The sequence below is a fragment of the Arthrobacter sp. MOO21 genome (assembly GCF_057369995.2).
This window is the reverse complement of record NZ_CM170671.2, coordinates 682,305-739,069: the sequence shown is the minus strand read 5'-3', so window position 1 is coordinate 739,069 and position 56,765 is coordinate 682,305. Positions and strand designations below refer to the sequence as shown.

The 56,765-nt window shown below is 67.2% G+C and carries 51 protein-coding genes (2 of these 51 cut by a window edge); 32 read left to right on the top strand and 19 right to left on the bottom strand.

Annotated features, from left to right (window positions below; all coding sequences use genetic code 11):
- Positions 1–415 carry the 5' portion of a VIT1/CCC1 transporter family protein gene (locus AC2JAJ_RS03330; protein WP_221387080.1) on the bottom strand. The gene continues 722 nt to the left of window position 1, outside the view, so 415 of the gene's 1,137 nt are visible here — the first part of the coding sequence; its start codon is at positions 413–415; its stop codon lies off the left edge, out of view.
- 299 nt (positions 416–714) lie between these two features.
- On the opposite strand from AC2JAJ_RS03330, the gene AC2JAJ_RS03325 reads away from it, so the two are divergent.
- On the top strand, positions 715–942 hold the full coding sequence (locus AC2JAJ_RS03325; protein WP_221387079.1) for a hypothetical protein: 228 nt from the start codon (positions 715–717) through the stop codon (positions 940–942).
- A gap of 114 nt (positions 943–1,056) precedes the next feature.
- Here the strand turns inward: AC2JAJ_RS03325 and AC2JAJ_RS03320 are convergent, their stop codons facing one another.
- The gene (locus AC2JAJ_RS03320) at positions 1,057–2,577 is read right to left on the bottom strand and encodes a sodium:solute symporter family protein (RefSeq protein WP_473693776.1); all 1,521 of its coding nucleotides are present in this window, start codon (positions 2,575–2,577) and stop codon (positions 1,057–1,059) included.
- A 249-nt stretch (positions 2,578–2,826) separates the two neighbouring features.
- On the opposite strand from AC2JAJ_RS03320, the gene AC2JAJ_RS03315 reads away from it, so the two are divergent.
- Entirely contained in the window at positions 2,827–3,402 is a 576-nt protein-coding gene (locus tag AC2JAJ_RS03315) for a helix-turn-helix domain-containing protein (protein ID WP_221387077.1), read from the top strand.
- Positions 3,403–3,525: 123 nt separating this feature from the next.
- On the opposite strand, the gene AC2JAJ_RS03310 is transcribed toward AC2JAJ_RS03315, so the two are convergent.
- Positions 3,526–4,356, bottom strand: coding sequence for a DUF559 domain-containing protein (locus AC2JAJ_RS03310; RefSeq protein WP_486414268.1), 831 nt, complete (start codon positions 4,354–4,356; stop codon positions 3,526–3,528).
- A 296-nt stretch (positions 4,357–4,652) separates the two neighbouring features.
- Between AC2JAJ_RS03310 and speB the strand changes: the two genes are divergently transcribed.
- From speB to AC2JAJ_RS03260, 10 genes are all read left to right on the top strand, one after another.
- Entirely contained in the window at positions 4,653–5,717 is a 1,065-nt protein-coding gene (speB, locus tag AC2JAJ_RS03305; protein ID WP_221387196.1) for an agmatinase, read from the top strand.
- A 4-nt stretch (positions 5,718–5,721) separates the two neighbouring features.
- Positions 5,722–7,410: a thiamine pyrophosphate-binding protein gene (locus tag AC2JAJ_RS03300; RefSeq protein ID WP_486414269.1), complete on the top strand. Its 1,689-nt coding sequence runs from the start codon at positions 5,722–5,724 to the stop codon at positions 7,408–7,410.
- Between the two features lie 147 nt (positions 7,411–7,557).
- A complete protein-coding gene (locus tag AC2JAJ_RS03295; RefSeq protein WP_473693770.1) occupies positions 7,558–8,052 on the top strand; it encodes a MarR family winged helix-turn-helix transcriptional regulator in 495 nt (164 codons plus the stop codon).
- Positions 8,045–10,246 (top strand): MDR family MFS transporter, encoded by a 2,202-nt coding sequence (locus tag AC2JAJ_RS03290; RefSeq protein WP_486414270.1) that lies wholly within the window; start codon positions 8,045–8,047, stop codon positions 10,244–10,246. Before AC2JAJ_RS03295 ends, AC2JAJ_RS03290 begins: the two co-directional genes overlap by 8 nt.
- Positions 10,247–10,412: 166 nt before the next feature.
- Positions 10,413–12,146, top strand: coding sequence for an ABC transporter ATP-binding protein (locus AC2JAJ_RS03285; protein ID WP_486414271.1), 1,734 nt, complete (start codon positions 10,413–10,415; stop codon positions 12,144–12,146).
- On the top strand, positions 12,143–14,203 hold the full coding sequence (locus AC2JAJ_RS03280) for an ABC transporter ATP-binding protein (protein WP_486414272.1): 2,061 nt from the start codon (positions 12,143–12,145) through the stop codon (positions 14,201–14,203). Before AC2JAJ_RS03285 ends, AC2JAJ_RS03280 begins: the two co-directional genes overlap by 4 nt.
- A 38-nt stretch (positions 14,204–14,241) precedes the next feature.
- The gene (locus AC2JAJ_RS03275) at positions 14,242–14,658 is read left to right on the top strand and encodes an acyl-CoA thioesterase (protein WP_221387194.1); all 417 of its coding nucleotides are present in this window, start codon (positions 14,242–14,244) and stop codon (positions 14,656–14,658) included.
- Positions 14,659–14,725: 67 nt separating this feature from the next.
- On the top strand, positions 14,726–14,986 hold the full coding sequence (locus AC2JAJ_RS03270; protein WP_486414273.1) for a PLDc N-terminal domain-containing protein: 261 nt from the start codon (positions 14,726–14,728) through the stop codon (positions 14,984–14,986).
- A gap of 72 nt (positions 14,987–15,058) precedes the next feature.
- Entirely contained in the window at positions 15,059–17,290 is a 2,232-nt protein-coding gene (locus AC2JAJ_RS03265; protein WP_221387070.1) for an McrB family protein, read from the top strand.
- Between the two features lie 46 nt (positions 17,291–17,336).
- The gene (locus AC2JAJ_RS03260) at positions 17,337–18,539 is read left to right on the top strand and encodes a 5-methylcytosine restriction system specificity protein McrC (protein WP_486416750.1); all 1,203 of its coding nucleotides are present in this window, start codon (positions 17,337–17,339) and stop codon (positions 18,537–18,539) included.
- Here the strand turns inward: AC2JAJ_RS03260 and AC2JAJ_RS03255 are convergent.
- Complete coding sequence (locus AC2JAJ_RS03255; protein WP_486414274.1) at positions 18,508–20,169, bottom strand: sensor histidine kinase; 1,662 nt, start codon at positions 20,167–20,169, stop codon at positions 18,508–18,510. The two genes, AC2JAJ_RS03260 and AC2JAJ_RS03255, sit on opposite strands and share 32 nt — an antisense overlap.
- A gap of 94 nt (positions 20,170–20,263) precedes the next feature.
- On the opposite strand from AC2JAJ_RS03255, the gene AC2JAJ_RS03250 reads away from it, so the two are divergent.
- A complete protein-coding gene (locus tag AC2JAJ_RS03250) occupies positions 20,264–21,028 on the top strand; it encodes a response regulator transcription factor (RefSeq protein ID WP_221387068.1) in 765 nt (254 codons plus the stop codon).
- On the opposite strand, the gene AC2JAJ_RS03245 is transcribed toward AC2JAJ_RS03250, so the two are convergent.
- The 5 genes from AC2JAJ_RS03245 to bioB all read right to left on the bottom strand — a co-directional run bounded on the left by AC2JAJ_RS03245 (position 21,001) and on the right by bioB (position 23,788).
- Positions 21,001–21,411 (bottom strand): Hpt domain-containing protein, encoded by a 411-nt coding sequence (locus tag AC2JAJ_RS03245; RefSeq protein WP_221387067.1) that lies wholly within the window; start codon positions 21,409–21,411, stop codon positions 21,001–21,003. The two genes, AC2JAJ_RS03250 and AC2JAJ_RS03245, sit on opposite strands and share 28 nt — an antisense overlap.
- 186 nt (positions 21,412–21,597) lie before the next feature.
- Positions 21,598–22,041 carry a very short patch repair endonuclease gene (locus AC2JAJ_RS03240; RefSeq protein ID WP_473693756.1) on the bottom strand — a complete coding sequence of 148 codons (444 nt, stop codon included), beginning with the start codon at positions 22,039–22,041 and terminating at the stop codon, positions 21,598–21,600.
- Between the two features lie 19 nt (positions 22,042–22,060).
- Positions 22,061–22,495, bottom strand: a complete 435-nt coding sequence (locus AC2JAJ_RS03235) for a pyridoxamine 5'-phosphate oxidase family protein (RefSeq protein ID WP_221387065.1) — start codon at positions 22,493–22,495, stop codon at positions 22,061–22,063.
- A 49-nt stretch (positions 22,496–22,544) separates the two neighbouring features.
- Entirely contained in the window at positions 22,545–22,790 is a 246-nt protein-coding gene (gene bsaP / locus AC2JAJ_RS03230; RefSeq protein WP_486414275.1) for a biotin synthase auxiliary protein BsaP, read from the bottom strand.
- Entirely contained in the window at positions 22,787–23,788 is a 1,002-nt protein-coding gene (gene bioB, locus AC2JAJ_RS03225; protein WP_486414276.1) for a biotin synthase BioB, read from the bottom strand. The genes bsaP and bioB overlap by 4 nt, the downstream gene beginning before the upstream one ends.
- A 220-nt stretch (positions 23,789–24,008) precedes the next feature.
- Here bioB and AC2JAJ_RS03220 point away from each other — a divergent pair, with 220 nt between their 5' ends.
- The 4 genes from AC2JAJ_RS03220 (at position 24,009) to AC2JAJ_RS03205 (ending at position 28,707) form a co-directional block, all read left to right on the top strand.
- The gene (locus AC2JAJ_RS03220) at positions 24,009–25,736 is read left to right on the top strand and encodes a purine-cytosine permease family protein (protein WP_486414277.1); all 1,728 of its coding nucleotides are present in this window, start codon (positions 24,009–24,011) and stop codon (positions 25,734–25,736) included.
- A gap of 202 nt (positions 25,737–25,938) precedes the next feature.
- Positions 25,939–26,601, top strand: a complete 663-nt coding sequence (locus AC2JAJ_RS03215; RefSeq protein ID WP_486414278.1) for a DUF6318 family protein — start codon at positions 25,939–25,941, stop codon at positions 26,599–26,601.
- A gap of 329 nt (positions 26,602–26,930) precedes the next feature.
- On the top strand, positions 26,931–27,542 hold the full coding sequence (locus AC2JAJ_RS03210; protein ID WP_486414279.1) for a PKD domain-containing protein: 612 nt from the start codon (positions 26,931–26,933) through the stop codon (positions 27,540–27,542).
- 94 nt (positions 27,543–27,636) lie between these two features.
- Positions 27,637–28,707 carry an alkene reductase gene (locus AC2JAJ_RS03205; protein WP_486414280.1) on the top strand — a complete coding sequence of 357 codons (1,071 nt, stop codon included), beginning with the start codon at positions 27,637–27,639 and terminating at the stop codon, positions 28,705–28,707.
- Between the two features lie 231 nt (positions 28,708–28,938).
- Here the strand turns inward: AC2JAJ_RS03205 and AC2JAJ_RS03200 are convergent, their stop codons facing one another.
- Positions 28,939–29,235: a hypothetical protein gene (locus AC2JAJ_RS03200; protein ID WP_454482286.1), complete on the bottom strand. Its 297-nt coding sequence runs from the start codon at positions 29,233–29,235 to the stop codon at positions 28,939–28,941.
- Between the two features lie 152 nt (positions 29,236–29,387).
- On the opposite strand from AC2JAJ_RS03200, the gene AC2JAJ_RS03195 reads away from it, so the two are divergent.
- Positions 29,388–31,832: a Tex family protein gene (locus AC2JAJ_RS03195; RefSeq protein WP_486414281.1), complete on the top strand. Its 2,445-nt coding sequence runs from the start codon at positions 29,388–29,390 to the stop codon at positions 31,830–31,832.
- A gap of 47 nt (positions 31,833–31,879) precedes the next feature.
- Positions 31,880–32,200 carry a hypothetical protein gene (locus tag AC2JAJ_RS03190; protein ID WP_486414282.1) on the top strand — a complete coding sequence of 107 codons (321 nt, stop codon included), beginning with the start codon at positions 31,880–31,882 and terminating at the stop codon, positions 32,198–32,200.
- Here the strand turns inward: AC2JAJ_RS03190 and AC2JAJ_RS03185 are convergent.
- Entirely contained in the window at positions 32,197–32,973 is a 777-nt protein-coding gene (locus AC2JAJ_RS03185) for a YqjF family protein (RefSeq protein WP_486414283.1), read from the bottom strand. The two genes, AC2JAJ_RS03190 and AC2JAJ_RS03185, sit on opposite strands and share 4 nt — an antisense overlap.
- Before the next feature lie 271 nt (positions 32,974–33,244).
- Here AC2JAJ_RS03185 and AC2JAJ_RS03180 point away from each other — a divergent pair, with 271 nt between their 5' ends.
- The 9 genes from AC2JAJ_RS03180 (at position 33,245) to AC2JAJ_RS03140 (ending at position 41,833) form a co-directional block, all read left to right on the top strand.
- Positions 33,245–34,150: a glycosyltransferase gene (locus tag AC2JAJ_RS03180; RefSeq protein ID WP_501053472.1), complete on the top strand. Its 906-nt coding sequence runs from the start codon at positions 33,245–33,247 to the stop codon at positions 34,148–34,150.
- A gap of 1 nt (position 34,151) precedes the next feature.
- Positions 34,152–35,147 (top strand): glycosyltransferase family 2 protein, encoded by a 996-nt coding sequence (locus AC2JAJ_RS03175; RefSeq protein ID WP_486414285.1) that lies wholly within the window; start codon positions 34,152–34,154, stop codon positions 35,145–35,147.
- Positions 35,148–35,253: 106 nt separating this feature from the next.
- Entirely contained in the window at positions 35,254–36,345 is a 1,092-nt protein-coding gene (locus AC2JAJ_RS03170; RefSeq protein ID WP_486414286.1) for a hypothetical protein, read from the top strand.
- Positions 36,346–36,357: 12 nt separating this feature from the next.
- Positions 36,358–37,170, top strand: a complete 813-nt coding sequence (locus tag AC2JAJ_RS03165; protein WP_486414287.1) for a glycosyltransferase — start codon at positions 36,358–36,360, stop codon at positions 37,168–37,170.
- Entirely contained in the window at positions 37,167–38,450 is a 1,284-nt protein-coding gene (locus tag AC2JAJ_RS03160) for a lipopolysaccharide biosynthesis protein (protein WP_486414288.1), read from the top strand. The genes AC2JAJ_RS03165 and AC2JAJ_RS03160 overlap by 4 nt, the downstream gene beginning before the upstream one ends.
- On the top strand, positions 38,447–40,240 hold the full coding sequence (locus tag AC2JAJ_RS03155; protein WP_501053355.1) for a glycosyltransferase: 1,794 nt from the start codon (positions 38,447–38,449) through the stop codon (positions 40,238–40,240). The genes AC2JAJ_RS03160 and AC2JAJ_RS03155 overlap by 4 nt, the downstream gene beginning before the upstream one ends.
- Entirely contained in the window at positions 40,237–40,575 is a 339-nt protein-coding gene (locus AC2JAJ_RS03150; RefSeq protein ID WP_486414291.1) for a hypothetical protein, read from the top strand. The genes AC2JAJ_RS03155 and AC2JAJ_RS03150 overlap by 4 nt, the downstream gene beginning before the upstream one ends.
- Positions 40,572–40,778, top strand: a complete 207-nt coding sequence (locus AC2JAJ_RS03145; RefSeq protein WP_486414292.1) for a hypothetical protein — start codon at positions 40,572–40,574, stop codon at positions 40,776–40,778. The genes AC2JAJ_RS03150 and AC2JAJ_RS03145 overlap by 4 nt, the downstream gene beginning before the upstream one ends.
- Positions 40,775–41,833 (top strand): metallophosphoesterase family protein, encoded by a 1,059-nt coding sequence (locus AC2JAJ_RS03140; RefSeq protein ID WP_473693726.1) that lies wholly within the window; start codon positions 40,775–40,777, stop codon positions 41,831–41,833. The genes AC2JAJ_RS03145 and AC2JAJ_RS03140 overlap by 4 nt, the downstream gene beginning before the upstream one ends.
- Here the strand turns inward: AC2JAJ_RS03140 and AC2JAJ_RS03135 are convergent.
- From AC2JAJ_RS03135 to AC2JAJ_RS03125, 3 genes are all read right to left on the bottom strand, one after another.
- Positions 41,830–42,558 carry a glycoside hydrolase family 16 protein gene (locus AC2JAJ_RS03135; RefSeq protein WP_486414293.1) on the bottom strand — a complete coding sequence of 243 codons (729 nt, stop codon included), beginning with the start codon at positions 42,556–42,558 and terminating at the stop codon, positions 41,830–41,832. The two genes, AC2JAJ_RS03140 and AC2JAJ_RS03135, sit on opposite strands and share 4 nt — an antisense overlap.
- A gap of 272 nt (positions 42,559–42,830) precedes the next feature.
- Positions 42,831–43,691 carry an SDR family oxidoreductase gene (locus tag AC2JAJ_RS03130; RefSeq protein WP_486414294.1) on the bottom strand — a complete coding sequence of 287 codons (861 nt, stop codon included), beginning with the start codon at positions 43,689–43,691 and terminating at the stop codon, positions 42,831–42,833.
- Positions 43,691–44,605 (bottom strand): MSMEG_6728 family protein, encoded by a 915-nt coding sequence (locus AC2JAJ_RS03125; RefSeq protein ID WP_221387047.1) that lies wholly within the window; start codon positions 44,603–44,605, stop codon positions 43,691–43,693. Before AC2JAJ_RS03125 ends, AC2JAJ_RS03130 begins: the two co-directional genes overlap by 1 nt.
- 156 nt (positions 44,606–44,761) lie before the next feature.
- Here AC2JAJ_RS03125 and AC2JAJ_RS03120 point away from each other — a divergent pair, with 156 nt between their 5' ends.
- Complete coding sequence (locus AC2JAJ_RS03120; RefSeq protein WP_221387046.1) at positions 44,762–45,349, top strand: hypothetical protein; 588 nt, start codon at positions 44,762–44,764, stop codon at positions 45,347–45,349.
- A 165-nt stretch (positions 45,350–45,514) separates the two neighbouring features.
- On the opposite strand, the gene AC2JAJ_RS03115 is transcribed toward AC2JAJ_RS03120, so the two are convergent.
- Positions 45,515–46,147 (bottom strand): transglycosylase family protein, encoded by a 633-nt coding sequence (locus AC2JAJ_RS03115; protein ID WP_486414295.1) that lies wholly within the window; start codon positions 46,145–46,147, stop codon positions 45,515–45,517.
- Positions 46,148–46,408: 261 nt separating this feature from the next.
- Between AC2JAJ_RS03115 and AC2JAJ_RS03110 the strand changes: the two genes are divergently transcribed.
- The 3 genes from AC2JAJ_RS03110 to AC2JAJ_RS03100 all read left to right on the top strand — a co-directional run bounded on the left by AC2JAJ_RS03110 (position 46,409) and on the right by AC2JAJ_RS03100 (position 49,075).
- Positions 46,409–47,443, top strand: a complete 1,035-nt coding sequence (locus tag AC2JAJ_RS03110; protein ID WP_486416751.1) for an adenosine deaminase — start codon at positions 46,409–46,411, stop codon at positions 47,441–47,443.
- Positions 47,444–47,705: 262 nt separating this feature from the next.
- The gene (locus AC2JAJ_RS03105; RefSeq protein WP_486414296.1) at positions 47,706–48,635 is read left to right on the top strand and encodes a pullulanase X25 domain-containing protein; all 930 of its coding nucleotides are present in this window, start codon (positions 47,706–47,708) and stop codon (positions 48,633–48,635) included.
- 110 nt (positions 48,636–48,745) lie between these two features.
- Positions 48,746–49,075: an acylphosphatase gene (locus AC2JAJ_RS03100; RefSeq protein ID WP_486414297.1), complete on the top strand. Its 330-nt coding sequence runs from the start codon at positions 48,746–48,748 to the stop codon at positions 49,073–49,075.
- A 12-nt stretch (positions 49,076–49,087) separates the two neighbouring features.
- On the opposite strand, the gene AC2JAJ_RS03095 is transcribed toward AC2JAJ_RS03100, so the two are convergent.
- From AC2JAJ_RS03095 to AC2JAJ_RS03080, 4 genes are all read right to left on the bottom strand, one after another.
- The gene (locus tag AC2JAJ_RS03095; protein WP_486414298.1) at positions 49,088–52,741 is read right to left on the bottom strand and encodes a TM0106 family RecB-like putative nuclease; all 3,654 of its coding nucleotides are present in this window, start codon (positions 52,739–52,741) and stop codon (positions 49,088–49,090) included.
- Positions 52,742–52,867: 126 nt separating this feature from the next.
- On the bottom strand, positions 52,868–54,067 hold the full coding sequence (locus AC2JAJ_RS03090; RefSeq protein WP_486414299.1) for a TerC family protein: 1,200 nt from the start codon (positions 54,065–54,067) through the stop codon (positions 52,868–52,870).
- Between the two features lie 39 nt (positions 54,068–54,106).
- Entirely contained in the window at positions 54,107–55,813 is a 1,707-nt protein-coding gene (locus AC2JAJ_RS03085) for a RecQ family ATP-dependent DNA helicase (protein WP_501053354.1), read from the bottom strand.
- 161 nt (positions 55,814–55,974) lie between these two features.
- A protein-coding gene (locus AC2JAJ_RS03080; protein ID WP_486414300.1) for an aldo/keto reductase crosses the window boundary here: on the bottom strand, positions 55,975–56,765 show its 3' portion. It continues 184 nt past the right edge of the window; 791 of the gene's 975 nt are visible here — the last part of the coding sequence; its start codon lies beyond the right edge, outside the window — the gene reads right to left on this strand; it ends in the stop codon at positions 55,975–55,977.

The window sequence follows — 56,765 nt, the reverse complement described above, 5'->3', positions numbered from 1 at the left end:
CCACCTCCTCATGGATCTGCTCATCGGCAGCCATGGCGTCGGTTGCGTTGGGGTCCTTGGCGTAAGGGGACCGGCCTTCCGCCCGCTGCGCGAGTGCCAGCACGAAAACGGAGCCGAAATGCCTCGCCAGGAACCCCAGGAACCGGCTCCTGCCCGACGCCTTCTTCGGTTTGCCCGCGTGCTCCCCGAGCAGTGCCAGCCAGTGTGCCTCGTGCCGGCCCTCCGCCTCGGCCAGGGCCAGCAGGATGTCGCGCTCCTCGCCCTCGCGGTTTTGGGCAAGGTCACGGTAGACCGCCGCCTCGGCGCGCTCATCGGCCAGGTACTGCCGCCACCGCTTGATGTTCGCCGGCGAGGGCTGGGTCCGGGTTGCCTCCTCGGGCGCGCTGTGGGACTCGGGCTGGGCGTGCTGCGACACTGGTACTCCTGGACTGGAAAGGGCATGTTTTCGGCGCCTTTGCCCTGCCAGCCTACTGCGGATTTCCGCGCTTTTTCGGCTGGCGAACCTCGCTCCGGGGTTTCGGTAAGCCTCATTTCCTGACGCCGGCATGTCCACTTTTGCAGGCCCCCGCGGGCGCCTTTCCGCCCCTCCCGGGGGTGGCCGAATGGCTCGGCGCGGCTATTGACCCGCCCGCCTGCCCGGTGCTGTGATGAAGGTGTGGCGCTGCCCGCGCCTACCTGTAAGAGCACGTCAGGCGAACAGACGGAGGTTCAATCATGAGCACCACCGGACAACACCCGGACATGCCGCACCTGGATGCCGTAGAGGCGGATCCCGCCTACGACTACGCCGAGGATGCACCGGTAGACGATGCCGACTGGGACGCCGAGGACGAGTTCCTCGACGAGGAGGAGCCGGTGGTCCAGGCGCCGCCGGTGGTCATCGATGCCGAGGACCGCGAGGTTCCACTCGACGATGATGAGCCCCGCGACACAGGGGAGTAGGACTTACGACGACGGCGCCTCCTTTCGCTGAACTGCGAAAGGAGGCGCCGCCGTCGTTTTAACGCCCGCCCGTTCCAGGGACCCCGCCGCGGTCCGCGCCCGGGGCAGCTGCCGCTAGTTGGCGGCGAGCACTTCCTCAGGGGTTTCGGGGGCGTCCTGGCCCGAGACGCGGCGCTGCCAGGCGTGCATCACCCGGGAATCGGTGGGCGGGGTGAGCAGCGAGACCGCCACATACACCACCGCAGAGGCCACCAACCCGTAGTAGATGGGCTCGTTGGCGTAGACGCCGTCCAGCGGGGCTTCGGCGTTGATCTCCAGGATGATCATGGTTCCCAAGGTCACCACCGAGCCGACAGCCATGGACGCGGCGGCGCCCAGCCCGGTGCCGCGCTTCCAGGCCAGGCCGCCGAGGATGGCCACCAGGAGCCCGCCCACCAGGATGTCGTAGGCGATGGTCAGGGCCGCGACGACGTCCTTGGTGATGATGGCGATGACGATGGCCACGATGCCGAGGGCCAGGACCCAGATGCGGTTGGCTTTCACATCATGCTCCGGGTTCTCCGTGTCGCCGGTGTTGACGGTTTTGCCGAACCAGCCGGCCACGAACGGCAGGACGTCGGCGCGGGCCACGGTGGCGGCGGCGATGAGGGCGCCGGACGCGGTGGACATCATGGCTGCGACGGCGGCGGCCAGGACCAGGCCGCCGATGCCGACGGGCAGGATGTTCTGGGCGACCTCGGCGTAGACGTCATCCTTCGCCGCTATCCTGACGTTGGACAGGGCAACGTTGGCGGCCATGCCGATGAGCGCGCCGGCGACGCCGTAGAGGATGCAGTAGATGCCTGCCGTGGCGCCGCCCCACCGTGCCACTTTGGGAGTCTTGGCGGTGAACACGCGCTGCCAGATGTCCTGGCCGATCAGCAGGCCCAGGGTGTAGACCACGAAGTAGGTGATGATGGTCTGCACGCCGATGCCATCGATCTGGAAGAAGCTGGCATCCACGCGGCTGCGGATGCCGTCGAGGCCGCCGGCGGCGTTCAGGGTGAAGGGAAGCATCAGGAAGAAGATGCCCACCGTCTTGATGACGAACTGGACCTGGTCGGCCAGCGTGATGGACCACATGCCGCCGATGGTGGAGTACACCAGCACGATCGCGCCGCCGATGGCGATGGCCAGCGCGCGGTCCAGGCCGAAGAGGACAACGAAGATGGTGGCATAGGCGCCGGTGGAGGTGGCGCAAAGCATCAGGGTGTAGGCGAGCATGACGATGCCCGACGCTTCCGTGGCCCGGCTTCCGTAGCGGAGGGTGAGCATCTGGGACACGGTGTAGATCTTCAGCTTCTGGATGGTCCCGGCGAAGAGCAGGCTCAGGAGCAGGACGCCGGCGCCGATGGCCACCACAAGCCACATGCCTGAGATGCCGAACTTGTAGCCAAGCCCCACACCGCCCACGGTGGAGGCTCCGCCCAGGACGACGGCGGCCATGGTGCCGGTGTAGAGGAAGGGGCCCAGGCGGCGGCCGGCCACCAGGAAGTCGCTGTTGTTCCGGGTGCGGGACTTGCCCCACCAGCCGAAGGCCAGCATGGCGAGGAGGTACACCACCACGATGGCGATGTTGATGGCACTTGCATCCATAAGTTGGCTCCTTGGAGCTGTTGGGCACCGGGGTGCGTTCCGGGGGCGCGTCCTGAATCCGTCGCTCTTGACGGGAGGAAGGAGTCCTGATTTGCCTTATAGGCAACAGGAGTTTCCAAAGACTAGGGTGTGACGCCAGTAACAGTCAAGGACCTGGTGGCTCCCGTGGCATGCGCGCGTCACAATCCGGCCGCCGATTAGGATGGCTCGAGAGCGCAGCCGGGCTGCCGGCCCATGAAAGGTTCGTAGATGAAGGCACTGCCAGTTGAGCCGAGCAATGTTCCCGTAGCCATTGGCTCCAGGATCCGGGCCGCCCGGCAGTCGCAACGGCTCACCATTGAACAGGTTGCCGATGCCACCGGGCTGACCAAAGGATTCCTCAGCCGGGTGGAGCGGGACCTGACCTCGCCGTCCGTGGCGTCCCTGGTGACCCTGTGCCAGGTCCTGTCCATCTCCATTGGCGATCTCTTCGCCGCGCCTGAAACCCACCTCACCCGGCGGAACGACGGCCCCCGCATCTCCCTCGGTGGCGAGGGGATCGTGGAGCGGTTGCTCACCGCCCGCTCGGAGCGCCGGGTCCAGATCATCCAGGCTGTCATCGAACCGCACGGCCGCGGCGAGTCGGAGCTTTATGCCGTGGACTGCGACGTGGATGTGCTGCATGTGGTCAAGGGATCCATCAAGCTGATCCTCACCAACGAGGAATACGACCTCGGCGCGGGGGACACGGTGACCTTCCCCGGCCGCGAGCCGCACACCTGGGTCAACCCAACCGACAAGCCCGTCGAGGTGCTGTGGGTCCTGGTGCCCGCCGCCAGCCGTTGACCCTTCTGGCGTGCATTCCAGCCCAGTTACCTTTGGTCGTCCCCATCGGGGAGCCGCCCGCCTTCCCGGGATTCCGCAGGACGCAGTGCATTCGCGTGGGAGTAACTGGGCTGGACTGCACAATCACTGGCCCGGTTTGCGTTGCCCTGCCGCCAGGACAGTCCTGATTTCCGATATCACCTGGCCGGAATTGAACCAGATGTGCTCCGGCATGTAGCGCAGGACTGCGTAGCCGCTGACGGCGGAGGCATTGTTGCGCTCCCGGTCGCGGAGCATGTCCCCGCGCTTGGAGTGGAATGCGAAGCCGTCAACCTCCACAATCAAGAAGCCGCCCAGCAGGAAGTCCACCCGGCCGATCCCAGGCAGGAAGACCTGCGACGCGTACTCGATCCCGTGTTTCCGGAACAGGTGCTGAAGGTCGACCTCAACGATGGATTCCGCACGAATGTCGAGTTCCCATAAGACGCGTCTGGCGGTCCCGGACCGGTCAGCCAGGAGCTGGGATGCGAGCAGTTCCCGCGGCACGCCGTGCAATCTGATGGCCGAGGTCGCCATTGCGGTGGAGGCCGGGGCCGGTAGGCATCCCAAAGCGTGAAGTGCCACATCCTCGACTGCGGCCACTGGCAAATGCGGATGCCCTTGGAATCGGATGGTGCGGTGCCGGACGAAACCGCTGCCGTGGCCGTGATTGCAGGCGAGGTGAAGCCGGGCGGGAGGTTTGCGCAGCCAGAGTCCGTAATGGGCAGCAGCGCTGGCACAACTCAGCCTCCCGTTGTTCAAGACTGCCCCGAGGATTCCTTCGTCGCACTCGGGCAGGACGAAGACCCCGCGCCTGGGTTGGGAGGCGCCGTACTCCTGGAGGCGCAGGAGCTCCCGGCGGGGGAACCCGGCGTTGAGGAGTTGCGCGGAGCGGGCCACGCCACCGGCCTGTTTCAGGTAATCAATGATGTCCATCACGCCATTGGAGGCCGCGCGGGGGACACCAGGAACGATGCACGGGCCCTATGTGGACAACTCCTTGAGGGGCTTCGTGCGTTCCCTCCCAGTTGCTTTTCCGTGCCGCCGGGTCGCGACGGCAGCAATGCCGGAAAATCGCGGCGCGGGAAAGCTGAGTCGGCGCGGCCCAGGGAGTAACTGGGCAGGAACGCAGCAAGCTGAAGGCGGCAGGTAAACAGTTGATTCTCATTAGAAAACCCGGGTGTATGATGGCAGTCACAACCGTTCCCAACTCCTCGAAGGAGGCGCCTCCATTGGAAGAGCTGCGCATCGAAGCCAACGGCAACCTTGGCCCCATCGATTCATCCCGGATTCCCCGCTATGCCGGAGCCGCCACGTATGCACGTCTTCCGCGCCTTGACCAGGTGGACAAGGCGGACGTCACGGTGGTCGGCGTCCCCTTCGATTCCGGCGTTTCCTACCGGCCAGGTGCCCGTTTCGGCGCCAACCACGTCCGCGAGGCGAGCCGGCTGCTGCGCCCCTACAACCCGGCCTGGGACGTGAGCCCCTTTGAAAACATCCAGGTGGCCGACGCCGGGGACATGGCGGTCAACCCCTTCAACATCAACGAAGCCATCGAGACCATCCAGCAGAACGCCCTGGACCTCACGGCTGCCGGGAGCAAGCTGCTGACCCTGGGCGGGGACCACACCATCGCGCTTCCCCTGCTGCGCGCCGCGGCCGAACGCGCAGGCGGACCCATCGCCATGCTCCACTTCGACGCCCACCTCGACACCTGGGACACCTACTTCGGTGCCGAGTACACGCACGGCACCCCCTTCCGCCGCGCCGTCGAGGAGGGCATCCTGGACACCGAGGCCATCAGCCACATCGGTACCCGCGGCCCGCTGTATGGCAAGAAGGATCTCGACGACGACCACCGCTTTGGGTTCGGCATCGTCACCTCCGCGGACGTCTACTACCAGGGCGTCCTTGAGACGGTGGCCAAGGTCCGGGACCGCATCGGCAACCGGCCCCTGTACATCTCCGTGGACATCGACGTCCTGGATCCGGCCCACGCGCCGGGCACCGGCACCCCTGAAGCAGGCGGCATCACCAGCCGCGAACTCCTCGAGATTATCCGGGGGTTCCGCGGCATGAACCTGGTGGGCGCCGACGTCGTGGAAGTATCCCCGGCCTACGACCACGCCGAAATCACCGGCGTTGCCGCCAGCCACGTCGCCTACGAACTGGTCACCCTGATGGCGGACAATGCAACGCCCGGCAGCCGGTTCGGTGCCGATACGGGGTACCAGGCACAGGCCCTGGGCCATGAGGTCCGCCAGCCGGCAGGCTTCGCGGCCGCCACCAAGGAGTAGCGCCGTGGCTGACCACGGCCCGGGTACCCCGGCCCCCAAGGAAGCGGGCGTCCGCAATGGCGGGGACCTCGTCGTCGAAACCTTGGAAGCGCTCGGCGCGAAAACCGTCTTTGGCATCCCGGGCCAGCACGCCCTGGGACTTTTCGATGCGATGGGCCGGGGCAAGCTGCACTTTGTCTCGTCCCGGGTGGAGAACAACAGCGCCTTCGCTGCTGACGGCTACTCCCGCGCCACGGGCGAGGTTGGCGTTCTGTTCCTGTCCACCGGCCCCGGCGCGCTGACGTCGCTGGCCGGGCTGCAGGAGGCCTACGCCACGGGCGTGCCGATGGTGGTGGTGGCGAGCCAGATCCCGCTGGAAGGCCTGGGGGCCCGGCGCAAGGGCATGCTGCACCAACTGGATGACCAGAAGGCTTCGGCGGCGAACGTGACCAAGAGCCAGCGGCTGATCCAGCACGCGTCCGGCATTCCCTCGGCCATCCAGGACGCCTGGACGGAGGCGATCTCCTCGCCGCAGGGCCCAGTGTGGCTGGAGATCCCGCAGAATGTCCTGCTGGACCCGATTATGGTTCCGCCTGTGGAGGACGCCCTGGCGGAGGCGGCAGACAATCCGCCGCGGGTGGAACTGGTCCGAGAAGCCGTTAAATGGCTGGAGTCGGCGGAGCGTCCGGCGATCATTGCCGGCGGCGGCACCCGCCGCGGACGCGCCGAAAAGTCGCTGCTCTCGATTGCGGAGAAACTGCAGGCGCCGGTGATCTGCACCCCGGGCGGCAACGGCGCCTTCCCCTGGAACCACGAGCTGTCGCTGCAGTCGTGGATCGAGGACCGGTACATGACCGACGTCCTCGAAGATGCCGATGTGCTGGTGGTGGTGGGTTCATCCCTGGGCGAGGTCACCTCCAACTACTTCACCTTCGAACCGCGGGGCAGGATCATCCAGATCGACGCCGAGCCGCGGGTCCTGGAATCCAACCGTCCGGGCCTGGGGATCCGCGCCGACGCCGGCCAGGCGCTCGCGGCCCTTGATGAGGCCCTGCCGGTGCGGAGCGCGAGCCCGAACTGGCATGGATCCACGCCGCAGCAGCTGGTGAAGGAATCCCTGGCGAAGGTCCGGGCCAGGCTCGAGTCGCAGGACCTGGGCAAGGAACTGAAGTTCATGGCGGATATCCGTGAGGCCGTCCCCGCGGGCATGCAGACGTTCTGGGACATGACCATCGCCGCCTACTGGGGCTGGTCCTGCTGGGATGCGCGTGAGGGTCAGTTCCACTCGGCCCAGGGCGCCGGCGGCCTGGGCTTCGCCTTTCCCGGGGCCATCGGCGCGGCCGTGGGGCTGGAAACGCTGGGAAAACCCGCCCGGGTGCTGGCGGTCTCCGGTGACGGCTCGTCCATGTACTCCATCGCCGAACTGGCCACGGCGAAACAGCACAACGTGCCGGTCACCTGGCTGATCGTCGACGACGGCGGCTACGGCATCCTGCGCGAATACATGGTGGGTGCCTTTGGCAAGGCCACGGCCACGGAGCTCGCCCGGCCGGACTTCGTCAAGCTCGCCGAATCCTTCGGCGTCCCGGCCACGAGGGTGGCCCCCGGGGACGTGGGGGACGCGCTCAAGGCGGGGTTCGCCGCCGAAGGGCCAAGCGTCGTCGTGGTGGAAACCCTCCTAAGGATGTTCGAACCCACCCACCTGGGCGACTAAGCACCCTGCTGCGGCAGTACTCCCTCACCTCCCGTCGGAAGTGGGGGACTTCGCCGTTTAACCGGCAGCCTCCCAGTAACTTCGTTTCCCTAAGCAACCTTTTCCCTGATACAGTTGCTTTCAGCAACTAATTCTTTAGGGAGGGCCATGTCTGTCGCACCGGCCACCGCAGCCGACCTCGTCAGCCACATCTATGACCTCCAGCGCGCGCTGCGCTGCGTCACCATGATCAACGTCAAGGGCCAGGACACCGGCATCGCCCTCCAGGGCGTGCTCAGGTTCATTGGCGAGGGGGAGACCCGGGCCGCGCACCTGGCCGAGCGCCTGGGGGTCAGTCCGCCGGTGCTTAGCCGGCACGTGGCCGAGCTCGCGGACGCGGGCCTGGTGGTCCGCAGGCCGGACCCAGATGACGGCAGGGCGCAGCTCCTGGCCCTGTCACCACGGGGCAAGGCGAAGCTCGCGGAACTGGTGCGCCACCGGGCGGAGACGCTGCAGGCGTACCTCTCCGACTGGAACGAGGACGACGCCGCCGCAACGGCGGCCATGCTGAGCAAACTCACCTCATCCCTGAAGAATTCCATCCGGGCAAGGGCGGCCGGAACCACCAACGAAGACCAACCGCAGGAGTCCATTAATGGCTAACGTCACCGCCGCCGCGGAACACGGACAGGAGCGACGGCACGAACGCGCCGCGCACCAGGAGTCGCGGCAGTCCAAGCGCCACGAACCCGGCGCCCCGATGAACCACCGGCAGATCATGGAGGCCCTGACCGGCCTGCTCGCCGCCTTCTTCACCGCGATCCTGAGCAGCACCATCGTTGCCAACGCGCTGCCCACCATCATGTCCGAGCTCAAGGGCACCCAGACGGACTTCGCCTGGGTCATCACCGCTGCGCTTCTGGCCAACGCGGCCACCACCCCCATCTGGGGCAAGCTCGCCGACCTCTTCGACAAGAAGTTCCTGGTCCAGCTCAGCATCGTGATCTTCGTTGCCGGCTCCGTCATGGCCGGCTTCTCCGAAAACATCCCGTTCCTGCTCACCGCCCGCGTGATCCAGGGCATCGCCATGGGTGGCCTCACGGCGCTGGCGCAGGCCATCATCGGGTCCATCATCCCGCCGCGTGAACGCGGCAAGTACTCCGGCTATATGGGGGCCGTGATGGCGGTCGGCACCGCCGGCGGCCCGCTGCTGGGCGGCTTCATCGTGGACAGCTCGCTCGGCTGGCGCTGGACCTTCTTTGTCTGCGTCCCGCTCGCCGTCGTCGCCCTGATCCTGCTCCAGGTCACGCTGAAGGTCCCGCACGTCAAGCGGCCCGCCAAGATCGACTGGCTCGGTGCGATCCTGCTTACCTCCGGGGTCAGCCTGCTCCTGGTCTGGGTTTCCTTCGCCGGCAAGGCCGACTACTACGACTGGTGGTCCTGGCAGACCGCAGCGATGGTGGGCGGCGGCGTCCTCCTGCTCGCACTGCTGGTGCTGGTTGAATCCAAGGTGTCCCAGCCGATCATCCCGCTGAAGATCATCTCCGAACGCACCACCGCCCTGGCCATCGTCGCTTCCGTGGCCGTCGGCGTGGCCATGTTCGGCTCCTCCACGTTCCTGGGCCAGTACTACCAGGTGGCCCGCGGCGCCACGCCCACCGAGGCCGGCCTGCTGACCCTGCCCATGATCGCCGGCAACCTGGTCGGTTCGGTCGCCTCCGGCCAGCTGATCAGCCGCTACGGCAAGTGGAAGCGCTTCCTGATCGGCGGCACCATCCTGCTGATCGGCGGCCTGGCGCTCGCCGGAACCATGGACCACACCACCGAGCTGTGGCTGACCGGCCTCTACACCGGCATCTTCGGCATCGGCCTGGGCATGCTGATGCAGAACCTGGTCCTCGCCGTCCAGAACACCGTCCAGGCCAAGGACATCGGCTCCGCCAGCGCCTCCGTTGCGTTCTTCCGCTCGGTGGGCGGTGCCATCGGCGTGTCCGTCCTGGGGGCCGTCATGGCCAACCATGTCAAGGACCTGGCCACGGACGGCCTCGCGAAGCTTGGCCTCCAGGCCGGCGGCAACAGCGGTGCCACCATGGACCTGAAGGACCTGCCCGCACCGATCGCCGACGTCATGCGCGCTGCCTACGGTGACGCTACCGCCGGGATCTTCATGATCTCCGCCGCTGTCAGCGTCGTGGCCCTGCTCGCCGTGATCTTCATCAAGGAAGTGCCGCTGCGCAAGACCGTCGACATTACCCCCGAGGCCTCGCTGCAGGCCAACGCCGCAGGCGAGGCCGGCATGACCGCCATGACCGGGCAGCTGCCGGCGGTCTCCGCAGCACGTGCCACCTCCCTTGCCGGCACGCCGGTAAAGATGTACGACGGCGGCGCTGCCGCTGCTGCCGCCGCATCCGGCCGGGTTGCCACGGACGACCTCGAGGAGGCTTTCGCACGCAGCTTCCATTCCGAGGGGCTGGACCTCCGGTCCGCCGGCAGTGTGGACAAGGCCGCAGACGCGGTGGCCAGCGCCGCCGCCACGCTGCAGAAACTGCAGGACACCCAGCAACTGCTGGCCCGCCAGCAGGCGGACCTGGGTGGCCTGGTCCTGGACATCCAGGAACAGTTGCGGTCGCAGCAGGACGTCGCCGCGCAGCAGGCGGCCACGGCGGCGGAGCTCAGGAGGCTGCAGCGCAAGCTCCTGAAGGAACGCAAGATCCAGGCGGCCGCCGCCCTTTACATCGCAGGCCACGGCAAGCACAGCGCCGCTGCCCAGCCGGCGACGGTCGAGTCCGCGACGGCCCAACCAGCGACGGCCCAGCCCGGGACGGCCCAGCCCGGCCCCGACGGCCACGGAGCCTAGGCTCCGCCGCCAAGAGGGCGTCCATGCCCCCACCCCGCCGCAGCACCCGTCCCGCCACCCGGGCCGGGTGCTGCGGCTTTTCCGCCTCGAGGGTGACGCGCCGGTGCCGAGGAGAGGGGCTTTTTTGGGGGATCCATTGTCGGTGGGCATCACTAGAGTGGAGCTCATGCTCCTCACCCTCATACGGCGGTACTCCAGACCGTATCTGCCGTACATCCTGGCTGTCGTCGTTTTCCAGCTCGCGTCCACCATCGCGGCCCTGTACCTTCCCAGCCTGAACGCCCGGATCATCGACGAAGGGGTCTCCCGCGGCGACACGGACTTCATCTGGCGCACCGGCGGTCTGATGCTGCTGGTGGCCTTCGCGCAGCTTGCCGCAGCCATCGCGGGTGTCTACTTCGGATCCAGGACCGCCATGGCGGTGGGGCGGGACCTCCGGCGTGCCGTGTTCGGGAAGGTCACCAGCTTTTCGGCCAGGGACGTCAACGCCTTCGGTGCCCCCACGCTGATCACCCGCGGCACCAACGATGTCCAGCAGGTACAGATGCTCCTGCTGATGGGGCTCAACTTTATGGTGGCCACACCCATCATGTGCGTCGGCGGCATCATCATGGCACTGCGCGAGGACATCAGTTTGTCCTGGCTGGTGTGGGTTTCCGTGCCGCTGCTGGTGGTGGTTGTGGGCTACCTGGTGGTCCGGCTGATGCCGCTGTTCCGCTCCATGCAGAAGAAGATCGACCGGATCAACGCCGTGCTGCGCGAACAGATCATCGGTATCCGGGTGGTCCGTGCCTTCGTGCGGGAACCGTACGAAACCCGCCGTTTCGGCGAAGCAAACGGCGAACTTACGGATGTCTCCCTCCGGATCGGCGCCCTGTTCGTCCTCATGTTCCCGGCCATCAGCATGATCCTGCACCTGTCCACCGCCGCGGTTCTGTGGTTCGGCGGCCAGCGGGTGGACGCCGGCGCCATGCAGGTGGGGTCGCTGACTGCGTTCCTGCAGTACCTGCTGCAGATCCTGATGGCCGTCATGATGGGCACCTTCATGACCATGATGATCCCGCGCGCCTCAGTCTGCGCCGACCGCATCGGCGAAGTGCTCGCCGTGGAGCCCTCCATCCACGACCCCCAGCATCCCGAGGCTCCGGCCGCGCTTGCCGGCGTGGTGGAGTACCGCAACGTCACCTTCGCCTACCCGGGCGCCGAATCCCCGGTGCTCAGCAACATCAGCTTCACTGCCCGTCCCGGCCAAACCATCGCCATCATTGGATCCACCGGCGCTGGCAAGACCTCCCTGTTGTCCCTGCTGCCGCGGCTGTACGACCCAGCGGAGGGGCAGGTCCTTCTGGACGGTGTTCCTGTGGACCGGCTGGACCGTGCCGGGATTACCAAACGGGTTGCCTTGGTGCCGCAGCGCCCCTACCTGTTCTCCGGCACCATCGCGCACAACCTCCGCTTCGGCAAGACCGAGGCGACGGACCAGGAACTGTGGGACGCCCTGCACATCGCCCAGGGCGCATCGTTCGTCCGCGAGAAGAAGAACGGCCTGGACTCCAGGATCGCCCAGGGCGGGACCAACGTTTCCGGCGGCCAGCGGCAGCGCCTTTGCATCGCCCGTGCGCTGGTCACCAAACCCCGGGTCTACCTCTTCGACGACTCCTTCTCCGCCCTGGATGTCGCCACGGACGCCCGGCTGCGCGCCGCCCTCAAGCGAAGCACCGCCGACGCCACCGTCATCATCGTGGCCCAGCGGATTTCCACCATCACCGACGCCGACCAGATCCTGGTGCTGGACAACGGCAGGATTGTGGACCGCGGCACGCACGAGGAACTGCTGGAAACCTCGCCCACGTACCAGGAGATTGTCGAGTCCCAGCTGAGCGTGGAGGAAGTGGCATGAGCCCCCGAAGGAAGGACTCCGCCCCCAATTCCGGGGCAGCTCCGGCCAACCCGGCCCAGGGCGGAACCGTACTGGACGACGACTTCGTCGAGGAGGAGTTCCAGCCCACTGAAGCCGACGGCGGCGCGTTCGGTGCCATGCCCGCAAAGAAGGCGGAGCACTTCTGGCCCTCCGCGAAGCGGCTGATGGGGCTCCTGAACCCAGAGGTGCTGGGCATCTCCCTGGTGGTCGAGCTGGTGATCGTCTCCGTGGTGCTGAACGTCATCGCGCCCAAAATCCTGGGCCAGGCCATGGACGTCATTTTCGCCGGAGTCGTGGGCAAACAACTGCCCGCCGGCGCCAGCAAGGAGCAGTTCGTCGCGGGCCTGCGCCAGCAGGGCCAGGACAACCTCGCGGACATGCTGTCGCGGATGGAGGTGGTGCCCGGCGCCGGCATCAACTTCGACAAGCTCACCATGCTCATCGCCGTGGTCCTGCTCATGTACTTTGTAGCCAACATCTTCATGTGGCTGCAGGGGTACGTGCTGAACCGCATCGTCATGAAGGTCATCAGGCGGCTGCGCGACGAAACGGAAAGCAAGCTGAACCGGCTCCCGCTGAACTACTTCGACACCCGCCAGCGCGGTGACGTCCTGTCGCGGGTCACGAACGACGTCGACAACATCCAGCAGGCGCTCCAACAAGCCTTCGCGCAGCTGGTCAACTCCGTGCTGACCGTGGCGGGCATCGTGATCATGATGTTCATCGTCTCCTGGCAGCTGGCCTTGATCGCCCTGGTCGCGCTTCCGCTGTCCGGGGTGGCCGCAGCGCTCATCGGGGTGCGGAGCCAGAAGCTCTTCGCCGCGCAGTGGAAGAACACCGGCGCCCTGAACGGCCAGATCGAGGAGTCCTTCTCCGGGCACGACCTGGTCCGCGTCTTCGGCCGCGACGCGGACATGCTGGCCCGGTTCGAAGAACGCAACGAGGCCCTCTACAAGGCAAGCTTCGGCGCGCAGTTCGTCTCGGGCATCATCTTCCCCGTCATGCAGTTCGTGTCCTACCTCAGCTACGTGGGCATTGCGGTGGTCGGCGGCCTCCGGGTGGCATCGGGTGCCATGTCCCTTGGCGACGCCACGGCGTTCATCCAGTACTCCCGCGAGTTCACCCAGCCGCTGGGGCAGATGGCGGGCATGGCCAACATGCTGCAGTCCGGGGTGGCGTCCTCCGAGCGCGTCTTCGAATTCCTCGACGCCGACGAGCAGGACCACGAAACGGCCACCGAGCACCTCCCGGCCAAGACAGACGGGCACGTCGACTTCAACAACGTCACCTTCAGCTACACGGCGGACAAGCCGCTGATCGAGAACCTGTCCTTCACTGCCGAACCCGGGAACACCGTGGCGATCGTGGGGCCGACGGGTGCCGGAAAGACCACCCTGGTGAACCTGGTCATGCGCTTCTATGAGCTGAATTCGGGGTCCATCAGGCTGGACGGCGTCGACATCACCCACCTGAGCCGTTCGGAACTGCGGTCCAAGGTGGGCATGGTGCTGCAGGATGCGTGGCTCTTTGGCGGATCCATCTACGACAACATCCAGTACGGCAACCTGGACGCCACCCGGGAGCAGGTCATGGCGGCCGCGAAGGCCACGTTCGTGGACCGCTTCGTCCGGGCACTGCCCGAAGGCTATGACACGGTGATCGACGAAGAAGGAAACAACGTCAGCGCCGGCGAGAAGCAGCTGATCACCATCGCCCGGGCCTTCGTGGCGAATCCTTCGCTGCTGATCCTCGACGAGGCCACCAGCTCCGTTGACACCCGCACCGAACTGCTGGTGCAGAAGGCCATGGCAGCCCTGCGCACGGACCGGACGAGCTTTGTGATCGCCCACCGGCTCTCCACCATCCGCGATGCCGATACGATCCTGGTTATGGAGAACGGACGGATCGTTGAACAGGGCAGCCACCAGGTGCTGCTCGCTGCCGGGGGCGCCTACCACCGCCTCTACATGTCGCAGTTTGCCGGGGCGGACGCCGGCGAAACTGTGGTGGATGATTCGACGGCGGTTCGCAGTTGAGTGCGCACGGGGGCAAACGGATCGAAGTCCTGGTGCCGATGCGCTGGGGAGACATGGACGCCTACGGCCACATCAACAACGTTCAGATCGTCCGGATGCTGGAGGAGGCACGCATCGCGGCGTTCGGTCCGCCACGGGGAGCCGGGCTGCCGGGCGTTGAGCCACGGGTGTCGCTCTTCAACGACGTCCCCGAGGGAACCATGGCCCTGGTGGTGGACCACAAGATCCGGTACGTCCGGACCCTGGAGTACCGGAACGTTCCGGCGGTGGCGCAGGTGTGGATCGGTGCCGTCAAGGGTGCCAGTTTCGATATCCACTACCTGCTCCAGGACCCCGTTACGGGTGAAGACTGCGTGACGGCGAGCAGCCACCTGGCCTTCGTGGACGAGTCCACGGGCCGGGTGCAGCGGCTTACAAGCGAGCAGAAGGAACGGTTGGCCCCCTACAGGCACTAAGACTCTGGGCAAGACCGGACAGGCAACACTGGACTGGAAGTACCTCCAACAGCGAAAGGAAGAACCGATGGCCAAGAACAAGAACAAGGCCCGGACCGCCAGGAAGAAGAAGACATGGAAGGAGATGTCCACGTCGTCCAAGGTGGGCACCATTCTGGTGGGCATCGTCCAGGTGTCACTGCTGGTGGCGGCGCAGCGCGACATCTCCCGGCGGCCTGCCGCCCTGATCAACGGGCCGAAGGCTGCGTGGCGGGCGGCGTCCTTCATCAATTTCGTCGGGCCCATGGGGTACTTCATCTTCGGCCGCAAGCGCGCCTCGGCCAGCTAGCATCCCGGCCCGGCAGCAGGGCGCCCGGGGGCTTTTGGCGGGCGTCCAGCTTGACCCTGTAAATTTGGGGGCATGACCCCCACCGCCACTGTTGCCATGACCCGTGCCCTGGGCATCTCCAAAGAGATTGAGGACGCGGCGTGGTTCGTGCTGGGACCCGGTCTCCAGGGAAAGGCGTCGCCCCTGGACGGCCGGACCAGGACGTGGTCGGTCCCCGCGGCCGCGGAGCTGCTCGACCGCCTGGAGCGGGGCACCCCGGACCCGAAGGCCCCCATGATGACCAACCTCCGGGACAACCTGGAGGGCGCATCCCGCGGGGCCAAGCAGCTTGCCGTGGAACTGCTCTTCCTGCAGTCCCTTCCGCTTGCCCACGAAGTGAAGTCCCTCAAGGTCAAACGGGCCCGCGTGGCCGAGGCAGCGGGATGGCTGGAGCCGCCGCTGGAACTGCCGGAAGAGCTGTACGCGGGCATGACGGACCACGGCGTCATCCGGGACCGGACCGCCGAATTCAACTGGACCATCTGGGACCACCTCAAGTGGCTTTGCCGGTTCGTCCGGAACGTCGCCCAGCGGCCGGCCCACGTGGTGCAGGCGGCCATCAAGGATCCGCTGCAGTTCCACCGCCTCGCCGCATCCACCCCGGATGACCAGCCGGCCATCCGACGCAGCGTCGAATTCCTGGCCTGGCCCAGCTACTTCGAGCCGGTGGTGGCCGATGTGGAACGGCAGGAAATCCGTGACGCCTTCGCATCGCTGGTGGGCGGAGCGAACGGCGACAGCGAAGAGGACATCACCGCCGACATCCACCGCATCAGGCTGCACCTGGACGAGCAGGCGGGCCAGCGCATCGACTGGTACTCGCGCCAGCTCGTCAGCCAGTGGCGCAAGGTGGGCGACCCCGGGCGGCGGGCCTGGCTGCTCCGGACGCACAGCGACCACGCCGAGCTGCTGACCGCCTGGCATGGCGAGGAGAAGGTGACCCTCGACGTCGAACATCTCCGCCACCTGGACCCGGGTGTGACGGCGGGCGTGGTCCAGCATGCCGTGGACGAGGACTACAAGCACCTTGGCTATGTGGAGCGCGAGGACACCAAGACGGCGGTCTTCGCCTTCCTGACGGTCATGAAGCCGGGGGACCTGGTGCTGTACCAGCACGCCGGGAGCGTGCGGCTTGGCGGCGTCCTGGGGGAGCCCGAGTACAACGATGACAACCGCCGGCTGCGGCGCAAGGTGCGCTGGTTCGACGACGGCCACACCACCACCAGCCTGCCCCGCCACGTCCAGCGCCAGCTTGCAACCCCCGGCATCGTGGTGGACGTGACGCGGGTGGTGCAGGCGCTGCAGGCGCTGCTGCCTGCCGAGGCGGAAACCGAGCCGGACGCGGAGGCGGAAGGCCCCGCCGTCGTCCTCCCTGCCCAGGAAGGCTTCCGTGCCCTGACGCCGGAATTCGCCGCCTCCCTGCACATGGAGCTGGAACCCCTGCAGGAGATCGCCGACCTCCTGGAGGAGAACCGCCAGCTGGTCCTGTACGGTCCGCCCGGCACGGGCAAGACCTACCTGGCCAAGCACCTCGCCGCCGAGCTCGCCGACGACACCACCGATGAGCGGGTCAAGCTGGTCCAGTTCCACCCGTCCTACGCCTATGAGGACTTCTTCGAGGGTTACCGCCCGGACAAGACGGACGAAGGCCAGGTGTCCTTCAAGCTCGTGGCCGGCCCGCTGCGCCGCCTGGCGGAGGAAGCGGCCAAGCCGGGGAACGAGAAGAAGCCGTACTTCCTCATCATCGACGAGATGAACCGGGCCAACCTCGCCAAGGTCTTCGGCGAGCTGTACTTCCTGCTGGAATACCGGGACGACCGGATCTACCTGCAGTACAGCCCCAACGAGCCCTTCACCCTGCCGGACAACCTCTACATCATCGGCACCATGAACACCGCGGACCGGTCCATCGCCATGATGGACGCAGCCATCCGCCGCCGCTTCTCCTTCATCGAACTGCACCCGCAAACCGAACCCGTCAAGGGATCCCTGCACCGCTTCCTGCAGGCCCGCCGGCTGGACCCCACCCCGGCGCTGCTGCTGGACGCCCTCAACGGGGCCATCGACGAGTGGGACCGCGACCTGATGATCGGGCCGTCCTACTTCATGAAGCCGGCCGCCCAGACACCTGCCGGGCTGCGCCGGATCTGGAAGTACGAGCTCATGCCGCTGCTGGAGGAGCACTACCACGGCCAGCTCACCCGGGCGCAGCTGGAGGAGCGCTTCGGGCTGGACCAGCTGCTGGGACGCCTTGCTGCCCGCTAGCCGCGGCGGCACCGGCACTTCAACCGGCGCGGTGCGGCACCTGGTTTTGGACGAGCTCTCCAGCGGACTGGTCGAACGGCTCGACGCGCCAAGCGCGGCCTACCTGAACTCCAGCGGCCTGGCCAAGGCCTCACCCATGGGCATGGGGCTGTACCGGATCGAACCCGTGGGCAAAGTGGGGTCCGTGCGGACACCCACGGTGCAGCTCGATGTGCGGCCGAAGGACCGGCTGGGCCTCAGCCGGCTGCTGTTCCTCCTCAGCTACGCGGGGGAACAGGGGTTCCGCCCGGAAACCGTGGCGGCGGACGAGGACCGGGAGCTGTGGAGCGCCTTGGCCGAGTCCCTCGCGCAGCTGGCCGAGCGGGCCCTGGGCCGCGGCGTCCTGCAGGGCTACCTCACCGTGGACGAGTCCCTGCGGACGGTCAAGGGCCGCATCCGGATTTCGGACCAGATCTCCCGCCGCCCCGGCATGCTGGTCCCCCTGGAGGTCTCCTACGACGAGTTCACCGAGGACATCGCCGAGAACCGGATCCTGCGCGCCGCCCTGGAGCGGATGGCGCAGGTGCCGGGGGTGCGCCCGGAGGTGCTGGGCCGGCTGCGCCTGCTGAAGGGAAAGCTCGACGGCGTCACGCGCCTTCGGTCCGGCGCCCCGCTTCCGCCGTGGAAAGCCACCCGGATGAACCTGCGCTACCACGCAGTGCTGAGGCTCGCCGAGCTGATCCTGCGCAATGCCTCTGCCGAAACGGGGGAGGGCAGGCAGCAGACCGCGTCCTTCGTGGTGGACATGGCGCAGGTGTTCGAGGACTTCGTCGGCACCGCCCTGCGCGGGGCGATGTCCGCCTACCCGGGGGAGCTGCGCCTCCGTTTCAACGCCCTCCTCAGCGAGGCCGTCCGCGACTCCGACCGGCTGTCGGTGCGCCCGGACGCCGTCCACATGCTCGGCGGACGCCCGGTGGTGGCGTACAACGCCAAATACCGTGCCGCGTCGGATGGGGGTGCATCCCTGACGGCCGACCACTACCAGATGCTCGCCCACTGCACGGCGCTCGCCGTGCCTACGGCCTGGCTGGTGTATGCCGGGAAGGGGGAGACCAAGCTCCGCCGCATCCTGAACACCGATATCGACATCGTGGAATTCCCCCTGGACCTCAGCCAGCCGCCGTCGGGCATCCTGGCCGCCATCCGGGACCTCGCCCACCAGTCGTGGGGCGAGGTGCTCAGGACGGTGACACCGGCACGCGGAACGTAAACGTCGTCCCTTCGCCCAGGGTGCTTTCCACGCCGATCGTCCCGCCGTGGGCCTCGACGATCGCCTTGCTGATGGGCAGGCCCAGGCCCACGCCGGGAATCGAGGTTCGCCGGACGCTGCTGGTGCGGAAGAACTTGGCGAAGACCTCCGAAGAGTCCTCCGGGCTCATGCCCATTCCGGTGTCGCTGACCCGGCAGGCCAGGTGTCCGTCTTCCCGGGCTAGGGAAACCACAACCTTGCCGCCGTCCGGGGAGTACTTGATGGCGTTGGACACCAGGTTGTCCAGGACCTGGGAGATCCGGGCGCTGTCCACTTTGGCTTCCAGCGCCCCGGGTGTCCTGGCCTCCAGCACCACTCCGGCCGCCGCGGCCCGGGGCATCGCTGAGGACACGCTGGCGCGCACCAGGTCGGCAACGTCCACCGTGTGCGGCGTGACGATGAGCTGGCCGTCGCGGCTGGCCAGCAGGTCCGAGACCAGGGTGAGGAGCCGTTCGGAATTCCGGCGGATGATCTCCAGGCTGCCACGCTGCGTTCCTTCCGGCTCCTCAGCCAGCAGGATCTCCACGTAGCCCAGGATGGACGTCAGCGGCGTCCGGAACTCGTGCGAAACACTGGCGACGAAATCATCCTTGGCGGTGAGGGCGTTTACGAGGTCGGTCACATCACTGAAGACGATCACGGACCCGGCGAAGCTGCCCTCGCTGTCCGTCATGGCACGTGCCGTCGTCACCACGGCCCGCTGCTCCTTCCCCTCTCCCAGCCATACCAGGTAGTCGGTAAAGGTTTCGCCCAGGACGGCCCGGCGCACCGGGCGTTCCTGCACCGGAATCGGGGTCTTCCGGTCCGCGCCGAACACCAGCAGCTGGGATTCGTTGGGGTCTGCAATGTCCTTGGGCCGGGCCAGTTCATGGTTGGCCCGCTGTTTCCGGTTCATCAGGATGTCGTGGCCGTCCGCGTCCACCGCGAGCACGCCCAGGTGCACGGTTTCCAGCACCGTGTTGAGCAGCTCTTCCTGGCGTTTGCTGGTGCGCAGGCTGGCCCGCAGCTGCTCGTCCTTCTCCTCCAGCTGGCTCTGCTGCCGCATCATGCTCAGGGTCAGGACGCTCACTGACACACCGATACCCAGCATCATTACCGGCAGGAGCAGGGAGCGGGCGAAGTCCTGCGGTGCGTAGTTGCCCTTGAGGAGCAGCGGGACCCAGATGATGGCCAGTGGCCCCAGGAAGGAGAACCAGAGGGCAGCCCTGGGGTAGTAGCCGGATGCGCACATCCAGATGACCGGAAATACCGCCAGCAGGCTGATGCCGGTGAGGCTTTCCTGGCCGCCCTCCCTGCCCAGTGCGATGGAGACGAAATCCAGGAGGGGGATGGCCAGGAAGCTCGTATAGGGCAGCCGGTCCCACGGGACCAGGTAGCACAGTGCCATGAGGACCAGCTGCGATACCAGGAAGGTCACGAACAGCGGGTTGTTCATGGTTTCGGTGAAGAAGGCCCAGACCAGGAACGCTGTCAGGAGGCTCGTCACGAACAAGGGCATCTGGCTCATCGCCACCCGGTCCGTGAGCCGGTATTCGTGGAAGGGGCGTTTGAAGAGCCGCATCCCCGAAGACCAGGCCACGGGGTCACTCATCGCGTGGAGGCGTGGAAGTCGGGGTGTGTGTGGCCATACCAGCAGGATATCCGCAGCCGGTTATACTTCAGACGTCGGCTGCTGAGGGGGCTCTATGAGTGAGGCACGTGTGGGTCTGGTCATCGAGGATGACCACGACATTCGGGAACTGGTTCGTACGGTGCTGACCCAGGCCGGGTTTGAGGTGACCGTCGCCAGCGGCGGAGCCGAGGGGGTCCTCCTGGCCAAAACCCTGAACCCGGATGTCATCACCCTGGACCTGGGACTGCCGGACATCGACGGCTTCGAAGTTTCCCGCCAGATCCGCGAGTTTTCGGATGCCTACATCGTGATGCTGACGGCGCGCACCGAGGAGCTGGATACCCTGATCGGGCTTGAGTCCGGCGCGGACGACTACCTCACCAAGCCCTTCCGGCCGCGGGAGCTCCGTGCTCGGGTTGCCGCCATGATGCGGCGGCCGCGATCAGCACCCGATCCCGGTGACGTTGCCGTGGATCCCGCAGCGGATGGCTCCGCCCATCCGGAAAGGGGCAATTTCAGCCATAACGGGCTGGAGCTGAGCTACGCGTCCCGCACCGTCACTGTGGACGGCAAGGAGATGAACCTGACCCGCACGGAGTTCGAACTCCTGTACGCCCTGCTTGAAGCGGGCCGCACCGTGCGGACCAAGTCGGACCTGGTGCGCCGGCTCCGCGATGAGGATTACGACGTCGGCAGCTACATCAGCGAGGCCGACGAGCGTTCGGTTGAAGTGCACATGGGAAACCTGCGGAAGAAACTGGGAGATTCGCCCCAGCAGCCACGGTGGCTGCAGACCGTCCGCGGGGTGGGTTACCGTTTGGCGCCGGGACAGCACTGAGCCTGCAGCCGGTGCGTGGTTTGCCGGCTGCACAGGGTGATCGGCCGCAGGAACGCTGCAGCCAGCCTCGGCAGCGCCACAGCCATGTCGGCGTGCCGGGCCTCGGCCCGGATCTCGGCCTCCAGGTCCATGGCCAGGCCGGCCAGGCGTTCTGCCCCCACCATTTGGCTGGAGGTCTTCAGGCTGAGGACAGCGTCCATGGAACCCTCCAGGTCCCCGGTGGTCAGGGCGAGCCGTAGCCGGTCCAGCCGTGTCGGCAGGAAGTCGATGAAGTTCCCCACGAAGACCCTGCTGTACCCCTCTTGTTCATCAAGTTCCTCCCGCAGCCGGTCCAAAACGGACTGGTCCACCAGCGGCTTGGGCGCATCATCCGGGGTGCTCATGACACTCCTTTCTGCTGGTTTTCCCACCCTCGGGGAACAGGGTGAAGAGGCGGGGTATGTGTGTTCTTGATCAGGTTAGGGCTGTTCCCTCCCCGCAACCGGGGCCGGAAGGAGAATTGTGGGTTTCTTGATGAGACTGCGGTTTTTTGGGCGCCCTGACGGCGCAGACCTGTTGGCCCGGCACAGCTAGGGGCGGGCCTCCAGGAAGCGCACCAGCTGCGCTTCCAGGGCGGAGCCATCCTTGAGCTCGCACTCCCAGACGGTCAGGACCTCCCAGCCGGCGTCTTCCAGCTGGCGCCGCTGGCCGGCGTCGCGCTCCCGCGTGCGGGCACGTTTGGCGGCCCAGAACTCCGCGTTGGCTTTCGGTGCGTGCTGGCCCACCCGGCAGTCATGGAAGTGCCAGAAGCAGCCGTTGACGAAGATCACCTTGTGGCGGCCGGCGAAGACGAGGTCGGGGTTTCCGGGCAGCCGCTTGCCGCCGCTGGTGCCATGCAACCGGTAGCGGTAGCCCTTGGCGTGCAGGAGCCGGCGCACCACGAGCTCCGGCTTGGTGTTCTTTCCGCGGATCCGGGACATGTTCCAGCTGCGCTGCTCCGGGGTGAGCCGGTCCGCACTGGTGTTGTCCGCCACCCCTCCAGTGTAGGAGCGGCTAGATCTCCCGTTCCGGCTGTTCGCCGAACACGAAGTGCCGCCCGCTGACGGACTTGGGTTCGATCTCCACGTAGAAGTCCTTGAGGGTGGGGACCCAGGTCTTCAGGCCGAGTTCTTCCACGGCTGCCAGCTCGTTCGAGTTGCTGAGGACACGCGCGCTCCCGCGCAGGACAACCGACCACGCCTCCTCGGAAAGGATGCCGTCGGTTTCGAAGAGGACCTGGGCGTTGATGGTCAGTTGGGCCAGCTTGTTGCCCGGCGCCGTCCGCAGGTAGACCTTGCGGTTCGAGGTCACGTAGTTGACGGGGAAGATGTCCGGTTCCCCGGCCACCGAGACCACCAGGCGGCCATGCTTGGTTGCCGCCAGGAGGCGCCACGACTGCTCATCATCGAGTTCCAGGACGGGGTTGCCGTCGGCGTGTTCAAACATCATGTGGACATTCTTCTACCTTCAGTAGAAAGGCGCTAGAGGCCTTTGGCACCTAATCTGAAGCCGTCACACCGTGCCGGGAGCACGTGGCCCACCACCCCTGTGGTGACACCTGCACCTTTTGGCGGCGTCCGCAGGAGGCACAGAAGCGCGGTGGTTCCAGGAGGAGAAGGCTGGCGCAGCCAAGGTGGGCGTTCGACGGCGGGAGGTCGCCGCCGTCGTCCGTTGCCTTGCTTGCGGGCTTGCCGCAGAGTCCGCAGTACGGCCCCTCGGCCCGCCGTGGGGCGGGGCTGTTCACAGGGTCCTCTGCAGTTCCTTGATGGGCATGTTGAGGTCCACCAGGAGGCTGAGATCCGCATCCGCGGGGCGGCCCAGGGTGGTGAGGTAATTGCCGACGATCACGGCGTTGATGCCGCCGAGGAGTCCGTCCCTGGTGCCCAGGTCGCCGAGGGTGAGCTCGCGGCCGCCCGCGTAGCGCAGCACGGTGCGGGGCATTGCCAGGCGGAACGCGGCGATGGCGCGGAGGGCGTCCCTGCCGTCCATGAGTTCCTGGTGTTCGAGCGGCGTGCCGGGCCTCGGGTTGAGGAAATTCAGCGGTACTTCATGCGGTTCCAGCGCCGCGAGCTGGGCGGCGAGTTCTGCCCGCTGCTCCAGCGTTTCGCCCATCCCGATCAGCGCCCCGCAGCACAGTTCCATCCCCGCCGCTTTGACCATCGCGCAGGTTTCGAGGCGTTCTTCATAGGTGTGGGTGGTGACCACTTGCGGGAAGTAGCTGCGCGCCGTTTCCAGGTTGTGGTTGTAACGGTGGACGCCCCACTCCGCCAGCTGGTCCACCTGCCGCTGCGTGAGCATGCCCAGCGAGCAGGCGATGTTGATGTCCACAACTTCCCGGATGCGGTCCATCGCGAACTTGATCTGGTTCATCAGCCTGACGTCGGGGCCGCGCACCGCTGCCACGATGCAGAACTCGGTAGCGCCGGTGGCGGCGGTTTCCTTCGCGGCTTCGACCAGTTCCGGGATGTCCAGCCAGACGCCGCGCACCGGGCTGTCGAACACGCCGGACTGGCTGCAGAAATGGCAGTCCTCGGGGCAGCCGCCGGTCTTGATGGAGATGATGCCCTCCACCTCCACATCTTCGCCGCAGTGGCGGAGGCGGACCTGGTGGGCCAGGTCCAGGGCGGCCGGGAGCGCGTCGTCGGGCAGGCGGAGGACCTCCACCAGCTGTGCCTCGGACAGGCCGATGCCCTGCTCCAGGACCTGCCGACGGGCTGTTTCCAGGATTGCGTGCTGCGTCATCAATGGTCCTTTGTCTCGGGAGGAAATTCTCTCCCCGACGCTAGCCCTGCGCTGTCCGTCCGTTTTTGTGGGGCGGCCACAACCGGCGGCCACGGCTTTTGTTGACAAGACCGGTCAAGACTTAACACTCCCGAAATAATGCTGTGACCGGGCTGTCTTCCCAGCTGGATAGCGTCGCACGCAGACAACGAAAAGCCTGCCAACGAAAGCGACCCACTTCATGGACAACGACACACAATCGACGCAATTACTGGAGCCGACGGCGCCGCCCGCTGCCGCCGTCGTCGGAGGTTCTCCGGCCACCACGACGGCGGGCAACGCCGCCGCCCTCAACGCCACCAAGGAAAGCCTCGAGGACTACACGCTGCGGTTCGCCCCGCGCTCCTACCGCAAGTGGAGCGCCGGGGTGGTGGCCACCAGTGCGCTGGGCGGCATTGCCTACCTGGCCGACTTCTCCATCGGCGCGAACATCGGCATCTCGTACGGCACCGTCAATGCGATCCTCGGCATCCTGGTGGCCGCCGTCGTCATTTTCGCCACCGGCTTCCCGCTGGCGTACTACGCAGCCCGCTACAACATCGACCTGGACCTGATCACCCGCGGCTCCGGCTTCGGGTACTACGGGTCCGTTGTCACCAACGTCATCTTCGCCACCTTCACCTTCATCTTCTTCGCGCTGGAGGGCTCCATCATGGCGCAGGGCCTGGAGCTGGGGCTGGGTATTCCACAGTGGCTGGGATACGCCGCGTCCACGGTGATCATCATTCCGCTGGTGATCTACGGCATGAACACGCTGGCCAAGCTGCAGGTGTGGACCACGCCGCTCTGGCTGCTCCTGATGGTGGTGCCGGTGGGCTACCTGCTGGTCTCCCACCCGGAGAGCATCAACAGCTTCTTCGCGTACACAGGCGCCAGCGGGGACGGCGGCCCCAACCTGGCGTCCGTCATGCTCGCTGCCGGGGTGTGCCTGTCCTTGATGGCGCAGATCGCCGAGCAGATCGACTACCTGAGGTTCATGCCGCCGCGCACGGACGCGAACCGCAGTGCCTGGTGGAGGGCCGTGATCCTGGCGGGTCCGGGCTGGGTGATCTTCGGCGCGATCAAGCAGATCGTGGGCCTGTTCATCGCCGTCTACCTGATCGCCACGCTGGATCCTGCCGCGTCCGCCACCGCGAACGAGCCCGTGCACCAGTTCCTGGGCGTGTACCAGGAAATGATGCCGGCCTGGCTGGCCATGACGCTTGCGGTGGTGCTGGTGGTCATTTCACAGATCAAGATCAACGTCACCAACGCCTACTCGGGCTCGCTGGCCTGGACCAACTCCTTCACCCGCATCACCAAGACCTATCCCGGCCGGATGGTGTTCGTGGTGGTGAACCTGGTCATCGCGCTGGTCCTGATGGAAGCGAACATGTTCGACTTCCTGAACACCATCCTCGGGTTCTACGCCAACTGCGCCATGGCCTGGGTGGTCACGGTGGCGGCCGACATCGCCATCAACAAGTACCTGCTCAAGATCTCCCCGAAGGTCCCGGAGTTCCGGCGCGGCATGCTCTACGCCGTGAACCCCGTAGGGTTTGGGTCCATGCTGGCCTCGGCCGGAATCTCCATCGCGGTGTTCTTCGGCGCCTTTGGTTCAGCCATCCAGCCGTACTCGCCGATCTTCGCCGTTGGCCTGGCCCTGGTCCTGCCGCCGGTCCTGGCCGTGATGACCCGCGGCCGCTACTACCTCCGGCGCACCGACGACGGCATCGACCTGCCCATGTTCGACGCCGACGGAAACCCCAGTGACGCCAAGCTCCTGTGCCACGTGACTGGGATCGAGTTCGAACGGCCGGACATGGTGCGCTCGGCCCAGGACGCGCCCGACGGCGGCCCGCAGTACGTTTCTTCGCTCGCCCTGTCCACGGACAAGACAGGGGAGTTGGTGCTGCCCGCGCAGAAGTAGCCGCGCGGGTAGTTGGGGGAGGAAAGCCGGCGCATCAACGGTGCGCCGGCTTTCCTTTTGACTTCTTTCCCGGCCCGCCAGCGGTGGTGGAACGGGGCGCGGGTGCCTGTGGATAAGTTTGATCGGCGAATTGTGACGTGGGCTACCCTTAAGGCACTGTCCGGAGCAAGCCGTCTTGAAACTACTGGGGGAATAGCGGCCCATGACATCACAGAACCTCTTTGCGCCACTTGCCGTGCGTTCCACTGCCGGAGCCGTTCTTGTTGCCGGCGCCCTGGTGCTGGCCGGCTGTGCCGGCGGCGCGCCCGCAGATCCAGGGTCCACCTCCCGGGCGGCAACGGAGGCCGCAACACCCAGCGCCTCGGCCACTCCAACCCCTACGCCCAGTGCTGCCTACAAACCGGCTGACGCATCTGGCCCTGCCCAGAACGTCCCCGTACCTGTGCTGCCCGAGGTGGCCAAGACGGAGACGAAGGAGGGGCTGGAGGCGTTCGCAAAGTATTGGTACTCCACGCTTGGATATGCGTATGAAACAGGCGACATGGCCCCACTTGAGGCAGTTTCTGTTCCGTCGTGCACAAGTTGCGCGAAGGTGAAGAAGGAAGTGACGGATTGGCATACGGATGGGCGGTGGTTGGCCGGGGGCCGTTTCTCTGTTGAAGCCGTGGATAGCAACTTCGTCGAGTCTCAGCCGTCTACCTATCAGGCTATTGTTCAGGTCCGCCAGGAGGGCATCAGTTACCACCTTGCTGACGGAAGTGTGAAGGGGAAATTGGACGCACTCCCCACAACACCTGACATCCTTGTGGCTTCTTACACGGATGCAGGTTGGAGAGCCCAGACAGTCGAGCACATGGTTAAGTGATGGAGACACTTTTCCGGGGGATGCTCCCGCTGCTAGGAGCCCTGGTGTGTCTCTACTTGGTGATCACCCCTTCTTCTGCATTGGCGGAAGAGGGTCCCCCTTCTATCGGATCGGGATGGGCTGGGAATGGTGCAACCGTGGGAGGTAGTTGGCGGCCAAATCCCACAACGGGCATTTTTGAGCAAGATGAGACAGGTGCCCCAGTCATAGACCCGTACCAGTACAAGTATGAGTACCAGTGCGATTTGGATGGAGGAGAGTTCGCTACCCCTTGCCTTGGTAGGGACCTAACTTGTGCGAGTGGACCGGAGGGTGAGGACGGTATCCCCGTGGTTTGGTACCGTGCACCGACGGGGATAGCGAATCCAGTTTGGACTTACCACTCAGGGCCGACCTGCCTGTACGACCCCAAGCCCGAGGACCTCCTGCCCCGCATCGCCGCCGACATCCAGAAACAGTTCCAGAACCTCCCGGTGAACGCCGGAGCTGTTGTGGCCCAGCCCAGCCCGCACACACTCCGCGGCGCCGAGACCAACTTCTATGCGGAGGCGGCTGAACAGCAGTTCGACATCACCATGTTCGGCCAGAAGGTGCACGTGGTGGCCACACCGGTGCAGTACACCTGGAACTACGGTGACGGCACCGTCTTCGGCCCGCAGCCGTCCATGGGCGGCCCGCTGCCGCAGGACCGGTGGGGCGAGAAGACCAGGACCAGCCACGCATATGCTTCCACGGGAGACTTCCAAGTGGTCTTGACAACGTCGTTCCAGGGAACCTACTCGGTAAATTCCGGGCCGCCGCTGCCGATTCCTGGCCAGGGCCAGTTCAGCGCCCCGCCCCAGGCCATCAGCGTGTGGCGCTCGCTGACCCGCAACTATGCCGATGACTGCAACGCAAACCCGCAGGGCCAGGGCTGCCCCGCCGCTGCGACGGGACGCTGACCGACAGGTGTGATTCGCCTAACATCCGGAATAGTTGCACGCGCCCCACAGTTGGCACAGGCAGTACGTCTTCAGCCTTCGAAAGGAACTGCGCATGCTGTTTTCCCCGCTCACCCTCGGCGAACTTGAACTTCCGAACCGCCTGGTGATGGCACCACTGACCCGCCTCCGCGCAGGTGAGGAAGGCGTCCCGGGCCCCCTCGTCGTCGAGCATTACCGCCAGCGCGCCAGCCTCGGCCTGATCGTCAGCGAAGGCACGTACCCTGCGCCCGCTGGGCAGGCCTACCCCGGCCAGCCCGGGATCGTCACCGCTGAACAGGTTGCCGCCTGGAAGAAGGTTACCGGCGCCGTCCACGCCGAAGGCGGCCGGATGTTCGCCCAGATCATGCACGGCGGGCGCGTCTCCCACCCGGACATCACCGGCGGCCTGCCGATCGTGGCTCCCAGCGCCGTCGCCATCGACGGTGTGGTGCGCACGCCGGCTGGCAAGAAGCCGTACCCGGTGCCGCACGCACTGACTACCGACGAATTGCCCATGGTCATCCAGGAGTTCGTCAGCTCCTCCCTGAATGCCATCGAGGCGGGCTTCGACGGCGTGGAACTGCACGCCGCCAACGGCTACCTCCTGCACGAGTTCCTGGCGCCCAACTCCAATGTCCGGACGGACTCGTACGGTGGATCGCCGGAGAACCGCGCACGCTTCGTCATCGAAACCATCAACGCTGTGGTGGCAGCACTCGGCGCCAACCGCGTGGGCCTGCGCATCTCGCCCGAGCACAACGTCCAGGGCATCGCCGAAACCGATGCCGCGGATGTCCGCGCCACCTACGAGGTCCTCGTTGACAGCATCGCCCCGCTCAACCTGGCCTACCTCAGCATCCTGCACCACGAGCCCGCCGGTGAGCTGGTCCAGGACCTCCGCGCCCGCTTCGGCGGCGCCTTCCTGGTGAACACCGGCTTCGGCGTGGTCACCACCCGGGAAGAAGCCGTGAACCTGGTGGCCGAGGGCCATGCCGACGCTGTAGTGGTGGGCCGGCCCGCGATCGCCAACCCGGACCTCGCCCGCCGCTGGAAGGAAAGCCTTCCACTCAACGAGCCTGACCCGTCCACCTTCTACGCCGAGGGCGCCACCGGCTACACGGACTACCCGGCATACCGGGGCTAACCGGCCAAGCGAGCCAAAAATAACGACGACGGCGGCACCCGCTTGGGTGCCGCCGTCGTGGGCTGTCCGGGGTGCTGGTCCTGGCAGCCGGCGCCCGAAGCCATCCGACGACCCCGGGCTGAAGAACTGTGGATTTGGCCCGCCGGACCCCACTGGAAGCCGGCGGTGATCAGATGCTACTCCATCGAATGGACTCTCACCAGAGCCTGGTTCGGCAGCGGCATCCGGACCCTACAGGACAGCCTCGCGGCCGGTGCCTTCCTTCATCACCAGCCGCCCGTCCTCGATGGAGACCAGCACGCTTTTGGGCCGCCCGCTGACCTTGGTAATGGCTTTCAGGCCCCGGTTGGTTACCTCAACCCCCACCTGCGCCCCCCGCACCGGCAGCTCCACCGACACCTCGTTGGCGATGCCAAGGATGGGATTCGTGGAAACGCCCAGGTCGCGCCGGGCTTCCTTGCCGTTGACCGTGACGGTGATGTTGGCCTCGTCGAACCCCTCCTGAAACACGATAAGCAGTTCCCGCATGGTGGCCTCTTCCTTGAGCAATTGGTGCCTGCAACGGCATGTCCACTACAGCACTTTGGCGCCCCCAGCGGAATACCCGGCGCCTCCATGACAGCGCTGCACCGCGCCCGCGGCCGGTGGAGCGCCGGAGCCGGGTAAGGCAAGATGTTCTGGTGACCCAACAGCCAACTCCTTCCCCTGCTCCTGCTGCCGCCCCGGCATCGGAGGACGCCATCTTTGCCCAGATCGCTGCCGAACTGGGCGTCAAGGCCTGGCAGGTGAAGGCGGCCGTTGCGCTGCTCGACGGCGGCTCGACGGTCCCCTTCATTGCCCGCTACCGCAAGGAAGCCACCGGCACCCTCGACGACACCCAGCTCCGCGAGCTCGACGAGCGGCTCCGCTACCTCCGCGAACTCGCCGACCGGCGCCGCGCGGTCCTTGAAGCGGTAGAGGCGCAGGGCCAGCTGACACCGGAACTGCGCAAAGCGATCCTCGCGGCGGACACCAAGTCCCGGCTTGAGGACATCTACCTGCCGTTCAAGTCCAAGCGGCGCACCAAGGCACAGATCGCCCGTGAAGCAGGCCTGGAGCCCCTCGCGGATGCCCTGCTGAAGCGTCCGGACCTCGACCCCGAACGCGAAGCGGCAAAGTACTTCAGCAGTGAGCACGGGGTGGAGGACGCTGCCGCTGCCCTGGCCGGCGCCCGTGCCATCCTGGTGGAGCGGGTGGCCCAGGATCCCGACCTGGCCGCCACGCTGCGCGACCGGTTGTGGACGCAGGGCCGCATGGTCTCCCGGGTCAGGAAGGGGAAAGAAGCCGAAGGCCAGAAGTTCGCCGACTACTTCGAGTTCGCCCAGGCACCGGCCGGCATGCCCTCGCACCGGGTGCTCGCCCTGCTCCGCGGGGAGAAGGACGGTGTCCTTGAGCTCGACCTCGCTGAGGCGGATCCTGCGGACGACGCCGCCCTGGCCGCCGCCCGCGCCCGCTACGAGTCCGCGGTGGCCAGGTTCCTCGGGGTCGCCGACCGCGGCCGGCCCGCGGACGGCTGGCTGATGCAGACCGCACAGGTCGCGTGGCGCTCCCGCGTGCTGGCGCGCCTCACCTCCGACCTCCGCGCCAGGATGTTCGCGGACGCGGAGGATGAAGCCGTCCGCGTGTTCGCCGCCAACCTCCGCGATGTCCTGCTGGCCGCGCCCGCCGGGAACCGACCCACCCTCGGCCTGGACCCCGGGCTCCGGACTGGCGTGAAAGTCGCGGTCGTGGACGGCACCGGCAAGGTGGTGGCTACCGACACCGTCTACCCCCATGCCCCGGCCCGTAAATGGGACGAAGCGCTGGCCACGCTGGTCCGGTTGGCGCGGCAGCACGCCGTCGAACTCGTAGCCATTGGCAACGGCACCGCCTCCCGTGGGACGGACAAGCTGGCCGCCGAACTCATCAAGCTCCTGCCCGAAGTGGACCGGAATCCGCAGAAACTAGTGGTGTCCGAGGCCGGGGCGTCCGTCTACTCCGCCTCCGCCCTCGCCGCCGCCGAGTTGCCGGGCATGGATGTGTCCCTCCGCGGGGCCGTGTCGATCGCGCGGCGCCTGCAGGACCCCCTGGCCGAACTGGTGAAAATCGATCCGAAGTCCATCGGCGTGGGCCAGTACCAGCACGACGTGACGGCCTCGAAACTGGACCGCAGCCTGGACGCGGTGGTGGAGGACTGCGTGAATGCCGTGGGGGTGGACGTCAACACTGCCTCGCCCGCGCTCCTGAGCCGGGTGGCCGGCGTCGGGCCCCTGCTGAGCGAAAACATCGTGGCCTACCGGAACGAACACGGCCCTTTCGCCAGGCGCACCGACCTCAAGAAGGTTCCGCGGCTCGGCGCCAAGGCGTTCGAACAGTGTGCCGGGTTCCTCCGGATCACCGGGGGAGCGGAGCCGCTGGATGCGTCCAGCGTGCACCCCGAAGCGTACGCCGTGGCGCGGAAGATCCGGGCGGCCGCCGGTTCTGCGCCTGCATCATCCCTGGACCCGCGGAACTTCGTCGACGACACGTTCGGCCTTCCCACCGTCCAGGACATCCTGGCAGAGCTGGATAAGCCCGGCCGGGACCCGCGTCCGGCCTTTGCCGCGGCCACCTTCTCCGAGGGCATTGAGAAGATTTCAGACCTGAAACCGGGCATGATCCTGGAAGGAACGGTCACCAACGTGGCGGCCTTCGGGGCATTCGTGGACGTGGGGGTCCACCAGGACGGCCTGGTCCACGTCTCCGCCCTGGCCAACCGCTTCGTCTCCGACCCCCGGGAAGTGGTGAAGTCCGGCCAGGTGGTCCGCGTCAAGGTGCTGGAGGCGGACCCGGAGCGGAAGCGCATCTCCCTGACCTTGAGGCTCGACGACGAACCGTCCGGCGGCGGGGCAGGTTCCGGTCGGCGCGGCGCGGGCCGGACTGACGCCGGCAGGCGCGGAACGCCTGAACGCGGAACGCCGGAACGGGGAACCCCTGAACGGGCGACGCCTGGCCAACGCAAAGCCGGCTCCCGGACCGGCGGCGGTCCCGCGCGGCAGGCTCCTGCACCGCAGCCGGTGAACACGGCGATGGCCGAGGCGCTGCGGAAGGCGGGGCTGGGCAAGTAGCCGTGCCGGGCTTTTGGCGGCGCCGGCTTTTCTGCAAAGGTGGGGCTATGACCTATTTCCTGGAGTACACCGTTCCCGCTGCACCCGGTGAGACCGAGTTCGAGTTCCCCCACGACGAGATCAACTCCGGCACCACCGTCCCACTGACCCAGACGGGCGCCGAGGTGGTTCACACGCCGGACCTCCCTGCCCGGACCGGCATCATCGGCGCCACGGTGCCGGAGGCGAAGCTCGAGGCCGAGCAGCTGATCACCCACAGCCGGGCGTCCGAGGCGTCCCTGTATTTCGACCCCTCCGGCTCCCTCCAGGCGGGCGTCGGCACGCTCGTTGCCACCTTCAGCGAAGGCCGCGGCTGGCAGGACGCCTAGGCCTTTCCGCCTGCGGATCGGCCGGGGCTGAGCACCGGCCTCGGCCAGCCGAACTGCGTCCGCACCCCGGGGGAGTAGAGGACCGATTCCGGCGGCCCGCTGACGCTGATCCCGGCGGCCGCAACCAGGCCATCCTTCAGATGGTGCAAACGCGCAGTACGCAGGGGCCATGGCCGGTGGGTGTTGGGTATGTAGATGCTGCGACCCCGGAATGTCCCGTGCATGCCAAACCTGGCCGTGAGAAAGACGGATAACGGGTCGTCGGCCGCGGCCTCCCCCTGGGGCACGACGGCGAAGCTGCTTCCTGCTCCCTGCCGCAACCGCCGTACCGTGTAGCCGATGGCCCTGTCCGGCGACTCCGGCAGCGGTTGGGTACGGCGGATCCGCGACCACACGTAGGGGATTTCCGCTGCCCGCGCTGCAAGCACGACGGGCAGCCGGTCCGCGTCCAGGGTCAGGAAGACCACGCCCCTGGTCCCATCAGGTTCCCGGGAATAGAGGCGCACGTTGACCTCATTGAAGCTGCCCAGGTACGGGATTCCCGGGCCGCGCCCGATTCCGGCGTCCTCCATCCTGAACCCGATCAGTCCAACCCATGAACTGCCGTCAAAGAGATCCGGTTGCACCCCGGGCGGCATGAAGGGTGCGGCGGCATCGCCGGGGATGCGCCAGTGCAGGAAGACGGCCTCGGCCCAGCGCTGGTCCATGATGGCAGGCGGCGGCAGCTCCGGTGGATCGGGCCAGAGCGAAGCGGCTTTCGAGCGGTGATCCATGTGCCTCTCTACCTAAGGCGAGGGGTGTTTCCCCCAATGTACCTAACCCCTGTGCCGCGCGGGGCCGAAATCCCCACGTAGAAGGCGATATCAAAACAGAGTACCCATTACTGGTGCCTCTCCGGCCGGGCCCCTCCTATGCTCTAGCCACGGACAGACAATCTCTAGATCCAGTGGTCGGGGGTTCGCATCCCTCTTGAGGAGCCGGCTCATCAAATGCCGGGGCCGCGGAAAGACCTGGTCCGGTCAGAGCCGACGGGTGCCCTCAACGGTGCGGGCTGCCCGATGGCAATCGTCATTATTGCGCCATGAAGTGGTGAGGCTTTTGTCGATTTCCACCCAGCCCCCAAGTTCGATTCCCAAGCCGGCAGCAGTGCCGCAGAGAGCGTCCATCAGCGTAGTAATTCCTACTTTGAACGAGGCCCAAAACATTCCCTGGGTCCTTCGGCGGATGCCGTTGTACGTGGATGAGGTCGTGATCGTGGACGGCCGTTCCACGGACAATACCGTTGGGGTGGCACGGGCCATCCGCAAAGACGTCGTTGTGGTCGACGAGCTGCGCAAGGGCAAAGGCGTCGCGCTGAGGTCAGGATTTGCCGCGGCCAAAGGCGACATCATCGTGATGCTCGATGCCGATGGCAGCATGGATCCGCAGGAAATCGGCTGGTTCGTTTCCCCGCTCCAGCATGACTACGACTTCGTCAAAGGCTCCCGATACGTTACGGGCGGGGGTTCGGAGGACCTGACCTGGCTGCGGCGGACCGGAAACCGTGCCCTGACCGGTCTGGCCAACACGGTGCTGCACAGCAACTACTCTGACCTTTGCTACGGCTACATAGCTTTCCGGCGCGAATGCCTGGAAGTCCTGCAGCTGGAGTCCGACGGATTCGAGATCGAGACCGAACTGATCGTCCGGGCGGCGAAGGCCGGCCTCCGCATTGCCGAGGTCCCCAGCCTGGAACTGGACCGCATCTCCGGCGCCTCAAACCTCCAAACCTTCCGGGACGGCTGGCGGGTGCTGGGGACGATGGCCCACGAGTTCTTCTTCTGGGAGGCGCCCACCGCCGGCGCCCGGCCGGAGGCGCTGCGCCGCGTCAAATACGCATACGCCAGGGTGAGCTTCCCGCGGACGCCCACCGATCCGACAAGTGTTCTGTCCGTGGTGAGCGGGCCCTAAAATGACACCCCTTCCTTCGCCAAGTGTCACCGTCATCATCTGCGCTTACACCTCGGAGCGCTGGGGCTGGCTGCTGGATGTCCTCGAGTCCCTCCGCGCCCAGAGCTGCGCTCCGAAGGACGTCCTGGTGGTCATTGACCACAACGAGGAGCTGTTCGACCTTTTGACCGAGACGGTGGACGACGTCACCATCGTCAGGAACACTGGCCCGCGCGGACTCTCCGGGGCACGCAACACCGGCGTAGGCCTGGCGGACTCTGACGTCGTCGCCTTCCTTGACGACGACGCCGAGGCGGCGCCGGACTGGCTTGAACGCATCATGGCGCTCTATGACGACCCCGAGGTCCTCGCAGTAGGCGGCCGGGTGGAACCTGTGTGGGAGGCGGGGCGCCCCCGCTTCTTTGGTGAAGAACTCGACTGGATCGTCGGCTGCAGCCACCGGGGCCTGCCGCGGGTGGCATCCGAGGTCAGGAACGTCATCGGCGCCAACATGTCGTTCCGGCTTGACGTCGTGCGGCAGGCGGGTGGCTTCAACCTCGCCCTGGGACGCCGGGGCTCCGTCCCCCTGGGCTGCGAGGAGACGGAAATATGCATCCGGTCGAAGATGGGTTCCCCCGGATGCCGCATCGTCTACGAGCCGGCCGCGCTGGTACGCCACCACGTTCCGGCATACAGGGGAACAGTCCGGTACATGCTTGCCAGGTCCTGGTCCGAAGGGATCTCGAAGGCGCAGGTCGCCCACATTGTCGGGCATAAAAGGGCCCTGGGCCCCGAACGCCGCTACGTCCGCAACATCCTGACCCGGGCCTTCCTAACCGGAATAAGCGACTGGAGCCGCGGAAATCCCGGCGGACTCAGCCGGGCGGCCGCACTGGTGGCGGTCGTGGCCTGCACGGCGGCAGGCTACCTTCGGGGACGGCGGATGGCGCAGGTGCCTGGCCGGCGCCTGAACCAGCCGCCACTGGCCGGCGTCAGTCCGTGGCGGGAAGTGAAGTGAACCGGCCCACCAGGCGACCGCCGCCGCGACGGCCCGGCTGAACCGGCAGAGAGCGACCGCCGCAGCAAGACCAACCGACCAACACCACCGAGACAGGGGACGACCCATGCGCACCCGGCAGACCACGGCACCGCACTTCGATATCCACGGCCGCATCACGATCCGCGTCGACGCCAAGGCGCCGGCAGCCGCCCAACTCCAAAGCATGCTGGCATGCTTCGCCTCCGACACCGAACGGCCCGCCGACATCCTCGTCGACGACCGGCCCGAACCGATGCCTGATGCGGGCCTCGTGGAGCACGAACTCGCCTACACGGCCAACAGCGTGCGGTTCCAGGCCGACCGGGTGCAGATCGTCAGGGACACCGACCAATGGCGCATCCACGGTCCCGGCGAGCTGCTGACCTCCGTGGTTCCCGTCCTCGACGCCGCCATGGTCGGCAAGGGGGCAGGCATGATCCACGCGGCGACGATGGCGTACCGGGGCCACGCGATCGCGCTTCCCGCCGCCGGGGGCACCGGCAAGACGAGCACCGTAGCCAAACTGATGCGGCGGGACGGATGGTCCTTCATGGGCGACGACTGGGCCTTCCTCGCCGAGGACGCCACCCTGCTGGGCTATGCAAAGCCGATGTTCATCAAGCCCCACCACCGGGCCATCTACCCGCACCTGTTCGAAGGCGTCCGGAAACCCCTCGTCCCCTCACAGCTCTCCAACAGCGTCAGCCGCCTCACCACCCTGGTGCACCCGTACGTGATCCGCTATCCGCGCCTCGCGGACTTCTCCCGCCGGTGGTCACCCGAACACCGCATGGTCACCCCGGCCACCGCATTCCCGGGACGGGAGGTGACCACCTCGGCCCCGCTCGCCGCCGCCATCTATGTCGAGCGGTTCGAGGGCACACGGTCCCGGCTGGTCGAGCGGACGAGCGAGTGGATGGTGGACCGTATGCTCGGCAACTTCCATATCGAGATGGCGGGCTTCTCGCAGCGGGTGGTCACCGGATTGGCGGCCACGTCGGTCGTCCCTTGGCGCGAGCACTTCAGCACGAAGGGCATCGTGCTGAGCAAGGCGCTGGACGGCCGGCCCTGCCACCTGCTCCAGGTGCCGTCCGCATACACGGCGGACGAGGCGTCGGATGACATCGTCCGCTATCTCGAGCAGCTGCTGCCATCGGTCCTGGACGAGCGGGCCTGAGGGCGGGACACCATGGCTCCCAGCCCAGCCGAGGTCACCGCAGTCGTCCCGGCCCGCGACGCGGAGGACATGCTCCCACGATGCCTCGAGGCCCTGCGCCAGTCCGGTGTCGCCGAAATCATCGTGGTGGACGGCCTGTCCACCGACGGCACCGTCGACATGGCCCGCGCAGCCGGGGCACGGGTCCTCAGCGACGAGGGCAGGGGCCTGCCATGGGCCCGGACCCTGGGCGTGCGCAACAGCAGCACCCGGTGGGTCCTGCTCGTCGACACCGACGTCGTGTTCGGGCCTGACGGTGTAGCCGACCTGCTCACGGAGCTGGTGGAGGGCGGCTACGACGCCCTCCAGGCCGGCCTGGAGAGCGTGGGCGGCCCGGGCTACTGGGGGCAGGCGCTGGCCCACCACCACCGCACCGGCCGCAGCCGCAACTGGTTCGGGCTGGTGGCCACCATCGTGGACCGGGAACTGATGCTTGGCATGGGCTTCGACGATTCGTTCAAATCGGGCGAGGACATCGAACTGCGCTGGCGGATGCGGCAGTCAGGACTGCGCACGGCCGTATCACGCCGGGTGGTTGTTGAACACCGGTTCGCCGCCGACGACTTCGCCTTCGCGCTCGACCAGTTCCTCATGGACGGCACCGGGCTGGGGCGGATGATCCGCAAACACGGGTGGCGTGGCGCGAGGCTGGCTCTGCTGCCCGCCGCTGCGGCAGTCCGCGGCAGCGCCCTGAGTTTGGCCGCCGGCCAGCCCCGGTGGCTGAGGTACTACCTCGCCTTTTGCTGGTACAACTACGCTGGCCTGGCAAGGGGCCTGGCCTCGTGAGGGCCGGGCGCGGGACGGCTGTTTCGGACGCCTCGGGCGTCCGGCACTCCGCCCTGCGCAGCTCGCTCGGCCTCGTCCTGGCGAAGGCCGCCCAGACGGGTACGGGCTTCGCCTTCTGGATCGTGGCCGCGCGCGCCACCTCCGACCGCGAGGTCGGGCTGACCGCTGCTGCCGTCTCGGCGGTGATGATTTGTACCCAGCTCGCGGTGCTCGGCGCCGGGTCGGCCGTGATCGTCTCGGTGGGGCGCGGTGAGCCGCCCGCCCGGCTGCTCGATTCGGCGTTCGCCACCGTAGGAATAGCAGGCAGCGTCCTGGCCCTCGGTTACCTCGCCCTGCAGTCGGCGGCGGCCCCGGACACGGCCTCGACATCGGTTCTCTTCTGGGCCATGTTCCTTTTGGCGGCCGTCACCGGAACGGTGGTCATCGTGCTGGACCAGGCGCTCGTGGCGCTGGGCCGCGGTGCCAGCGCCACCTCAAGGTACGTGCTGGGTGGCGCGGTCTCCCTCGGAGCCGCGGCGCTCGTGGCCTGGCTCGCCCGCGGTGCCCCCGCCGACGTGCTGCTGGCCTGCTGGACCCTGGCGACGGCCGTGGCATGCGTCGTCGGTGCAGTCCAGCTGCGACGGCTGGTGGGATACCGTCCGAGGCCGTCCCTGCGCTCCATGCGCGAGCGCCCACTCCTGGCCGTGGGCATCCCGAATCAGCTCCTCACCCTCACCGAGCGCGCCCCCGGACTGCTGCTGCCGCTCCTGCTCGCCCACACGGTGGCGCCGGAGGCCGCTGCCTACTGGTATCCCGCATGGATGATGGCCTGGGCCGCGTACACGGCGCCGGTGCTGATGGGCATTGTCCAATTTTCCGAGGGTGTCCGCGATCCCGCACGCCTGGTGTTAACCACTTGGGCCAGCCTGCGGTGGTCGCTCATCGTGGGAGGCCTTGCCGCCGTCGTCCTCGTGCTCTTCGCCCGCCCGCTGCTTGGCCTGCTCGGGGAGCGGTACGCCGACGCGTCCGCCGGCGCCCTGCAGTTGCTGGCAGCCGGGCTGGTGCCGTACGCGGTACTGCAGGCCTACAACGCTGTGTGCCGTGCCCGGGGGCGCTACACGGAGGCGATCGTGGTCGGCGTAACGCTCGGAAGCACCCTCTGCACCGCAGCGCTGTTGGCCGCGGGCAGTGGGGCCACCACCATGGCCCTGGCGTGGCTGGTGGTGCTCTCCGTCGGCGCCGCGGCCGTGGGCGCGCGGCTGCTCATGGTCCTCCGGCGGATCAAGCTGGAGGCGCAATGATCTCCGTGGTTGAACCGGCCAGCCCCACCAAGGGCCGGATCAAGTCCCGCGACATCCTGTGTGCCCTGGCAGGAGCCGTGGCGCTGGCGCTCGCCATCTGGGCCGCCTCCACAGTGACCGTGCCCATCGACAGCGACCTTGGTCTTGTCGCCGTGCTGCCTTACCCGTTTTGGGCGGGGGTGGTGCTCCTGAACCTCGCCTTCGTCGCTGCGCTGCGGGGGAACGCCGCGGGACCGGCGAGCCGCCCGGTCATGATCTGGCTGATCGCGGTGCTGGTGCTCATGCTTTTCGGAACGGCCATCTTCGTGACCGACATCCCCCGGGGCGAGGTTGCCTTCCGCCACCTGGGCATCGCCGACGCCCTCGCGAGCACCCAGGACATCAATCCGGACATCGATGCGTACTTCAACTGGCCGGGGTTCTTCGCACTCCTTGCGACGCTGCTGCGGGCCAGCGGCATCGACCCGGTGTCCGTGGCCCTGTGGGCACCGGTGGTGGACATAGGGCTGTGGCTCGCGGCGCTCGGAGTGCTGATGCGCCACCTGACCACCGATCCCCGGCGCCGCTGGCTGGTGCTCTGGATCTTCTGCCTCGGGAACTGGCAGGACCAGGACTATCTCTCGCCCCAGGCCTTCGGGCTCTTCCTCTACCTCGTCGTGATCGCACTGGTGATCGGCCCTTTGGGCGCGAAGCCTCCGAAGTTTCCCGGTTTCCGGCCTGCCGGGCTCGCCGTGTGGTGGCGCGGCCGGACGCCAGCCGAGTCCCGGGCGCGTCACCGGCTGAGCGCACTCGTGGTGACCCTCCTGCTGGTCGTCGTCATCAGCGCCAGCCACCAGCTGACGCCGTTCATGGTGCTCATCGCCATCACTGCGCTCACCCTGACGGGACACGTGTGGCCCAGCCGGCTGCCCCTCATCGCCGCCGTCGTGCTGGCGCTCTGGCTCGCCTACCCCGCGAGCCCCTATCTCGACGGGCATCCGCCGCTGGCGGACGCCGGGCTCCAGGCCGCGACCCAGGCCAACATCGTCGACCGGGTCAGCGGGTCTCCCGGCCACTTGCTGGTGGTGCAGGTGCGGATGCTCCTCACCGTCATCCTGTGGGCGCTCGCCATAGCGGGTGCGTTGTGGGATTGGCGCAAAAAGCGCCTGGATATCAGGGTTGTGCTCCTTGCCGTCACCCCGCTGCTGCTCTTTCCCACGCAGTCGTACGGCGGGGAAATGCTGATCCGCGTTTCACTGTTCGCGCTGCCCTTCATTGCCATGCAGGCATCCTCGGTCCTGCTTCCTGCACGTGGCGGCACCCGCCCCTCCTTCCTTGCCACCGGCGCCCTTGCGCTCTGTTGCTGCCTGTTGGCCGCGATGACGGTGACGGGCCGGTTCGGAAATGCCCGGTTTGACGTCTTCACTGACAATGAGCTCGCCGCCGTCCATGCGGTGCAACGCCTGGCACCTCCTGGCTCGGCGGTCATCTCGGCGGCGCACCCGACGCCCTGGCGCAACGAGGGCTACCTTGACCACCGCTACCGGACCATCGATGACCTCTGCAAGGCCGGTCTGTCCGTGGCGACGTGCGGACCACTCGTCTACGACTACGCCCGGCACAACCCGGCCGGTGGCGTGATCCTGCTGACCCGGTCGTCAGAGGCAAGCCTGGTGGTCCAGGGCGACATCAGCAAGCAGGGCTTCGACGAATTCGAGCAGTGGCTGCGCAGCCAGGACTCCGTGCAGCTCGTGTTCAGCAACCCCGACGCGCGGGCCTACCGGCTGGCTCCCTTTGGGGTGGCGCCATGAATCGCGGAAGGGTCAGCAAGCTGACCCTGGCACTCGGTATCGCCGCCGTCGTGCTGTCCGTGGCGGCGCTCGCCGGACTGCCGGCGCCCCTCCAGGCCCTATCGGCCGCAGCCGTCCTCGTCCTGCTTCCCGGGCAGGCGCTGGCGCGGCTCCTGCACGTGGCCGACCGTGCGCTCGGCGCGCTGCTGGTTCCCGTCCTCGGTTTCGCCACGCTCACAGTCGTGTCCACCGCGATGTTCTACCTCGCCGTGTGGTCATGGCAGGCGTGCGTCGTCGCCATGTCAGTCATTACCGTCTTGGCGTGCCTGGAACGCGCCCGGCAGGAGGAAACATGATCATCAACCTGGCAGGGCTGCTCGCCGCTGCCGTTCTCCTCGTCACCCTCGTCACCCTCGAGGTCCGGCGGGTCGGGCCGGATGCCGGGCGCGCCACGCCCTCGGGATTCGCCGGCCGCGTCCTCAGTCCCAGGGCCGTCGCCATCATGTGGGCGACCTACCTGCTCCTCTTCCTGCCACGCGTGATGGGACTGCTCGCATGAGCAGCGCGGCCAGGTGGTGGCTGCTCAGCGACCTTCACCTGGGACTGTCCGACGACGATCCCAGGAACCCCGGCAAGATCCTGCCCGAGTTCCTGGCGGGCAAGGTCTTCCCCGCTCCCGGCCGGCGGAAGCACGTCGTGTTCGTCGGTGACACGTTCGAACTGGCCAGGTACGGCGAGGACGAGAGCCTGGGCCGGCTCGAGTCCATCCTGGCCCGGCACCTGGACACGTTCTGGGCGTTGGAGGAGTCCGCGGCCCGCGGCGTGGAGCTGCACTTCGTGTGCGGCAACCACGACGTCGAGCTGGCCCGTCCAGCCGTTGCCGCCCGCCTGTCGGCCCTGCTGTCACCCCGTGACCCGGCACGGGTCAGGGTGCATCCGTGGATGCTGCACGTGCCGCACGTGCTGGTGGCCGAGCACGGGCACCAGCACCACTCGCTGCACCGGCTGCCGGAGGTGCTCCGTACGGCGGTCAACGGCACCGACGGGCTGGGCCTGCCACCGCTCGCTGCCTGGCACGCGCATCCCTCGGGCTCCCCGCTGAGCCGCGCCGGGGACGTTGCCCGGGCCTGCGTTGCATCCGAACTGGCGGAACTGCGCATCCGGGGCTCCGCCTACGGCGAGCTGCTGCAGACCGAGTCACGCCGGCTGGCGCTCGACGGGGCAACCCTCCGGGAGCTGGCGCGCCTGTCCCGGTTCCGGACAGTCTCGGCGCTCCCCGTCGCCGCCACCCGCATGGTGCTGGGCGCCGCGGGGTGGAGCATCGCCAGCGAGGACGCCCCTGCCGCGGCCGGGCGGGTGGCACGGACGCTGAAGGCCCACGGATCGGGAGTGGCCTGGTACGTCTCCGCGCACACCCACCGGGCCCTGGAATCCGCGCTCGACGGCTGCCGCACCCGATACATCAACACCGGTACGTGGTGTTCCGACGTCCGAGGCCGGGGACCGGACCAGACGGACCGCGGGGCATTCCCATATGCCGTGGTCAAGGTGGCCCGTGACGGGGCCACCAGCGGCGGGCTGCGGTACTGGAGGCCCGACAGCATCCGCGGCTAGTCCTTCTTCCAGATGGCCACCCAGTCAACGTACACGTGGCCGCTGGTTTCCGGCTCGGGACAGGTCGGCAGGCAGGACTCGGTCTGCAGCAGGTAATGCATCGGGGTGTCCGGGACGGCCGCCGTACTGGTGCCTATCAAGGTGCCATCGAGGAAGAACTCGACCCGTCCGCGGCTCCATTCGGTGGTTGCCGTGTGCCAGGACGCGAAGGTAACCGCAGTGTGGAATACGTCGACGGCGCCGCCGTCCGGGCTGCCGGTGCCATGCATGGCGGCATAGATGTGGGCGGCGAGGTCCCCCTCGGGGAAGTCTATTTCGCCGTCCTCCGGCCATTGCTTGCTGTCGGGCCAGAGCAGCCATGCTGCCTTGAACCCTGCGAGGGCGTCCGCGCGAAACCGCACCGAGTAGCGTCCATACAGCTGGCTGTTGTAGGGGCGCTCGCTGATCGGGGTGAGCTTGGGGGCGGGAGCTGCACCCATCGAGACGCCGTTTTCGGAGTGCAGGTACATGTCCAGGACGCCGTCGCTGACGCTTAGGACCTTTGACGGGTAATAGCCGGACTTTGACTGCAACAACTGGGCGGCGGTGTCCGGCGTACCGTCAGCGTAGTTGGCGCTCCACTTCGCGCCGTAGGCGGCGCCCGGGAATCCACCCACCGGCACGTTCCCGCTGAGGAAATCCTCCGTAAAAACCTGGGTCCATCCGGGCAGGTCTCCCACGGGCATGGCCTCACCGCTGGGTGGGACGGCGCTGGGTGGGATGGCGGAGGGGGAGTTTCCGACCGCATGCGCCGCCGCTTCCGGTGCAGCACTTCGAGCGGGTGTGGCGTCCGGGACGCAACTCACTGAGCCGAATGCCAGAACCGGCACAACGGCTGCCGCAACGAGCGAGCGCACCATCAGGTGGCGGCGGGACTTCTCCACAATAAGGGCACTTTACTGCAGTCTGTGCTGCCGGAAGCGGCCTTCGGATCCCCCCAAAAAGTTGGAGGGGGACACTAGGGGTGGCGCACGCCGTTGCCTGCCAGGATGTCCCGGTACCCTTCCCGGAAGGACGGAAAGGTGAAGCCAAAGCCGGTGCTCCGGAGCAGGTCGTTCCGGCAGCGTTTGTTGCCGCCGCGGGCCGGGCCGGCGTCGCCGACGGGCGGCTCCCCGAGGCCCAGCTCCAGGGCCAGGAACCGGAGTACGGTGCCAAGATCGGCGGGGTCGTTGTCCACGCCAATGTACGTCGGTGCGGGCGTGGCGGCCATGGTGGCGAGGTGGACGATGGCGGCCGCGGCGTCGTCCCGATGGATCCGGTTGGTGTAGCGGACGTCCCGGGGGACAACTGCCGAACCGCCGCGCACCTGGTCAATCAGCCGGGTCCTTCCCGGCCCGTAGATCCCACCCAGCCGAAGGGACACGGTCGACGTACCGGTGCCGGCGAGCCGTCCATGAAGCAGTTCCTCGGCTTCCACAAGGACCCGGCCGGAAAAGCCCCCTGGAGCCGCCGGGGTGGCTTCATCCACCCAGCCGCCTCCGGCGTCGCCATAGACCGCCGTTGAGGAGACAAAGAGGACCCGCCCGGGCACCACGCCGTCGCGCTCCAGCGCGTCCAGCACGTTGGCGACTCCGCGCAGGTAGGCGGCGCGGTACGCCTCCTCGGTGGGTTCGTCGGCAGCCACGGCAATGACGACGGCGGAGGTGTCCGCCGGGACGGGTGGCAGGTTAGGGGTTCCCAGGTCAGCCGCGGCACCCTGGATGGCCCGCGGCAGCTTCGCGGGGGAGCGCCGCCAGCCCACGACTTTGTGGCCGAGGCCGGCGAAGCGCAGGCCGGCCTCGGTTCCGAGGTCCCCGCATCCGGCAAGGAGGACCGTCACTACGGGGCTTCCACGGGGAAGAACACCCGGGGATCCTGCAGGAGTGCGGGATACGCGAACGCGGAACGGTCGATGATTTCCGTGACCTCGAAGTTCCGTCCGAACCGGCCGTCGTCGAGCGTGATGGGCCGCCCCAGGACGTGCCCCACGGCGAACCTGGCCCCGCCCTCCAGCGGGACGGCCACCGGGGTCTTGCCCGGGAGGGTGCGGAACGCCTCTTCCTGCGCCAGCCGCTTGCGGGTGGGCTTCTTCTCCTGCGGCTTCGGCGGAGCCTTCCTGGGGGCGCGTGAGGGCCGCCTCGAACCGTCCTCGATGTAGACCGGCGTGTACCCGTCGTCGCCGGCGGATGCCGCGGCAGCAGCGCTGCGGTTCACCGGAGGAAGGGCCACCGTGTCCAGCGCCTGGGGATCGACGTCGTCGTGCGGGTCCCGGAGGATCCACAGGACCTCTCCCTCGGGTTCCTGCGGGAGGAACTCGTGCCGGGGCTCGGGCCAGACGTACTCCATCTCCGGAACTGCGTCCGGGAAGACAGTGGTGTAGAACTTCGGTTCCTTGTGCACCAGCTTGGAACGGTGGCTGAGGTGGAAATCCGGGTCCCCCAGCCACGGGGGCAGGATGATTTTCGAGGCGTAGTCGGGGTGGGCGGCCTGCGGCGCGAACTCCGCGATGTTCGCCCGGGTGTTGTCCGGATGGCCGCGCCCGATCCACTCGTCCACCATCGCCAGGCCGTACATGGTGAGGGCCGGGACGTGCCCCATCCACATTCGGATCGCGGGATGGGTCTGCCAGCCGTACTCGGGGATCACCAGGGCGCGCAGCGTTTGCAGCGCTTCGACCCGCTGCTTGCCCAGCCGTGCGGTGTCCAGGGCTGCGGCGCTTTGCCGGAAATCGGGGTACGGGAGGAAGGTTTGCATCTATTCAGTCTGACGGCACCGGCCCGAAGTGCCAATTGCTGTGCGGCCGGCCACAGGAGGGCACCCCTGATGTCCAAATAATGGACGCCTGCATACGGCACTCAGGTTAAACCACTAAGATCTCCGCAACCACCCCCGCGTTTTGGAAGCTCTCTCATGACATCTACACCTGAAAAGACCGTTGGAACCATCCGCCCAGCCCTGCCCCGGTATGGGCAGATGCTCGGGCCGGAAGCGAAGGGCATCCTGGTCCTCGACGAGTTCACCATCGACCCCGCAGCCGCCCGCAAGGAGCAGCACCGTTTCCGTGACGGCGTGGCCGCCGTCGCCCGCACTGTGCGCCGCATTGCCGCGCTGCGCGTGGTGATTGCCCTGGTTGCCATCGGCAACCTGCCCCTGTTCCTGCTGTCCAGCGGATGGTGGATCTACGGCGTTTCCCTCACCCTTGTGGTCGCAGTGCACACCGCCGTGACGCTGCTGAACCGGCACGAGCCGCGGCTCAAGCAGCGTTCCGCCCTGGAGCTGCACATGCACCGTGAACGCAGCGCCAACTACCGCAAGGTGCGCGATGCCGTGAAGTACATGATCGACACCCCCAGCCGCATGAACGAGCATCTCTACCTGGAGCTGCTGGCCGTCAAGCGGGTTGCGCTGAACCTCGCCCACGGCACCGTCGCCCTCCTGGACACCAGCGACGAGCACGCCTGGAAGGTGCGGATCGTGCGGGAACTGCCCGCCTCCTGACCGCACCTGGCCTCGCCGCCCGCGGCAGGGCCTGGAGAATTAAGGAACGACGCCGGCACATCCCTTCTGGGGATGTGCCGGCGTCGTTGTTTGGTCGACGGAATTTGTCTATCGCCGACCTGCTTTTGTCGCCTTGGGAGGCGGTGCGGCTCTCGCCGTCCCGGTTTAAGCCGGGAGCTGGATGACCTGTCCCTCGAACACGAGGTTCGGATCGGAAATGGTGTCCAGGTTGGCGTCGGCAAGGTGCTGCCAGCCGCCCTCGATGCCGAGCTTCTGGGCAACGATGCTCAACGTATCGCCGGCCTGAAGGGTGTAGGTCTCGCCGCTGACGGCAACGGAGGTGGCGTGCCGCGGCGCCGGTGCCTGCTGCACTGCTGCATTTTGGGCCGGGGCGCCCTGGACCTGCACGGGTGCGCTCTGGATCGGTGCGCTTTGCACCGGCGCGCCGCCCCCGCCGCTCAGGCCGAGCTGGGATGCGCAGGAGGGCCAGGCTCCCCAGCCCTGGGAGGCCTGGACCCGCTCAGCTACCGCAATCTGCTGTTCGCGGCTGGCGTCCGCGGGAGACCCGGTGCCGCCGTAGGCAGCCCAGGTGCTGGAGGTGAACTGCAGGCCGCCGGAGAAGCCGTTGCCGGTATTGATGGACCAGTTGCCACCGCTTTCGCACTGGGCCAGTGCATCCCATGTGGAGGTCGGGGTTGCTGCGTTGGCCGCAGTGGCAGAGAGAGCCAGACCCGCCGCTGAGACGGCAGCCAGGGTGACTCCGCGGCGCGCGGCAGTACGGAATTTGGTGTTTTTCATGATGGTGATGCTCCTGAAGGCCACCAGCGCTGGTTCCGTCCCCGGAGATCGTCGCGCCACTGCCCGCCCCTGACGAATAGAGGTCAATGTCGGTGGCTGCCGCTGGGCAGTTCTGGTGAAGGCAGCACCTGGCAATCAATGAGCCCGCCGTGCGGGCATGCTTTTCACGCTAGGACATCGACCTGGCGTTATCAAATCGAAACCGCTGCTGGCGTGTTGCATTATCCTGACCGGATGGACAACATTGCCGGCGGCAGCACCATGCCCGAAACCGAAACAGACGCAACGGTTCCTGGCGTCCCCGCCAAGCCCCTCCCCGTAGCCGAACTGCACTTGCATATCGAAGGCACGCTGCAGCCTGAACTCATCTTTGCCCTGGCCGAGCGCAACGGCATCACCCTGCCGTACTCGGGGCTGGAGGAACTCCGGGAAAGGTACGAGTTCACCGACCTGCAGTCCTTCCTGGACCTTTACTACGCGAACATGGCCGTGCTGCGCACCGAGCAGGACTTCGCGGACATGACCCGCGCGTACCTGGCGCGCGCTGCCGCTGCCGGGGTGCGGCACGCCGAAATCATGATGGATCCGCAGGCGCACGTCTCCCGTGGGATTCCGCTTGAGGTCTGCGTGAACGGTGTCGCTTCGGTGCTTGCCACGTCCCAGGAGGAATTCGGCATCTCCACCATGCTGATCGCCGCCTTCCTGCGGGACCTGCCCGAGGAGTCGGCCCTGGAAGTCTTCGGCCAGTTGCTGGCCATGAACGCGCCGATCGGCGCCATCGGCCTGGACTCGGCCGAGGTGGGGAACCCGCCGTCCAAGTTCGAGCGACTCTACGACCAAGCCCGGGAAGCAGGCCTGCGGCTGACCGCGCACGCGGGGGAGGAGGGCCCGGCGTCCTACATCACCGAAGCCCTGGACGTCCTGGGGGTCGAGCGCATTGACCACGGCATCCGGTGCATGGACGATCCCGACCTGGTGGAGCGCCTCGTCAATGCCAGGATTCCGCTCACTGTCTGCCCCCTGTCCAACGTCCGGCTCCGTGCGGTCGACACGCTGGCCGACCACCCGCTGCCGGCCATGCTGGCCGCCGGGCTCAACGTTTCCGTCAACTCTGACGATCCTGCCTACTTTGGCGGATACGTGGACGACAACTTTGCCCAGCTCACCACAGTGTTCGACCTCTCGGATTTCGACAGGGCCCGCCTCGCCGCGAACTCCATCCACTCCTCCTTCGCCACCGAGGAACGGAAGGCCGAGCTGCTGGCGGAATTGAACGGCCGGGAACTGGCCTCCTGACCCCTGCTGTGTCGGGCGCAACAGCGGGGCTTTCTGCCCGGTAAACTAAATGCCGCAGGCGTGTCCGGGGGAGTGCATGGCAGCACCCGTGTCAACGCTCGAGGGTTAAGCAAACAGCCCTTACCCGAGACCTCCGCCTCACTTGCGGCACCATCCGCTTCATAGTCGGTCACGACACAAAGAGTTAACCAATTAAAGTCGCGCGATTTAATGGGCACTTGGCATGATGCCTAAGACCGATCGCTTTCATAAAAGGGGAATCATGGCCAAGTCCACCGCAGAAAACACGTTCCTTCGACTCAAGACCGTCCTGGATGTCCTGACCGAAGGCGTGTGGTCCGGCGATGCACTGAACGCAGGCCAGGTCCTCGCAGAGGCCACCGCCCGCGTGCCGTTCAACGAACACGAGGCCGAACTCCTCAGCGGCGGCATTCCCCGCGGCCACAAGACCCTCACCTCGGCCACCGCCAAGCTGGTCAAGGCCGGCTGGCTGGTCAAGGGCCGCTCCGGCTGGACCATCACCGACGACGGCATGCGCGCCACGGTCGCCTTCCCCGACCCTGTCTCGTTTGCCACCGCCCTCGACGCCGGCACCCCGGTGCCCGCCGACACCCCGGTTCCCGCCGCTCCTGCCGGATTCGTCCGCAAGTTCTCCGCACCGGCCGCCGCTGAGCCGGCAGCCGCCGAGGGCACTGCCAAGAAGCCTGTCAAGAAGGCTCCCGCGAAGAAGGCTGCAGCCGCCGTGGGCAAGGCCGCGAAGGCACTCGAGGACGCCGTCGAGCCTGTTGTGAAGGCTGTCCGCACCCGCAAGGCACCGGCGAAGAAGGCAGACGCCGAAGCCGCCGCCGGCGCACCGGCCGAGCCGTTCGAAGGCCCGGACGTCGAGACCCACCCGCAGCCTGAAGCGGTTGCCGTCGCGGGCGACTTCAACACCATCCTGGGTGCCCCGGAGAACTGGGCCCCGCAGTATGACGAAGCGCAGATGGAGTTCGACTTCCTGGACCAGCAGTGGAAGAAGAGCGCCGACCTGCCCGCCGGCTACTACACGTTCAAGATTGCCCTGAACCGTTCCTGGGCAGAGAACTACGGCGCGTTTGGCGCGTTCGATGGCCCCAACCACGAGCTGCACCACGCTGGCGGCACGGTCACGATCCGCTACAACCACGCCACCCGCGACATCACCATCAACTAACTGCCCTCCTTCCGCCCAACCAGGTAGCGCCAAGTGTCGTTTGGGCGCTCAAAACGGCACTTACTGCTACCTGGTTGGGCAGGGGAGGCGCTGACGGGAGGGGAGGCACCATGGCCAGGCACCTAGGTCCAGCACAGGACGGGTCGGCGCAGGACGGGTCGGCACAGGATGCTGTCCGGCTGGACGCCCGCGTGCACGGGATGGTGCAGGCAGTGGGCTTCCGCTACTGGACGATGGGCCAGGCGGAGGAACTCGGGTTGTCGGGTGAGGTGAAGAACCTCGACGACGGGTCGGTCTCCGTGGTGGCGGAAGGGCCCGAGCCGAAGGTGCGCCAACTCCTGGAGTGGCTCAACTCCGGCCGGACCCCGGGCCGCGTGGACAACGTGGAGGCCTCGATGTCCGCAGCCTCAGGCACGTTCCGCGGCTTCCGGGCCCACTGATACCTGCTGGCCCTATTCCCGGGGGCTCAGGCCGATAAAGGCTCCCAGCTCCTCCAGCGCGGCGGGCTTGTGCGGCATGTAGCTGGTCAGTTCCGGCGAGCGGACAATGACGGCCCGCCATTGCCCGCGCGAGACCGCCACGTTAATCCGGTTCCTGTTGAGCAGGAACTCGGCGCCGCGGGGCGCCTCGGCCACCGCTGAGCACGCCATGGACACAAGGACCACCGGTGCTTCCTGACCTTGGAACTTGTCCACGGTGCCCACCCGCACGTCCGGCAGGCCCGCCTCCGCCAGGGCTTTCCGGACCAGGTGGACCTGGGCGTTGTAGGCAGCCACCACCAACAGATCCTGCTGCTCCAGGGGACGGGCTTCGCTGTCCGCCCCCGGTTTCCACTTCAAGCCAAGATGGCGGCGGGCCTGCCGCACCACCTCGTCAGCTTCTTCCTTCGAGCCCGTGGCATTGCCGCTGTGGTTCACGAACGCCGTCTCGACCCCTGGCGCCACACCCTCCAGCTCGCGCTGGGACGCGGCCGGCGCCGACTGGAGCTTCCCCTCGTAGCTGAGGTTGGACACCGCACGGCAGAGCTCCGGGTGCATGCGCCAGGTGTCCGCCAGGAAGTAGCCCAGGCGCGCAGGCAGCGTGGCATGGCCGGCCGCGAGCCAGCCCAAGGCGGACTCATCAACAGGTTCCGGGTGGGCTCCCTGCGTCACTTGGGGCAACTGCTGCGGATCACCGAGCAGGAGCAGCCTGGTCGCGGCACGGCTGACCGCCAGTGTGTTGGCCAGCGAGAACTGGCCGGCCTCGTCGATGACCAGCAGGTCGAGCGATCCGGCCGGGACTTCCTTCCCGGTCATGGTCCAGGCGGTCCCGCCTACCAGGCAGCCGCCGGGGGAGGCCAGCAGCCGGGACACATCACGGTCGGCCGTCGCCTTCCACGGCACATCATGCGCCGCAGCAAGCTTCTTAGCCACGCGGGCCGGGTCCACGCCGCCCTTGGCGATGGCACAGCAGAGCAGGTTTTCGACCACGTTGTGTGACTGGCCAACAACGCCCACCTTCCAGCCCTTAGCCACCAGCGCGCCAATCACATGGGCACCCACGTGGGTCTTGCCCGTCCCCGGGGGCCCCTGCACCGCAAGGTAGGACTGGTCCAGGTCCCGCAGGCTTTCGGTAATGGCCGTTGCGTAGTCGGCGGCGCCGTCATCTCCGTGCAGTACTTCCGCGGGGCCGGGGCGGGTGCGGAAGCGCGGCGGTAGCTTCCGTAGGATGTCCAGGCCGGGCTGGGCGGGCAGTGACGGCACCGATGAACCGACCGTCCGGGCTATCCCGGCGATGGCCGCCTCGATGCTGGCGGTGCCCAGGGGCTGGTCCTCGGTGAGCGCCACCGGGAGGTGCGGGTAGGCGGCGACCTTCCCGGATTCGCGCTCCGCGATGGTGATCAGCGTGTGCTCCGGGTTGTCCGGTGCGGCCTCCAACTCGCTGATCCTGGTGCCGAATGTATAGGCGCGGGTGCCGGGAACAGCGTCCGGCGACGACATCCCGTCCGGTCCGGGGTGATCGTACAGCCGGCACCAGCTGGAGCCCACACGGAAGTCCGACCCTTCCGTCATGGTGCCACGGAGCTTCAGCACCCGGGTGCGCATGCGTTCACGGGGCTTGGCAAGGGCCCAGTCGCTGGTGACTTCCGCGGACGAGACCACGAACACGTTCCTCTGCTCCGACCAGTTCTCCAGCGGCGCCTCCACCCGGTCGAAGTGCTGCCACCAGAACTGCTTGCGTTCCCGGCGGTGGTAGCCGGTGGCAGCAGCCACCATGGCGATGGCACGTTCATCATCCGTCCAGGGCCGGCTGTCCGGCAGGCTGGCCAGGTACTCCCGCAAACGCTGTTCTTCCGGGGTCTCGTCCGCCGCGTCCGGGCTTCCGTCGCCCGCAGGCTCCGCCACGGAACCGCCTGCCAGGGACAGCGACGCAGCAGCCGGGCCTTCTGCCGTGGAGCGGGCGTCGGCAGGAGCCTGCGGCGCGATCTGCAGCAGCCAGTCCCTGAGGCGGAGGGTGGACAGGCAGTCGTACTGGTTGTAGTCGGAGATGGAAGCGAGGATCGCGCCGGCCTCCTCCCTATGTCCGGCGTCGCGGGCGGCACAGTAGGCCGCATAGGCCACCACGGAGGCGCCCGCGTCCTTGACGTCTCCCGAGCGCAGGTTGTCGCCCATGTACAGGGGTTCCAGCTTCTTGATCGAGTACGACGCCTCGGAGATCCGCAGGGAGTGCTTCACCGTGGCATACAGGTCCACCAGCAGTCCGTGCCGCAGCCAGTCGTCCACGATGTCCTCGCCGGCCTGGTGGGCCAATGAGAGGTTGCGCAATGCCGTCTTCTCGTAGGCTGCGTAGTGGTAGACGTGCATGTCCGGAAACCGGGCGCGGCGCTTCTCCACGTAATCCAGGAAGTCCAGGAAGGCGCGCCGCTCCCCGGCCCGGGTGTGGGCCCAGAATGGCTTGAAGGCGGGCTCGCTGTCCCCCGGCACCGGAGCCTCGACGACGCCGAACAGGTACTCGATGCCCCAGGCACCCGTGGCCGGGTCCTGCCAGAGCGGATCACCCTCGAAGTCGAAGAAGATATCGCCGTCGCTGGGTGGGGGCAGGGAACCGATCGTGTGCTCGGGAAGGACGGTGTACGAAACGGTGTGGGGCGAGCCGTCCTTAGTGAACGTCCGGGATCCGGCGGCCTGGTCCAGGCCAAGCTGCATCCTTGCCTGGGCGCGGAGACGGGCCACGGAGTTGTGTGCCTCGCCGGCCGGCATGGCGGCGAGTTGGTCGATCGTGCCGATGCCGGCCGCCTGCAGTTTTCGTCGCTGGACCACCGACATGCCGGCCACCATCAGCAGGTCGCGGTGCAGCCGCACCTGTTCAGAGCAGTAGTCGCACCGGCCGCAGTGGACGACGCCGGGCTGTTGCCACTGCACGGCGGTGTCACCGGCCCGGTGGCCGGCGGTGAGCTCGCGGAAGCGGCGTCGCCGGTCCCTGAAGACGGGCAGCAGATCGGGCAGCGAATGGCTGCTGCGGAGCCAGTCGTCCCCAACGCGGGTGCCGAGGACCAGCGTGACGACGGGGGAGGGCTCCAGTCCCATCGCCAACAGCTGGTCGCCATAGGCGGCAAGCTGCAGCAGGGCCCCCACTTTGGCGTGGCGGGCCAGCTTGGTGTCCCACACCTCGTAGCGGCCCGGGTTGCCGGTCCCTGCGGATTCGTTGACGAGGAAGTCGGCATAACCGAGGAACTCGCCGTCGAAGAATGTGGCCTGGAAGACGACGTCGGCGCCCGCGCGGAGGGCAAGCTCCGTCTCCGCGTGCTTGGCCTGCAGCTCCGCGCGCTGGTTCTGGCCGCGTTCCAGCGAGTACACGCCCGTGCCGCGGCTGGCGTCCCACTCGCCGTACTTCCCCACGAGGCTGGCCAGGACGGTTTGTTCGTGCCGGTCGCCAAGCTCGCCTGCCCTGGCCTGCATGTCGTCGGCGGGAAACTCTGCCCTGGGGGTGCGGCCCAGCTTTTCGTCCAGGATCCGGAGCGTGCGGTACTCACACTCGCTGGCGGCCACGAGGTCGCTGGCGGAAAAGACCAGGTCCGGCGGCGCGCCGGCCCCGCCATCGACACCGGCAGCTTCGAGCAGGAACACGGGGCCTCCACAATGGTTTCCGGGCCGGTGGACTGTTCCCCGGCCCTGGTGAACAGCTGCTTCAAACGTAGCAAGGGGCACTGACAAACGGGTCCGGCCGCAGCCATCCGTGATGGCCCGGCAGGGTCAGCCCTTGGCGTCCGCCCGCACCTGGGCTTTGTCGTGCTCGGTGTGGGCGTTGCGCAGCAGCTCCATGAACTCGGATTCGTGCCGGACCAGCCGCTTGTATTTCTCCGGAAGCTTGCGGATCTGCTCTTCCTCGCGGACCATCCGGGTGAAGATCTTGTCCCGCTCCGCCATGTCCGTCTCGTAGTTCAGGTCCAGGTACTCGGTGGCGTGCCGCCGGGCACCCGAAACGGCGTTCTTGGCCTTGCCCTTGGGACTGAAGATGGAAGCCAGGATGGTGACCAGCAGGACGCCGAGGATCACGCTCAGGGAGAGCCCGGTGCTCACCTCCACCACGTTGACGTGCTCGCCGTCGTTGATGAACGGCAGCGTGTTCTCGTGGAGCGCGTGCAGGATGAGTTTCACGCCGATGAAGCCCAGGATCACGGCCAGGCCGTAGGAGAGGAAGATCAGCCGGTCCAGCAGGCCGTCGATCAGGAAGAAGAGCTGCCGCAGGCCCATCAGGGAGAACGCGGTGGCGGTGAACACGATGAAGACGTTCTGGGTGAGGCCGAAGATTGCCGGAATCGAGTCCAGGGCGAACAGGATGTCAGTGCCGCCGATCGCCACCATTACCAGCAGCATCGGCGTCAGGACCCGCTTGCCGTCCTCCATAGTGAAGAGTTTGTCGCCGTCGTAGTGCTGCGAGGCGGGCAGGAACTTCTTGGCGAGCCTCACCACCAGGCCGTCGGAGTCGTCGTCGTGGCTGTCCGGCTTGAGCAGGTTGCCGGCAGTCACCAGCAGGATGAGCCCGAAGATGTAGAACACCCAGGCGAAACTGGTGATCAACGCAGCGCCAAGGAAAATGAACGCAGTACGGGCGATCAGCGAGAACACGATTCCGAACAGCAGCACCTTCTGCTGGTCCGCGCGGGGCACCTTGAAGCTGGCCATGATGATCAGGAACACGAAGAGGTTGTCCACGGACAGCGCCTTTTCGGTGACGTAGCCGGCGAAGTACTCGGTGCCCATGGTGGGGCCGCCGAACACCAGCACCCCGAGCCCGAACACCAGCGCGATGCCCACGTAGATCGCGGACCAGGTGGCGGACTCCTTGAGGGACGGCGTGTGCGCCTTGCGGACGTGGAAGAAGAAATCGAAGGCCAGCAGCCCCACGATTCCCACTATGGTCACGGTCCAAACATAAGCAGGTACTTCCACGCGGCGGGCCTTTCGTCGGGGTTGCCCCCCCCAGCCTACCTAAGCGGGCTTCAGGAGTTCGTGCTCCATGACGGCGGACCGCGACAGGGTTTTGTACCCTTCGTGTTCGAAAAGGACCGTGATCACGTCGTCCTCGTGCCGCATCACCAGTCCCGGCCCCCAGTCCTTGTGGACCACGGCGGACTGGAGCGGGAACGGTCCGTCGGCGGCGGAAGCCGGCCGGCCGCCGTCGGACGCCCTGCCCGGCTGGTCCGTGGCTGGCTGGTCCGTGCCCGGCTGCGCTTTGTCGTGGCCGGTGGCCGCGGTGCACCCGTCGCAGTTCCCGCACGGCCCAGGCAATTCCTCGCCGAAGTAGCCCAGCAGGAACTGCCGCCGGCAGCCGTCCGTCTCCGCGTAGGCCCGCATCATGGTGAGCCGGGAATGGTCCACGCGCTGCCGGGCTTCGGCGCGTTCGACGGCGTCCTTCACCAGGGCGGGCAGCTTGGCTTTTGATTTCAGCCGGATGCCGCGCTTGCCGATGCTGACGGCACCGACTTCCTGCAGCTGGTTGACCAGTGAGGTGATGCGCCGGGCAGGGAAGCCGGTCAGCTCGGCGAGGGAGGACTTGGGCGCGGGAGCGCTGGCCGCTTTGAGGACCTTCAGCACTGCCAGCAGGGAATCAGGATCCGCCGAATGGGTGCCAAAGAACTTGCGCAGTCCCAGATCCTCCGACCGGTAATGCAGCACGGCAGATGCTGGGTTGCCGTCCCGGCCCGCGCGCCCGATCTCCTGGTAGTACGCGTCGAGGGATTCGGGAATGTCCGCATGGACCACGAACCGGACGTTCGGCTTGTCGATGCCCATGCCGAAGGCCGTGGTGGCCACCACCACGTCCAGCCCGTCAGCCAGGAACTCTTCGTGGATGCGTTCCCGGTCGGCGGCGGAACGCCCGGCGTGGTAGGCCTCCGCGCGCAGCCCTTCCTTGGCCAGCTTGGCTGCGTACTTCTCGGTGTCCTTCCGGGTGGCCGCATACAGGAGCCCCGGCCCCTGCCTGGCAAAGTCCACCACCTGCGCCAGTACTGCCTTGCGCTTGCCCTTGTCCTCGTGGTGCCGGACCACGTCCAGGCTGATGTTGGGCCGGTCGAAGCCGCGGACCAGGACCAGCGGGTCCACCATGCCCAGCCGCTCCACGATCTCATCCCGCACCGGCGGTGAGGCCGTGGCGGTCAGTGCGGCGACCGGCGGATTTCCCAGCTGCGTTCGGACGTTGCCCAGGCCCAGGTAGTCGGGACGGAAGTCATGGCCCCAGGAGGAAACACAGTGGGCCTCGTCCACCACGAACAGGGAGATGTCCAGTGCGGCGATCCGCTCCACCGTGGACTGCTTGGCCAGCTGCTCGGGGGCCAGGAAGACGAACACGGCCTTGCCGGCTTCGGCCGCCTCCCATGCGGCCTCTACCTCGGAGTCGCTGTGGGATGAGTTGATGGCGACGGCGGTATCCGGGCCCAGGTTCCCGGCCAGCGCGTCCAGCTGGTCCTCCTGCAGGGCAATAAGGGGTGAAACCACGACGGCGGGACGTCCCGTTGCGTTGTGCAGGTGGAGGGCTGCGACCTGGTAGATGGCGGATTTGCCGTATCCGGTGGGCATGACGGCCAGGACGTCCCTGCCGTCCACGAGGGCGCCCATACCGGCCAGCTGGCCGTCGCGGAGGTGGGGCAGGGACAAGGAGGAAGCGGCGAGGGCGCTGAGGGCCGAATCGTCGGACATGGAACTGGACTCCGGACAGACGTAAACAGCGGCCGCCTGCTTCAGCCGTACGTCCACCCTACGCGTTTTCAATGTGGCTCATAACCGGCCTGGGCCCGCATGGGCGGCGCTGGCCAGCAACACCCAGGCGGCCCGGGCCGGTGGCAGGGTTCCAGGGACGGTTATGTGTCGATGCTGGACATGTTGGGGTAGCGGGCGCCGGCAGTCGCCCCGGCGGGTGCCATCTGCTCCAGTAGCTGGAGGTCCTCCACGCCGAGCTCAATGTCCACCGCGCCCAGGTTCTCCCGCAGCCGTTCGCGCTTCTTGGTGCCGGGAATCGGGACAACGTGCTCACCCTGCGCCAGCAGCCAGGCGAGCGCCAACTGCCCGGGCGTGCAGCCCTTACGGTCGGCCAGCTCCTTCACCCGGTCCACGAGTTCCAGGTTCCGGGCGAAGTTCCCGCCCTGGAAGCGGGGGGAGTGCCGGCGGAAGTCATCCTCGGCGAAGTCGTCCACGCTGCGGATCTGCCCGGTGAGGAAGCCGCGGCCCAGCGGGCTGTAGGGCACGAAGCCGATGCCCAGCTCCGCGAGCACGGGGAACACCTTGGTCTCGGGCTCCCGTTCCCACAGCGAATACTCGGTCTGCAGCGCCGTGATGGGATGCACGGCGTGGGCCCGGCGGATGGTCTCCGCCGAAGCTTCGGACAGGCCCAGGTGCCGGACCTTTCCTGCCTGCACCAGTTCCGCCATGGCGCCCACCGTGTCCTCGATGGGCACGGTCTTGTCCACGCGGTGCTGGTAGTAGAGGTCGATGTGGTCCACTCCCAGCCGCTTGAGGCTGGCATCGCAGGCGGCCCGGACGTAGTCGGGATGGCCGTTGATGCCCACCCACGAACCGTCTTCGCGGCGTTCGTTGCCGAATTTGGTGGCCACCACCACGTCGTCGCGGCGTCCGGCGATGGCACGGCCCACCA

Bases quoted from the DNA above. Each gene is read 5' to 3' on its own strand.
- AC2JAJ_RS03325 (WP_221387079.1), top strand. From the start codon at position 715: ATGAGCACCACCGGACAACACCCGGACATGCCGCACCTGGATGCCGTA.
- AC2JAJ_RS03320 (WP_473693776.1), bottom strand. From the start codon at position 2,577: ATGGATGCAAGTGCCATCAACATCGCCATCGTGGTGGTGTACCTCCTC.
- AC2JAJ_RS03315 (WP_221387077.1), top strand. From the start codon at position 2,827: ATGAAGGCACTGCCAGTTGAGCCGAGCAATGTTCCCGTAGCCATTGGC.
- AC2JAJ_RS03310 (WP_486414268.1), bottom strand. From the start codon at position 4,356: ATGGACATCATTGATTACCTGAAACAGGCCGGTGGCGTGGCCCGCTCC.
- AC2JAJ_RS03295 (WP_473693770.1), top strand. From the start codon at position 7,558: ATGTCTGTCGCACCGGCCACCGCAGCCGACCTCGTCAGCCACATCTAT.
- AC2JAJ_RS03290 (WP_486414270.1), top strand. From the start codon at position 8,045: ATGGCTAACGTCACCGCCGCCGCGGAACACGGACAGGAGCGACGGCAC.
- AC2JAJ_RS03285 (WP_486414271.1), top strand. From the start codon at position 10,413: ATGCTCCTCACCCTCATACGGCGGTACTCCAGACCGTATCTGCCGTAC.
- AC2JAJ_RS03280 (WP_486414272.1), top strand. From the start codon at position 12,143: ATGAGCCCCCGAAGGAAGGACTCCGCCCCCAATTCCGGGGCAGCTCCG.
- AC2JAJ_RS03275 (WP_221387194.1), top strand. From the start codon at position 14,242: ATGCGCTGGGGAGACATGGACGCCTACGGCCACATCAACAACGTTCAG.
- AC2JAJ_RS03270 (WP_486414273.1), top strand. From the start codon at position 14,726: ATGGCCAAGAACAAGAACAAGGCCCGGACCGCCAGGAAGAAGAAGACA.
- AC2JAJ_RS03265 (WP_221387070.1), top strand. From the start codon at position 15,059: ATGACCCCCACCGCCACTGTTGCCATGACCCGTGCCCTGGGCATCTCC.
- AC2JAJ_RS03255 (WP_486414274.1), bottom strand. From the start codon at position 20,169: ATGAGTGACCCCGTGGCCTGGTCTTCGGGGATGCGGCTCTTCAAACGC.
- AC2JAJ_RS03250 (WP_221387068.1), top strand. From the start codon at position 20,264: ATGAGTGAGGCACGTGTGGGTCTGGTCATCGAGGATGACCACGACATT.
- AC2JAJ_RS03245 (WP_221387067.1), bottom strand. From the start codon at position 21,411: ATGAGCACCCCGGATGATGCGCCCAAGCCGCTGGTGGACCAGTCCGTT.
- AC2JAJ_RS03235 (WP_221387065.1), bottom strand. From the start codon at position 22,495: ATGATGTTTGAACACGCCGACGGCAACCCCGTCCTGGAACTCGATGAT.
- bioB (WP_486414276.1), bottom strand. From the start codon at position 23,788: ATGACGCAGCACGCAATCCTGGAAACAGCCCGTCGGCAGGTCCTGGAG.
- AC2JAJ_RS03220 (WP_486414277.1), top strand. From the start codon at position 24,009: ATGGACAACGACACACAATCGACGCAATTACTGGAGCCGACGGCGCCG.
- AC2JAJ_RS03215 (WP_486414278.1), top strand. From the start codon at position 25,939: ATGACATCACAGAACCTCTTTGCGCCACTTGCCGTGCGTTCCACTGCC.
- AC2JAJ_RS03205 (WP_486414280.1), top strand. From the start codon at position 27,637: ATGCTGTTTTCCCCGCTCACCCTCGGCGAACTTGAACTTCCGAACCGC.
- AC2JAJ_RS03200 (WP_454482286.1), bottom strand. From the start codon at position 29,235: ATGCGGGAACTGCTTATCGTGTTTCAGGAGGGGTTCGACGAGGCCAAC.
- AC2JAJ_RS03190 (WP_486414282.1), top strand. From the start codon at position 31,880: ATGACCTATTTCCTGGAGTACACCGTTCCCGCTGCACCCGGTGAGACC.
- AC2JAJ_RS03185 (WP_486414283.1), bottom strand. From the start codon at position 32,973: ATGGATCACCGCTCGAAAGCCGCTTCGCTCTGGCCCGATCCACCGGAG.
- AC2JAJ_RS03175 (WP_486414285.1), top strand. From the start codon at position 34,152: ATGACACCCCTTCCTTCGCCAAGTGTCACCGTCATCATCTGCGCTTAC.
- AC2JAJ_RS03170 (WP_486414286.1), top strand. From the start codon at position 35,254: ATGCGCACCCGGCAGACCACGGCACCGCACTTCGATATCCACGGCCGC.
- AC2JAJ_RS03165 (WP_486414287.1), top strand. From the start codon at position 36,358: ATGGCTCCCAGCCCAGCCGAGGTCACCGCAGTCGTCCCGGCCCGCGAC.
- AC2JAJ_RS03155 (WP_501053355.1), top strand. From the start codon at position 38,447: ATGATCTCCGTGGTTGAACCGGCCAGCCCCACCAAGGGCCGGATCAAG.
- AC2JAJ_RS03150 (WP_486414291.1), top strand. From the start codon at position 40,237: ATGAATCGCGGAAGGGTCAGCAAGCTGACCCTGGCACTCGGTATCGCC.
- AC2JAJ_RS03145 (WP_486414292.1), top strand. From the start codon at position 40,572: ATGATCATCAACCTGGCAGGGCTGCTCGCCGCTGCCGTTCTCCTCGTC.
- AC2JAJ_RS03140 (WP_473693726.1), top strand. From the start codon at position 40,775: ATGAGCAGCGCGGCCAGGTGGTGGCTGCTCAGCGACCTTCACCTGGGA.
- AC2JAJ_RS03135 (WP_486414293.1), bottom strand. From the start codon at position 42,558: ATGCCCGTGGGAGACCTGCCCGGATGGACCCAGGTTTTTACGGAGGAT.
- AC2JAJ_RS03125 (WP_221387047.1), bottom strand. From the start codon at position 44,605: ATGCAAACCTTCCTCCCGTACCCCGATTTCCGGCAAAGCGCCGCAGCC.
- AC2JAJ_RS03120 (WP_221387046.1), top strand. From the start codon at position 44,762: ATGACATCTACACCTGAAAAGACCGTTGGAACCATCCGCCCAGCCCTG.
- AC2JAJ_RS03115 (WP_486414295.1), bottom strand. From the start codon at position 46,147: ATGAAAAACACCAAATTCCGTACTGCCGCGCGCCGCGGAGTCACCCTG.
- AC2JAJ_RS03110 (WP_486416751.1), top strand. From the start codon at position 46,409: ATGCCCGAAACCGAAACAGACGCAACGGTTCCTGGCGTCCCCGCCAAG.
- AC2JAJ_RS03105 (WP_486414296.1), top strand. From the start codon at position 47,706: ATGGCCAAGTCCACCGCAGAAAACACGTTCCTTCGACTCAAGACCGTC.
- AC2JAJ_RS03100 (WP_486414297.1), top strand. From the start codon at position 48,746: ATGGCCAGGCACCTAGGTCCAGCACAGGACGGGTCGGCGCAGGACGGG.
- AC2JAJ_RS03085 (WP_501053354.1), bottom strand. From the start codon at position 55,813: ATGTCCGACGATTCGGCCCTCAGCGCCCTCGCCGCTTCCTCCTTGTCC.